Source organism: Roseovarius mucosus DSM 17069 (assembly GCF_000768555.3).
GTDB classification, from domain to species: domain Bacteria; phylum Pseudomonadota; class Alphaproteobacteria; order Rhodobacterales; family Rhodobacteraceae; genus Roseovarius; species Roseovarius mucosus.
This window is the reverse complement of record NZ_KN293991.1, coordinates 449,561-506,570: the sequence shown is the minus strand read 5'-3', so window position 1 is coordinate 506,570 and position 57,010 is coordinate 449,561. Positions and strand designations below refer to the sequence as shown.

49 protein-coding genes and 2 pseudogenes (2 of these 51 cut by a window edge) are annotated in these 57,010 nt (G+C 64.4%); 27 read left to right on the top strand and 24 right to left on the bottom strand.

Annotation, left to right across the window (positions count from 1 at the left end; genetic code table 11):
• The 3 genes from ROSMUC_RS20165 to ROSMUC_RS20155 all read right to left on the bottom strand — a co-directional run.
• Positions 1–13, bottom strand: the beginning of a protein-coding gene (locus ROSMUC_RS20165; protein WP_037276676.1) for a S49 family peptidase. 785 nt of this gene lie to the left of the window's left edge; the window shows 13 of its 798 coding nt (coding positions 1–13); the start codon lies at positions 11–13; its stop codon lies off the left edge, out of view.
• Positions 14–122: 109 nt separating this feature from the next.
• Positions 123–884 (bottom strand): ABC transporter permease, encoded by a 762-nt coding sequence (locus tag ROSMUC_RS20160; RefSeq protein ID WP_037276675.1) that lies wholly within the window; start codon positions 882–884, stop codon positions 123–125.
• The gene (locus ROSMUC_RS20155) at positions 881–1,810 is read right to left on the bottom strand and encodes an ABC transporter ATP-binding protein (protein ID WP_037276674.1); all 930 of its coding nucleotides are present in this window, start codon (positions 1,808–1,810) and stop codon (positions 881–883) included. Before ROSMUC_RS20155 ends, ROSMUC_RS20160 begins: the two co-directional genes overlap by 4 nt.
• Positions 1,811–2,010: 200 nt before the next feature.
• Here ROSMUC_RS20155 and ROSMUC_RS20150 point away from each other — a divergent pair, with 200 nt between their 5' ends.
• Positions 2,011–2,727, top strand: coding sequence for an SGNH/GDSL hydrolase family protein (locus tag ROSMUC_RS20150; protein WP_037276672.1), 717 nt, complete (start codon positions 2,011–2,013; stop codon positions 2,725–2,727).
• Positions 2,728–2,877: 150 nt separating this feature from the next.
• Here ROSMUC_RS20150 and ROSMUC_RS20145 read toward each other — a convergent pair whose 3' ends face one another.
• Positions 2,878–3,381: an SRPBCC family protein gene (locus ROSMUC_RS20145; RefSeq protein ID WP_037276670.1), complete on the bottom strand. Its 504-nt coding sequence runs from the start codon at positions 3,379–3,381 to the stop codon at positions 2,878–2,880.
• Between the two features lie 146 nt (positions 3,382–3,527).
• Between ROSMUC_RS20145 and ROSMUC_RS20140 the strand changes: the two genes are divergently transcribed.
• From ROSMUC_RS20140 to ROSMUC_RS20120, 5 genes are read left to right on the top strand one after another with little or no spacing between them, the layout of a single operon-like run.
• Positions 3,528–4,613, top strand: a complete 1,086-nt coding sequence (locus ROSMUC_RS20140; protein WP_037276669.1) for a CaiB/BaiF CoA transferase family protein — start codon at positions 3,528–3,530, stop codon at positions 4,611–4,613.
• 22 nt (positions 4,614–4,635) lie between these two features.
• On the top strand, positions 4,636–5,088 hold the full coding sequence (locus ROSMUC_RS20135; RefSeq protein WP_037276668.1) for a YaiI/YqxD family protein: 453 nt from the start codon (positions 4,636–4,638) through the stop codon (positions 5,086–5,088).
• 9 nt (positions 5,089–5,097) lie between these two features.
• A complete protein-coding gene (locus tag ROSMUC_RS20130) occupies positions 5,098–6,066 on the top strand; it encodes a DMT family transporter (RefSeq protein ID WP_037276667.1) in 969 nt (322 codons plus the stop codon).
• Between the two features lie 15 nt (positions 6,067–6,081).
• The gene (locus ROSMUC_RS20125; RefSeq protein ID WP_037276666.1) at positions 6,082–6,999 is read left to right on the top strand and encodes an ornithine cyclodeaminase family protein; all 918 of its coding nucleotides are present in this window, start codon (positions 6,082–6,084) and stop codon (positions 6,997–6,999) included.
• Positions 6,996–7,919, top strand: a complete 924-nt coding sequence (locus ROSMUC_RS20120; protein ID WP_037276665.1) for an alpha/beta fold hydrolase — start codon at positions 6,996–6,998, stop codon at positions 7,917–7,919. The genes ROSMUC_RS20125 and ROSMUC_RS20120 overlap by 4 nt, the downstream gene beginning before the upstream one ends.
• Here the strand turns inward: ROSMUC_RS20120 and ROSMUC_RS20115 are convergent.
• Positions 7,916–9,148, bottom strand: coding sequence for an MFS transporter (locus ROSMUC_RS20115; protein WP_037276664.1), 1,233 nt, complete (start codon positions 9,146–9,148; stop codon positions 7,916–7,918). The genes ROSMUC_RS20120 and ROSMUC_RS20115 overlap by 4 nt on opposite strands.
• A gap of 88 nt (positions 9,149–9,236) precedes the next feature.
• A complete protein-coding gene (locus ROSMUC_RS20110; protein ID WP_037276662.1) occupies positions 9,237–10,025 on the bottom strand; it encodes an alpha/beta hydrolase in 789 nt (262 codons plus the stop codon).
• 89 nt (positions 10,026–10,114) lie between these two features.
• Between ROSMUC_RS20110 and ROSMUC_RS20105 the strand changes: the two genes are divergently transcribed.
• Positions 10,115–11,587 carry an NAD-dependent succinate-semialdehyde dehydrogenase gene (locus ROSMUC_RS20105; RefSeq protein WP_037276661.1) on the top strand — a complete coding sequence of 491 codons (1,473 nt, stop codon included), beginning with the start codon at positions 10,115–10,117 and terminating at the stop codon, positions 11,585–11,587.
• Between the two features lie 73 nt (positions 11,588–11,660).
• Positions 11,661–12,902, top strand: a complete 1,242-nt coding sequence (locus tag ROSMUC_RS20100; RefSeq protein WP_037276660.1) for an META domain-containing protein — start codon at positions 11,661–11,663, stop codon at positions 12,900–12,902.
• 69 nt (positions 12,903–12,971) lie between these two features.
• Here the strand turns inward: ROSMUC_RS20100 and ROSMUC_RS20095 are convergent, their stop codons facing one another.
• From ROSMUC_RS20095 to ROSMUC_RS20070, 6 genes and pseudogenes are all read right to left on the bottom strand, one after another.
• Entirely contained in the window at positions 12,972–13,439 is a 468-nt protein-coding gene (locus ROSMUC_RS20095) for an Hsp20 family protein (RefSeq protein WP_037276659.1), read from the bottom strand.
• Positions 13,440–13,578: 139 nt separating this feature from the next.
• The gene (locus ROSMUC_RS20090; RefSeq protein ID WP_037276657.1) at positions 13,579–14,397 is read right to left on the bottom strand and encodes a trypsin-like serine peptidase; all 819 of its coding nucleotides are present in this window, start codon (positions 14,395–14,397) and stop codon (positions 13,579–13,581) included.
• A complete protein-coding gene (locus ROSMUC_RS20085; RefSeq protein ID WP_037276656.1) occupies positions 14,394–15,197 on the bottom strand; it encodes a trypsin-like serine peptidase in 804 nt (267 codons plus the stop codon). The genes ROSMUC_RS20090 and ROSMUC_RS20085 overlap by 4 nt, the downstream gene beginning before the upstream one ends.
• Before the next feature lie 65 nt (positions 15,198–15,262).
• Positions 15,263–16,587, bottom strand: a pseudogene (gene glcF / locus ROSMUC_RS20080) (glycolate oxidase subunit GlcF).
• A 21-nt stretch (positions 16,588–16,608) separates the two neighbouring features.
• Positions 16,609–17,754, bottom strand: coding sequence for a glycolate oxidase subunit GlcE (gene glcE / locus ROSMUC_RS20075; protein WP_037276655.1), 1,146 nt, complete (start codon positions 17,752–17,754; stop codon positions 16,609–16,611).
• 60 nt (positions 17,755–17,814) lie between these two features.
• Positions 17,815–19,248, bottom strand: coding sequence for an FAD-linked oxidase C-terminal domain-containing protein (locus tag ROSMUC_RS20070; protein WP_037276654.1), 1,434 nt, complete (start codon positions 19,246–19,248; stop codon positions 17,815–17,817).
• A gap of 81 nt (positions 19,249–19,329) precedes the next feature.
• On the opposite strand from ROSMUC_RS20070, the gene ROSMUC_RS20065 reads away from it, so the two are divergent.
• The gene (locus ROSMUC_RS20065) at positions 19,330–20,049 is read left to right on the top strand and encodes a DUF599 domain-containing protein (RefSeq protein ID WP_037276652.1); all 720 of its coding nucleotides are present in this window, start codon (positions 19,330–19,332) and stop codon (positions 20,047–20,049) included.
• Between the two features lie 29 nt (positions 20,050–20,078).
• Positions 20,079–20,438: a hypothetical protein gene (locus tag ROSMUC_RS20060; RefSeq protein WP_037276651.1), complete on the top strand. Its 360-nt coding sequence runs from the start codon at positions 20,079–20,081 to the stop codon at positions 20,436–20,438.
• Between the two features lie 9 nt (positions 20,439–20,447).
• Here ROSMUC_RS20060 and ROSMUC_RS20055 read toward each other — a convergent pair whose 3' ends face one another.
• From ROSMUC_RS20055 to ROSMUC_RS20040, 4 genes are read right to left on the bottom strand one after another with little or no spacing between them, the layout of a single operon-like run.
• The gene (locus tag ROSMUC_RS20055) at positions 20,448–22,496 is read right to left on the bottom strand and encodes a glutamine amidotransferase (RefSeq protein WP_037276650.1); all 2,049 of its coding nucleotides are present in this window, start codon (positions 22,494–22,496) and stop codon (positions 20,448–20,450) included.
• Positions 22,493–25,249 (bottom strand): DUF4159 domain-containing protein, encoded by a 2,757-nt coding sequence (locus ROSMUC_RS20050; protein ID WP_206018481.1) that lies wholly within the window; start codon positions 25,247–25,249, stop codon positions 22,493–22,495. Before ROSMUC_RS20050 ends, ROSMUC_RS20055 begins: the two co-directional genes overlap by 4 nt.
• Positions 25,246–26,130: a DUF58 domain-containing protein gene (locus ROSMUC_RS20045; RefSeq protein ID WP_037276648.1), complete on the bottom strand. Its 885-nt coding sequence runs from the start codon at positions 26,128–26,130 to the stop codon at positions 25,246–25,248. Before ROSMUC_RS20045 ends, ROSMUC_RS20050 begins: the two co-directional genes overlap by 4 nt.
• A gap of 1 nt (position 26,131) precedes the next feature.
• Positions 26,132–27,139, bottom strand: coding sequence for an AAA family ATPase (locus ROSMUC_RS20040; protein ID WP_037276646.1), 1,008 nt, complete (start codon positions 27,137–27,139; stop codon positions 26,132–26,134).
• Between the two features lie 69 nt (positions 27,140–27,208).
• Here ROSMUC_RS20040 and ROSMUC_RS20035 point away from each other — a divergent pair, with 69 nt between their 5' ends.
• Complete coding sequence (locus ROSMUC_RS20035; RefSeq protein WP_037276644.1) at positions 27,209–27,790, top strand: DUF1285 domain-containing protein; 582 nt, start codon at positions 27,209–27,211, stop codon at positions 27,788–27,790.
• Here ROSMUC_RS20035 and ROSMUC_RS20030 read toward each other — a convergent pair.
• Together ROSMUC_RS20030 and ROSMUC_RS20025 are read right to left on the bottom strand one after the other, a co-directional pair.
• The gene (locus ROSMUC_RS20030) at positions 27,787–29,421 is read right to left on the bottom strand and encodes an MFS transporter (protein WP_037276642.1); all 1,635 of its coding nucleotides are present in this window, start codon (positions 29,419–29,421) and stop codon (positions 27,787–27,789) included. The two genes, ROSMUC_RS20035 and ROSMUC_RS20030, sit on opposite strands and share 4 nt — an antisense overlap.
• On the bottom strand, positions 29,418–30,113 hold the full coding sequence (locus ROSMUC_RS20025; protein ID WP_037276640.1) for a thiamine diphosphokinase: 696 nt from the start codon (positions 30,111–30,113) through the stop codon (positions 29,418–29,420). Before ROSMUC_RS20025 ends, ROSMUC_RS20030 begins: the two co-directional genes overlap by 4 nt.
• Positions 30,114–30,261: 148 nt before the next feature.
• Between ROSMUC_RS20025 and ROSMUC_RS20020 the strand changes: the two genes are divergently transcribed.
• From ROSMUC_RS20020 to ROSMUC_RS19985, 8 genes are all read left to right on the top strand, one after another.
• Positions 30,262–32,277 carry a hypothetical protein gene (locus ROSMUC_RS20020; protein ID WP_037276639.1) on the top strand — a complete coding sequence of 672 codons (2,016 nt, stop codon included), beginning with the start codon at positions 30,262–30,264 and terminating at the stop codon, positions 32,275–32,277.
• A gap of 142 nt (positions 32,278–32,419) precedes the next feature.
• Complete coding sequence (locus ROSMUC_RS20015) at positions 32,420–33,790, top strand: hypothetical protein (protein WP_037276638.1); 1,371 nt, start codon at positions 32,420–32,422, stop codon at positions 33,788–33,790.
• A gap of 93 nt (positions 33,791–33,883) precedes the next feature.
• The gene (locus tag ROSMUC_RS20010) at positions 33,884–35,170 is read left to right on the top strand and encodes an ABC transporter substrate-binding protein (RefSeq protein WP_037276635.1); all 1,287 of its coding nucleotides are present in this window, start codon (positions 33,884–33,886) and stop codon (positions 35,168–35,170) included.
• A gap of 27 nt (positions 35,171–35,197) precedes the next feature.
• Positions 35,198–35,809, top strand: coding sequence for a hypothetical protein (locus ROSMUC_RS20005; protein WP_037276633.1), 612 nt, complete (start codon positions 35,198–35,200; stop codon positions 35,807–35,809).
• A gap of 13 nt (positions 35,810–35,822) precedes the next feature.
• Positions 35,823–36,749, top strand: a complete 927-nt coding sequence (locus ROSMUC_RS20000; protein WP_037276893.1) for a branched-chain amino acid ABC transporter permease — start codon at positions 35,823–35,825, stop codon at positions 36,747–36,749.
• On the top strand, positions 36,746–37,678 hold the full coding sequence (locus ROSMUC_RS19995) for a branched-chain amino acid ABC transporter permease (RefSeq protein ID WP_037276631.1): 933 nt from the start codon (positions 36,746–36,748) through the stop codon (positions 37,676–37,678). Before ROSMUC_RS20000 ends, ROSMUC_RS19995 begins: the two co-directional genes overlap by 4 nt.
• Complete coding sequence (locus tag ROSMUC_RS19990; protein ID WP_037276629.1) at positions 37,678–38,400, top strand: ABC transporter ATP-binding protein; 723 nt, start codon at positions 37,678–37,680, stop codon at positions 38,398–38,400. Before ROSMUC_RS19995 ends, ROSMUC_RS19990 begins: the two co-directional genes overlap by 1 nt.
• Entirely contained in the window at positions 38,384–39,079 is a 696-nt protein-coding gene (locus ROSMUC_RS19985) for an ABC transporter ATP-binding protein (protein WP_037276627.1), read from the top strand. The genes ROSMUC_RS19990 and ROSMUC_RS19985 overlap by 17 nt, the downstream gene beginning before the upstream one ends.
• A 162-nt stretch (positions 39,080–39,241) precedes the next feature.
• On the opposite strand, the gene ROSMUC_RS19980 is transcribed toward ROSMUC_RS19985, so the two are convergent.
• On the bottom strand, positions 39,242–40,186 hold the full coding sequence (locus tag ROSMUC_RS19980; RefSeq protein ID WP_037276892.1) for an ABC transporter substrate-binding protein: 945 nt from the start codon (positions 40,184–40,186) through the stop codon (positions 39,242–39,244).
• Between the two features lie 321 nt (positions 40,187–40,507).
• Here ROSMUC_RS19980 and ROSMUC_RS19975 point away from each other — a divergent pair, with 321 nt between their 5' ends.
• The 5 genes from ROSMUC_RS19975 (at position 40,508) to ROSMUC_RS19955 (ending at position 47,286) form a co-directional block, all read left to right on the top strand.
• The gene (locus tag ROSMUC_RS19975) at positions 40,508–41,827 is read left to right on the top strand and encodes a DUF2793 domain-containing protein (protein WP_052115459.1); all 1,320 of its coding nucleotides are present in this window, start codon (positions 40,508–40,510) and stop codon (positions 41,825–41,827) included.
• Positions 41,828–41,839: 12 nt separating this feature from the next.
• Positions 41,840–42,157 (top strand): hypothetical protein, encoded by a 318-nt coding sequence (locus tag ROSMUC_RS19970; RefSeq protein WP_037276625.1) that lies wholly within the window; start codon positions 41,840–41,842, stop codon positions 42,155–42,157.
• Positions 42,147–42,509 (top strand): hypothetical protein, encoded by a 363-nt coding sequence (locus ROSMUC_RS19965; protein WP_037276623.1) that lies wholly within the window; start codon positions 42,147–42,149, stop codon positions 42,507–42,509. The genes ROSMUC_RS19970 and ROSMUC_RS19965 overlap by 11 nt, the downstream gene beginning before the upstream one ends.
• A 197-nt stretch (positions 42,510–42,706) precedes the next feature.
• Entirely contained in the window at positions 42,707–45,211 is a 2,505-nt protein-coding gene (locus tag ROSMUC_RS21620) for a calcium-binding protein (RefSeq protein WP_037276621.1), read from the top strand.
• Positions 45,212–45,450: 239 nt separating this feature from the next.
• Positions 45,451–47,286, top strand: coding sequence for a matrixin family metalloprotease (locus ROSMUC_RS19955; RefSeq protein ID WP_037276620.1), 1,836 nt, complete (start codon positions 45,451–45,453; stop codon positions 47,284–47,286).
• A 122-nt stretch (positions 47,287–47,408) separates the two neighbouring features.
• Here the strand turns inward: ROSMUC_RS19955 and ROSMUC_RS19950 are convergent, their stop codons facing one another.
• The 5 genes and pseudogenes from ROSMUC_RS19950 to ROSMUC_RS19930 form a co-directional block, all read right to left on the bottom strand.
• Positions 47,409–49,331 (bottom strand): glycosyltransferase family 2 protein, encoded by a 1,923-nt coding sequence (locus tag ROSMUC_RS19950; RefSeq protein WP_037276619.1) that lies wholly within the window; start codon positions 49,329–49,331, stop codon positions 47,409–47,411.
• 3 nt (positions 49,332–49,334) lie between these two features.
• On the bottom strand, positions 49,335–49,544 hold the full coding sequence (locus ROSMUC_RS19945) for a hypothetical protein (protein ID WP_037276618.1): 210 nt from the start codon (positions 49,542–49,544) through the stop codon (positions 49,335–49,337).
• Complete coding sequence (locus tag ROSMUC_RS19940; RefSeq protein ID WP_037276615.1) at positions 49,541–50,851, bottom strand: glycosyltransferase family 2 protein; 1,311 nt, start codon at positions 50,849–50,851, stop codon at positions 49,541–49,543. The genes ROSMUC_RS19945 and ROSMUC_RS19940 overlap by 4 nt, the downstream gene beginning before the upstream one ends.
• Before the next feature lie 129 nt (positions 50,852–50,980).
• Positions 50,981–53,387, bottom strand: a pseudogene (locus ROSMUC_RS19935) (YbcC family protein).
• Positions 53,384–54,970 carry an NADH-quinone oxidoreductase subunit L gene (locus ROSMUC_RS19930; RefSeq protein ID WP_037276614.1) on the bottom strand — a complete coding sequence of 529 codons (1,587 nt, stop codon included), beginning with the start codon at positions 54,968–54,970 and terminating at the stop codon, positions 53,384–53,386. The pseudogene ROSMUC_RS19935 and the gene ROSMUC_RS19930 overlap by 4 nt, the downstream one beginning before the upstream one ends.
• Before the next feature lie 102 nt (positions 54,971–55,072).
• Here ROSMUC_RS19930 and ROSMUC_RS19925 point away from each other — a divergent pair, with 102 nt between their 5' ends.
• The 3 genes from ROSMUC_RS19925 to ROSMUC_RS19915 form a co-directional block, all read left to right on the top strand.
• A complete protein-coding gene (locus ROSMUC_RS19925) occupies positions 55,073–55,948 on the top strand; it encodes a LysR family transcriptional regulator (RefSeq protein WP_037276612.1) in 876 nt (291 codons plus the stop codon).
• A gap of 122 nt (positions 55,949–56,070) precedes the next feature.
• The gene (ttcA, locus tag ROSMUC_RS19920; RefSeq protein WP_037276610.1) at positions 56,071–56,940 is read left to right on the top strand and encodes a tRNA 2-thiocytidine(32) synthetase TtcA; all 870 of its coding nucleotides are present in this window, start codon (positions 56,071–56,073) and stop codon (positions 56,938–56,940) included.
• Between the two features lie 45 nt (positions 56,941–56,985).
• A protein-coding gene (locus ROSMUC_RS19915; protein WP_037276609.1) for a putative bifunctional diguanylate cyclase/phosphodiesterase crosses the window boundary here: on the top strand, positions 56,986–57,010 show its beginning. Its footprint extends 1,493 nt past the window's final position; only the first 25 of its 1,518 coding nucleotides appear in the window; it begins with the start codon at positions 56,986–56,988; its stop codon lies beyond the right edge, outside the window.

Sequence of the window (57,010 nt, the reverse complement as noted above, 5' to 3'; positions counted from 1 at the left end):
TCAGATGTTTCATGCCGCCCGATGTAGAGTGCAGGGCCACCACAAACAAGGCGGCCCGTGCATCTGAGGGGACTTGCCCGGTATTTCCCCCGCCCTCGCGTCAAAAAAATCACGCGCACGGGTCAGGATTTGATCCGGTATCCGGTCTTGAAGATCAGGCCGACCAGCGCGAGGCAGAGGCCGAAGAACACGCCTACCGCCAACAGGCTGTATCCGATGCCCACATCCGCCACCCCGAAGAAGGCCCAACGGAATCCGGAGATAAGATAGACCACCGGGTTGAACAGCGTCACGATCTGCCATGCGGGCGGCAACATCGAGATGGAATAGAACGCCCCCCCGAGGAACACGAGCGGGGTGATCACCAGGAGCGGGATAAGCTGCAACTGCTGGAAATTCTCAGCCCATATGCCGATGATAAAGCCAAAGAGCGCAAAGGTGACGCAGATCATCACCAGAAACAGCACCATGATCCAGGGATGCTGAATATCGAGATCGACAAACAGGCTGGCCGTGATCAGGATCACCGTACCGATCATCAATGCCTTGGTCGCCGCCGCGCCGACATAGCCCAGCACGATTTCGAGAAAATTCACCGGGGCGGAGAGCAGTTCAAAGATCGTGCCGATGAATTTCGGGAAATAGATGCCGAAAGAGGCGTTGGAAATCGCCTGGGTCATCACGCTTAGCATGATCAGGCCGGGCACGATGAAGGCGGCATAGCTCACGCCTTCGACCTCTTGGATCCGCCCGCCGATGGCCGCGCCAAAGACCACGAAATAGAGCGTGGTCGAAATGACCGGCGACAGCAAACTTTCGAGGATAGTGCGGAAAAATCGCTTCATTTCATAGATATAGATGGCGCGAATGGCGTGCAGGTTCATGCCGCATCCTCCCGAACGAGGCCCACGAAAATCTCTTCGAGGCTGCTTTGGCTTGTTTCGATGTCGCGCACAGACAGCCCCTCGGTGGCCAGTGCCTGCAAGAGGCGGGTGATGCCCGTGCCCTCGGCGCGTGTCTCATAATTGTAAATCAGCGCCTGACCGTCGGGGGTCTTTTCCAGCGCATAGGACGCAAGCGTGTCCGGCACCGCAGCGATCGGCTCTACCAGATCAATCCTCAGCGATTTGCGCCCCATCCGGCGCATGAGCGCCGCCTTGTCCTCGATCAACAGGATTTCCCCCTTGTTGATGACCGCGATCCGGTCGGCCATGGCCTCGGCCTCTTCGAGGTAATGGGTGGTCAGAATGATGGTGACGCCGCTTTCCTTCAACCCGCGCACCACCTCCCACATATCCCGGCGCAGTTCGACATCGACGCCCGCCGTCGGCTCGTCGAGAAAAAGAACGCGAGGCTCGTGGCAGAGCGCCTTGGCGATCAGAACCCGGCGTTTCATTCCGCCCGAAAGCTCGCGGATGCGGTTATTGCGTTTGTCCCACAGCGACAGTTGCCGCAGGATACGCTCGATCAGCGCCTCATCCCGCGGTCTGCCAAAGAGACCACGCGAGAAGCGCACCGTGTTGATGACCTTTTCAAACGGTTCCAGCGCGATTTCCTGCGGCACGAGGCCGATCATCGCCCGCGCTTCGCGATAGCCGGTGACGATGTCATGCCCACCCACACGGGCCTCGCCGCCGGATGGTGTGGTGATGCCGCAGAGCGTGGAAATCAGCGTGGTCTTGCCCGCGCCATTAGGCCCGAGCAGCGCGAGGATTTCGCCCTGTTCAATGCGGAGCGACACCGCCTTGAGCGCGGCAAAGCCGCCTTTGTAGGTCTTGCTCAGACCCTCGACCGTTACGATAGCTGTCATAGGTATTCCCCTTTGCGCGGAACCTAATCAAACGACACCCGAACGCAACGCGCATCCCAGCATAGGCCCCTGTGCGCCGATGCGCGATGTCGCCAATAAGAAAACAATCTGTTTTTGTGAGTTTGTTCATAGTTTCCCGGCAGGATGCTACACTATCCACCGCACAGGGTGGCGGGCCTGATGACGGCAAGGGAAACGGAATGATCAAGCATATATTCAGGCTTGTTCTGCTGGCTTGTGTAATGATGACAGGGATCAGCCAAGCGCAGGCGGAGCCGCGGATTCTGGTCATGGGTGATTCGCTTTTGGCAATGCACAAGCTGGCAGGGCGCTCTGTCTCCTCCTCTGTCGAGCGGGAATTGGGTGTGCGCGTGACCGATATGTCGGTGGCCGGGGCCCGGTTTCTCTACCGCCTGCCAATTACTGGCGCGCTTGGCCTCAACATCACCAAACAGTACCGGCAGGGCGATTGGGATTGGGCCGTTCTGAATGGCGGCGGCAATGATCTGTGGCTTGGCTGTGGCTGCATGCGCTGTGCGGGCAAGCTGGATCGCCTGATTTCTCGTGACGGGCGGCGCGGCGCAATCCCCGGCTTTGTGTCGCGCTTGCGGCAGAGCGGCGCGCAGGTGATCTATGTGGGCTATCTGCGCACGCCGGGCGTGACCTCGCCGGTGGAACATTGCACCGATGAGGGGGCAGAGATGGATCGGCGCGTGGCGCTCTTGGCCGGGCTTGACCGGGGCGTACATTTTCTGCCGCTGTCGGACATGGTGCCGCATGGCGACCGCTCCTATCATGCCATCGACCTTATTCACCCCTCGTTCAAGGCCAGCCGCATGATTGGCCAACGCATCGCAGAGATCATCGTCACGCATGACACCGGCACGGTTTCACGCAACCGGCCACTGACGGAATGACAATGCCTTGGGGCGTGGTCCGCCCTATCGAGATCGCAGCCGCCCCGGGCTTGCCCCGGGACCTCGCCAAAACAACTCGGACGCCCCGGCGCGGGGGCCGGGCGATGGGAACCCGCTCAGACGCGACAACTCAGGCAGACGCAACGCGCTCTAGCTGATCAACCGCTTGAGCCAACCTTTCTTTTCCGCCTCGGGTTCGGGGTCGTCCTCGGAGGGGCCTTCGAGCACCTCTTCGAGCCGGGCAAAGAACTGATCCGCCATCTTCTTGGCAAAGCCATCGACCAGACGGCTGCCGAGTTGCGCCAGCTTGCCGCCCACGCTGGCCTCGACATCATAGCTCAGCCGCGTGCCGGTCTCGCTATCCTCGAGCCGAACGTTGGCCCCACCCTTGGCATAGCCTGCGGCCCCGCCCTTGCCCTCGCCAGTCAAGGTCAGGCTCTGCATTTCGACAATGTTGGACACCTTGACCATGCCCTTGAACGTGGCCTTGACCGGCCCGACCTTTTGCACGACGGTCGCCTCGAACCCGTCTTCGGGCGTGCCTGTCACCTCCTGCGCACCGGGCACACATTCCTTGAGAACTTCGGGGCTGAGCAGGGCCGCCCAGACCGTCGCTCGATCCGCCTTGATGTCGCGCGCGTCACTCATCTGCATCTGTCATGCCCTCCCGTTGCATCCTGCCCGCACCCTAGCGCAGCCCCCTTGCCGCGCCAAGGGAGCAGAAGGTCGGAGCGGCGCAAGCGCTCTGGCCTTCGCGCGCCACTCCCCTTACCCTGCGCCGAAACGGAAGAGAGGCAAGGATGCTGTCAGGGCTGCGCGTGGTGGAATTCGAGGGCTTGGGGCCTGCGCCCTTTGCCGCGATGATGCTGGCCGAGATGGGCGCGGAGGTGATCGTGATCCATCGCCCCGGCGCGGGCAATCCGGTGGCAGGCGCGCGCAACCTGCTGGATCGCGGCAAGCGTTCGATCGTGCTCGACCTCAAGAGCGCCGAGGATGTGGCCACCGCCCGCGTGCTCATCACTCGCGCCGATGCGCTGATCGAGGGGTTTCGCCCCGGCGTGATGGAGCGTCTGGGGCTGGGGCCAGAGGCGATGCGGGCCGCCAACCCGCGCCTTGTCTATGGGCGCATGACCGGCTGGGGGCAGGCGGGGCCGCGCGCGCAGGAGGCGGGGCATGATCTGAATTACATCGCCACCTCCGGCGCGCTCTGGTATGCGGGCGAGCCCGGCACGCCGCCTGTCACCCCCGCCACCCTTGTGGGGGATGTGGGCGGCGGCGCGCTCTATCTCGTGGCGGGGATGCTGGCGGGGCTGATCCGCGCCGCGCGCAGCGGGCGGGGTGCCGTTGTGGATGCGGCCATTGTCGATGGCTCGGCGCATATGATGGCGCTTCTGATGTCGATGATGCCCTCGGGCAACCTCAGCATGATGCGCGGTCAAAGCCTGCTTGATGGTCCGCATTGGAGCCGGGTTTACGCCTGCGCCTGCGGCGGCTGGCTCTCGGTGCAATGCCTTGAGCCAAAGTTTTACGCCGAGTTCCTGTCCCGCCTTGGCCTCGCGGACGATCCCAAGCTCGCCGCGCAGCATGACCGCACGCAATGGCCCGAACAGGGGGCAAGATTGGCGGCGCTCTTTGCCGTGCAGCCGCTGGCACATTGGGCAGAGGTCTTTGCCGGGTCTGATGCCTGCGTCGCCCCGGTCCTGTCCCCCGATGCGGCGGCGGTTGATCCGCATATGGCGGCGCGCGGTGTCTGGCAGCAGGACGGCGGCTGTCTCAGCCCCGCACCCGCCCCGCGCTTTGATGGGCACCGTCGCACGGTGGCCCCACCACCCACACGCGGAGAGCATAGTGCGGAAATCCGCGCCTGGCTCGATGCGGCCGAATGACCCCGAACCAGAGGACCAGCCCATGCCCATTTATGTCGATGCCGATGCCTGCCCGGTCAAGGACGAGGTCGAGCGCGTCGGCACGCGGCATGGGCTGCGGATATTCGTGGTCTCGAACGGCGGCCTGCGCCCCTCGCGCAATCCGCTGGTGGAGACAGTGATCGTGCCCGATGGCCCCGACGTGGCGGATATGTGGATTGCCGAGCGCGCAGGGCCCGGCGATGTGGTGATCACCGGGGATATTCCGCTGGCCGCGAAATGCGTGGCAGCGGGCGCGCGCGTGCTCAAACACAATGGCGAGGCGCTGACGGGGGCCAATATCGGCAATGTTCTGGCCACGCGCGATCTGATGGCCGACCTGCGCGCCGCCGATCCGTTTCGGCAGGGGGGCGGCAAGGGGTTTACCAAGGCCGACCGCTCGCGGTTTCTCGACGCGCTGGAGCGGGCGGTACGGGCGGCAGCCAATGACATCTAAAGGTTTCCCATGACCCCCACCACAATCCAGCGTTCCAACCTGATCGGCGCTGCCTACGCCCTTGCGGCGGTGCTGTGTTTTTCGCTCAACGATGTGGGGATCAAGTTTCTCTCGGATAGCTATGCGCTGCATCAGGTGGTGTTCATCCGGGCGCTGGTGGGCATGGCGGCCTTTGCGGCCTTTGTCATGCCTTTTGCGGGGGGGCTGACCCTTATCCGCACGCGCCGCCCGAAAATGCACCTTTTGCGCGGCCTCTGCGTGGTCAGCGCCAATACCTGTCTCTTTCTGGGGCTGGCGGCAATGCCGATTGCCGATGCCGTGGCGGTGTTCTTTGTCTCGCCGCTGGTGATCACGGTATTCTCGGTGCTGTTCCTGCGCGAAACCGTAGGCAATCGGCGATGGGCGGCGATTGCCGTGGGATTTATCGGCGTTCTGGTGATCGTAAAACCGGGCACATCAGCGTTTCAACTGGCCTCGCTCTTGCCCATTGCGGCGGCGTTTCTCTATGCGGTGATGCACATCCTCGCGCGCAAGATCGGCGGCACCGAGAGCGCGCCAACGATGGCCTTTTACATCCAGCTCACGTTTATCATCGCCAGCACAATCATCGGCCTCAGCTTTGGCGACGGTCGCTTTGCGGGGATGGGGCATCCGTCACTCGAATTCCTGTTCCGCGCTTGGGTTTGGCCCACGCCGGGGGATTGGCCGGTCCTGATCATGCTGGGCATATCGGGCATGTTGGGGGGTCTCTTCATCTCGCAGGCTTATCGTCTGTCCGAGGCCGCCTTTGCCGCCCCCTTTGAATATGTGGCCATGCCGATGGCGATCATGTGGGGGGTGACGGTGTTTGGCACCTGGCCTGACGCGACCGCCTGGATCGGAATTGCCCTGATTGTGGGGTCTGGCCTCTATCTCTTGTGGCGCGAGTCGGTCAAGGATGCGACGGTTGCCACCAAAGCTCCGACCTATCGCCGCTGACCGAGGGAGAAATCCATGAGCCTGACGATCATTCCATTTGACGAGGGCGAGGCGCATCTGGAGTGGCTCGGTCTCTGCGCGGCATTCGAGGCGGGGCATCGCCTGCCCAAGGCCGAGATTGCCGATACGCTGCTCTATCGGGGCCGCGACACGCTGCTCAACCGGGCGGCATGGATCGACGGGATGGGATTGGCGGTGAAATCCGCTACGATCTTTCCGGGCAATCCAGAGCGGGGGGAGCCAATGATCAACGGCGCGGTCAATCTCTATTCCGATACCGATGGCACGCTGGAGGCGCTCGTGGATTTTCATCTTGTGACCAAGTGGAAAACCGCCGGTGACAGCCTCTATGCCGCCACGCGGCTGGCGCGGCCCGACAGCGAGAGCATCCTGATTGTCGGGGCGGGAACGGTGGGCCGCACGCTCTGGCAGGCCTATCGCGCGGTCTTTCCGCAGGCGCGGTTCAGCGTCTGGAACCGCACCCGTGTCAATGCCGAGGCGATGGCGGCAGAGTGTGAGGGCATGACCGTGGCCGGGGATCTGGAAGCGGCGGTACGCGCCGCCGATATTGTCACCTCTGCCACCATGTCGACCGACCCGCTGATCAAGGGAGAATGGCTGCGCCCCGGCCAGCATATCGACCTGATCGGGGCCTATCGCCCCGACATGCGCGAGGCGGATGATGCGGCCATCGCGCGGGCGCGGGTCTTTGTCGACAGTTTCGACACCACGGTCGCGCATATCGGCGAGATCATAACGCCACTGGAGCGCGGCGTGATCGCCCGGGATCATCTTGTCGCGGATTTCTACGAGCCCGAGAGGTTCCGGCGCCACTCGCCCGAAGAGATCACCCTTTTTAAGAACGGTGGCGGTGCGCATCTCGACCTGATGACCAGCCGCTATATCCTCGATGCCTGGAGGGCGGCGGCATGATCTGGCTTGGTCTCTTGATCCTTGTGGGGGTGCTCATCGCGGCCCCCATTCTGCGCGAGGTGATGAAACCCGCGATGACTGACAAGCTTCGCAAGAATGCCCCCGGCGACTTTGCCCGCCTGTCGCGCGGCATCACGCATTACCGCTGGCTGGGGGCCACGCGCGGGCCGGTGGCGGTCTGCGTGCATGGGCTGACCACGCCGTCGTTTGTCTGGCAGGGGATCGCGGCGGGGCTTGGGGCGCTCGGCTACCGCGTGCTGGTTTATGACCTTTATGGGCGCGGCTATAGCGACCGGCCCGACGGGCCGCAGGACAGCGCCTTTTTCATCACCCAGCTAGAGGAACTGCTCGAGGATCAGGGGATCACCGGGGATTTCACGCTTTTGGGCTATTCCATGGGCGGCGCGATTGCCACAGCCTTTGCCGCGCTGCATCCCGAACGGCTGCGGGCGCTGGTGCTGATCGCGCCCGCCGGGCAGGGGCATGATCTGGGGCGTCTGGCGGAACGGGTGGCGCGGGGCGGCCCGATGGCGACATGGCTGATGCTGGCGGGATTCCCACGCAGCTTTCGCAAGGGCTGCGAGGCGGAGCGGCACCTGCCGTCGAGTGTGCCGGGCATCGTCGACCTGCAACAAGCAGAACTGCGCTATCGCGGTTTCGTGCCTGCGGTGGCCCGGTCGATCAGTGGGATGGTCTCTGAGGACCTGACCGAAGAACATGCGGATATTGCCGAAACGCGCCTACCGGTGCTGGCGATCTGGGGGCGCGAGGATACGGTGATCCCGCTGCGCAGCATGGCGCGGCTGGCCGAGGTCAACCGTAGCGCCCGCCAAGAGGTGATCGAGGGCGCGGGGCATGGTCTGACCTATACCCATAGCGAGGCGGTGCTGGCCGCGCTGCGCGACCTCATGCGCGATTAAGCGGCCTGAAGCCGCCGCTCCTTGACCGGCAGATGCACGATGGCGGAAAATGCGCCGACGCCAACGCCGATCCACCACACGACGCTGTAATCGCCGTGCAAATCATAGAGCTTTCCACCCAACCACACGCCCATGAAGCTCCCGAGTTGGTGGGAAAAGAACACAATCCCATAAAGCGTGCCCATGTAACGCAGCCCATAGAGATGCGCGATCAATCCCGAGGTCAGCGGCACGGTGGCCAGCCACAACGACCCCATCGTCACCGAAAAGAGCAGCACCGTAGCCGGTGTAATTGGCGTCATGATGAACGCCGCCGCTACCAGCGTCCGGCCCAGATATATTGCCGCCAACAGGTTCTTCTTGGAATAGCGTTTCCCCAGCCATCCCGCCGTCAGCGTGCCCGCGATATTCGCAAGGCCAATGACCGAGATGGCTACAGCCCCAAGTGCCGATGTGGTGGTGATCCCGATATTGTGTAGCGCCCCACCGGGCAGGATCGGCCCACACATCTCGGTGACAAAGGCCGGGAAATGCGCGGTGATAAAGCCGAGTTGATAACCGCAGCTAAAAAAGCCCAGAAAGATCAGAGTAAAGGACGGGTCGCGAAAGGCCCGGTTCAGAATCGTACCCATGGATTCCTCGATAACCGTGCGGTCCACAGGCGCGGGCGCGCGCATCAGCGGCAGCATGGCCAGCACGGCGATGATCACGGCGGCAAAGATCAGGAACACGCTCTGCCATGTCATCAGCGAGAGCAGGAATTCCGCCAGCGGCGCGCCAAACACCTGCCCCGCCGACCCGGCAGCAGTGGCAATGGCAAGGCTCATGGAGCGGTTTTCATCGGAACTGGCGCGGCCCACCACGGCGAGGATCACGCCAAAGCCGGTGCCCGCGATGCCAAACCCCACGAGGATTTCATAAAGCTGATGCGCCTCTGGCGTCACTGCAAAGGAGGACAGCACAAGCCCCGCCGCATAGGTGATGGCCCCCAGAATGATCGCCTTCTGGTCGCCGATTTTCTCGGCCAGCGCGCCGAAAAGTGGCTGGCCGATGCCCCACGCAAGGTTCTGAATGGCGATGGCCAGCGAAAACTCGGCACGCGGCCAGTTGAATTCGGTCGCGATGGGGATCTGGAACACGCCAAAGGAGGCGCGGATCGCGAAGGAAATCAGAATGATGGTGCAGCCCGCCACGAGAACGGGTGTAATCAGGGGGGCGGATTTAGGCATTCTATCCTCGCGCGGTTCACGGGCACTCTAGGCGAATGGCGAGGGGCGTCAATTCAGGCTTTGTGATGGGGCGCATCACGATTTCTCGTCACCCAAGGAGTTGCGCCACCATGCGGCTGTTCTGATCGGTCAGAGCCTCGATCACATCGAAATGGTGTCGGCCCTTGGCAATCTCGTGGCCGGCGTTCCAGGCTGCGGCCAGCCATCGCGCCTGATCGAGGAACACGGGCCGCTCCTCGGCGCCGACCCAGACCGTGACAGGAACCGGCAAGGGGCGCATGAGCGCAGGGCTTTCGGCCTCTGCCGCCGCGCGGTCGAGCTGGAACTGTTCGTTCATCGAGGTTTGCAGCAGTGGGCGCAGGTCCGAGACCGGCGAGATGGGCATGACATGGCTGAGGCGCGCCGCGACATCGCCGGGCAGAACACCGGGCACCGCCATGCGCGCCACCAGATGCCCGCCCGCCGAATGCCCAACCAGCGCCAATGGCCCGTCGGTGCGCGCCGCCATAACGCAGATTGCGCGGGCAATCTGTCGGGTGATGTCGGCAATGCGCACCTCGGGGCAGAGGTCATAGGAGGGCATGGCCACCGCCCAGCTGCGCGCGAGCGGTCCCGCCGCGAGATGCGACCAGAGCGTCCGGTCAAACCGGAGCCAATAGCCGCCATGGACAAAGACACAGAGCCCCCGCGCCGCACCGGTGGGGTGAAAGAGGTCAAACGCCTGCCGCGCGCCATCGCCGTAGGGCAGGCCAAGCTCTGCCCGCCGCTCGGCGCTCAGCCTGGCGCGAAACGCCTCGGCCGCTACGGTCCAGCGCGCCGGATATTGCGCGCCGCCCGGAATATACGGCACATTGGCATAAGCATCGTCCAGTTCCACGGCGTATTCCTCTCTATCTGGCCCTAGACATTCCTAGCCCAAGCTGGTCTGTCATGGCGAGATAAAAGCCATGCCAAGAGGGAAACGCAATGACCAAGACCGACCTGAAATCCATGCTCAAGGACCCCAGCCTGCTGTGCGAGCGGGCCTATATCAATGGCGAGTGGGTGGATGGCGATAATGGCACCTTCGAGGTCACGAACCCCGCGCGCGGCGATGTGATCGCGCATGTGGCCGATCTCAGCCGCGCTCAGGTGGCGCGTGCGATTGCCGCCGCGGAGGCCGCGCAAAAGGAATGGGCGAAATGGACCGGCAAGGAACGCGCCGCCGTGCTGCGCCGCTTCTTTGACCTGATGATGGAGAACCAGCACGATCTGGGCGTCATCCTGACCGCCGAACAGGGCAAGCCGCTGGCCGAAGCCAAGGGCGAGGTGGGCTATGGCGCCTCGTTCATCGAGTTCTTTGGCGAAGAGGCCAAGCGCATCTATGGCGAGACCATCCCCGGCCATCAGCGCGACAAGCGCATCACCGTCATCAAGCAGCCCATCGGTGTGGTGGCCTCGATCACGCCGTGGAATTTTCCCAACGCCATGATCACGCGCAAGGCCGCCCCGGCGCTGGCGGCGGGCTGTGCCTTTGTCGGGCGCCCGGCTGCGGAAACGCCGCTCTCGGCCACCGCGATGGGCCTCTTGGCCGAGCGCGCGGGGATTCCGGCGGGGGTATTCAACATCGTCACCTCGTCGCGCGCCTCGGAGATCGGCAAGGAATTCTGCGAGAACCCGGTGGTGCGCAAGATCACCTTTACCGGCTCGACCGAAGTGGGGCGCATCCTCTTGCGGCAGGCTGCCGATCAGGTGATGAAATGCTCGATGGAATTGGGCGGCAACGCGCCGTTCATCGTGTTCGACGATGCCGATCTCGATGCGGCGGTCGAGGGCGCGATCCTCTGCAAATTCCGTAATAACGGTCAGACCTGCGTCTGCGCCAACCGCATCTATGTACAGGCGGGCGTTTATAATGCCTTTGCCGCCAAGCTCAAGGCAGCGGTCGAAAAGCTCAAGATGGGCGACGGGATGGACGAGGGCGTGGCGCTTGGGCCGCTCATCAACGCGGACGCCATCACCAAGGTGCAAGAGCATGTCGCTGACGCCAAGGCCAAAGGTGCCTCGGTCATTCTGGGTGGTGGCGAACCGGTACAGGGAGCAGGATATTTCCTGCCCCCCACCATCGTCACCGGCTGCACGCAGGACATGGCCTTTGCCACCGATGAGACATTCGGGCCGCTCGCGCCGCTCTTCAAGTTCGAAAGCGAGGATGACGTGATCGCCATGGCCAATGACACGATCTTTGGTCTGGCCTCGTATTTCTACGCCAAGGATCTCAGCCGCGTCTACAAGGTGGCCGAGGCGCTGGAATATGGCATCGTGGGCGTCAACACCGGGATCATCTCGACCGAGGTGGCCCCTTTTGGTGGCGTCAAGCAGTCCGGGCTTGGCCGCGAAGGCAGCCATCACGGCATCGAGGATTTCCTTGAGATGAAATACATTTGCATGAGCGTCTGACCAAAGCGGTACTCGACCAAGGACGGGTCCCTCGCTAGGATGTGAGCAAGTCTAGAAGCAAAGGAGGCCGGCGATGCCCCGCTCTTTCCTCTTGGCCGGCCTGATGGCTGTCTTGCCTGCTGCCGCGGTGCAGGCACAGGGCGACGAAACGCGCCAGGTGTCCGGCGCGGTCGGCTATCTGCAACGGATCGCCCTCCCCCCAGATGCCCGCGCCGTGGTGGTGGCTGAGGGGCGGTTTGGCGCGATGCTGGGCGAGGTGACGCTGGATGCTGATGGCAAGCAGGTGCCGCTGCCCTTCGGGATGACGGTGCCCGCCAATCTTTCCGGGCAACTCAGCGCGGTGATCCGGGTCAACAATCAACCGCGCTGGCTCTTGCGGGATATGCCCTTTGAGGCGGGAACAGAGCCGGTCGATCTGGGCACGCTCATCCTCGAGCCGGTAACAGCGCTCGCCTTTGCGGTCGATTTCATCTGCGGCGATACCACGGTCTCTTTTGGCATGCTGGGCGATGAAACCGTGCTGCGCGCCGAGGGGCGCGACATTGCCATGAAGCAGGTCATCTCAGCCTCTGGTGCCCGGTTCCAAGGGATCAAGGAACAGAACACCGAATTCTGGAACAAGGGTGATCGGGCCATGGTCCGTCTCGAGGGTCGGGATCTGCCCGAGTGTCAACAGGCACCCCCGCCCGCGCAACAGACCTATCGCGCAGGCGGCAATGAGCCGGGCTGGTTCGTTGCCCTGACCGCCGAGACCGCCGAGATCAGCGCCGATTACGGCGAGATCACCCATAGCCTGCCCCGCCCCGAGGTGCAGGTCCTACCCGGCGCTTACGTATTCGACATGCCTGAGATCAAGGCGCAACTGACCATCCGCGAAGGCATCTGCCGCGACGATGCCACCGGCATGCCGCATCCCGATGCGGCGGTGTTGACACTGGGCGCGCGAGAGTTCCGGGGGTGTGGCGGCGCGCCCGAGGACCTGTTGACCGGCCCCGCGTGGCAGGTGACTGCCTTAGGGGCCCCCTCTTTGATCGAGCCAGAGCGCCTGACCCTAAATTTCATCACGCCGGGGCGTGTGGCGGGCAGCACCGGCTGCAACCGTCTGGTGGGCGGCTATACGATCACGGGCGAAGGGCTGCAATTCGGGGCCATGGGCAGCACGATGATGGCCTGCCCCGACCCCCTTATGGAACAAGAGCGCCGTATGCTCGACGCGCTGGAACAGGTGACGCGGTTCGACATCGCCGAGGATGGCGCGCTGCGTCTGATTGGCGGGGCAGCGGATGGCGTGCTGATCGAGGCACGGCGCCCCTGAACGGCAAACGCCCGGCCAGAAGGGCTGACCGGGCGCAGACTTGGATTGTGGCTTAATTCACGGCGCGGGTCAGTTCACCTTGTCGGCGTCCACGACATCCTTGGCCACGATGTCGCCGTTGGCAATCGCGATTCGGCGCGGCTTGAGCGCCTCGGGCACCTCGCGGCGCAGGTCGATATGCAGCATCCCGTCGGCATGGGTCGCCCCGATCACGCGGACATGATCGGCCAATTGGAAGCGGCGTTCAAAGGCACGGGTCGCGATGCCGCGATGCAGATATGTGCGTCCCTCCTCTTCTTCGCTTTTGCGGGCAGAAACGACAAGAGAGCCATCCTTGACCTCCACACCCAGATCATCGGCAGAGAATCCCGCAACGGCCACCGAAATGCGGTAGGCATCGTCAGCGGTCTTTTCGATGTTGTAGGGCGGATAGGTCGGCTGGGTCACGTCTGTGGACATGACGCGATCCAAGAGGTCGGCGATCTGGTCGAAACCGACCGTGGCACGATAGAGCGGGGCAAGATCAAAATTACGCATGGGTCATCCTCCATTGAGCGATACCGGATTAGTGCCTTCCCCTCTGGGGACAGGCGATCTGTCCGGCCCGTCACGCGGCACCGGAACGCTCTTGATTTGGGAAGTGCTCTGGCGGCTGTCAAGACCCCCGCGCGCGCCCTCAGGGTCGCGCGAATTTCGCGCCTGATGCGCCACCGCCGCCCACTGTTACCCGCCGAAAGCCGGGATTGGCCGCGATGCCCGGAGCGGACGCGGCGCGCAGATCCTGTTTCAGGCGCGCCACGACCTCGGGCAGGTCCATGCCATAGGCGCGGCTGTCGCCGCCGTCCCACTTGCCGCCGCTGACCAGCGAGAGGATGCGCGCACGTCCGCCGTCCCGCGCAAAGACCGGCGCGCCGGACGAGCCGTTGATCACCGAGCAATCAAAGCCCATGACCCCTTTGGACCGCCACAAGAGACCGCAATCACGCTGCCATGACGGCGCCTTGTCACGATCCCGGCCGTAGGACACGACGCTCACGCGCTGATGGGCGGCGGGGGCCGCAGCCAGGTGGAAGGGAGCCGCGAGCGCCGCCGGAATGGGGGTGGAAAGCTGCAGGAGCGCAACATCGCGCCGCACATTCGCGGCCTGCATCCCCGCCGCCGGATCATAGCCAGGGGCGACCGCATAGCGCGCCACGCCCGCCTCGGCGATCACCACCCCATCGCGCAGCCCGGCGCGAAACCGGATGATGTCGGGCGCGATCCCTTGCCCTGCGCGATCATAAACACAATGCGCCGCCGTCAGAACCTGATCGGGGGCAATCAGAACGCCCGTGCAATAGCCATCGCGCCCAAGGTCGACCCGCCCCACCGCCTCCCATCCGAACAGATCGTCACGATCGGTCAAGCGGATCAGGCCGCTGGTTTGCGCCGTGGCACCTGACGTGGCGAACAGCAGCGCCGCGATGGCAGCCATCGTGACGCGCGCGCCGCTCATGGCTTGGCAAACTTTGCGCCGGTATCGCGGCGGATGCCAGAGGTGAACATCTTGGGCGCTGCGTCCTGAAACACGCCTGCGCCGCCATCGAGCGCCGCCTGCAGAACCCGGAGCGGATCGGTCAACTGAGTGCCCAGCGACACCTTGCGCCCCTCGACCTCGGCCATGGCCGACACCACCGACACGATGCGCGGCACCCCGCCTTCAAAGCTGAAGATCGGCGCACCGCTCGATCCGAAATCCACATCGCAGGACATGATCAGAACGCCGTCCTGACGCGCCAGAACCTCACAGATGTTTTGCAGCGATGGCGCTTCGGATCGGTCGCGGGCATAGCTGACAACGCCGATCTTTTGCCCCTTGCGCGGGCGCTCGTCGGTCTCGAACGGGGTGACGCGCGTGTTTTTGATCGGATGGTGCAATTCCAGCAGCGCCACGTCATTGCGCACGCGCTCTGCGGTGACATCCGTCGCCGGCGCATAATCGGGATGAGTCACCGCGCGTCGAACCGAGCGGTAGGCCGCCGCGCGGCCATTGCGCCACCCGGCCATGAATTCGATCCGCGCCGGATCAATCCGCGCGCCGGTTTCCTTGTCAAAGAGGCAATGCGCCGCCGTCAGCACCAGATCGGGCGCCACCAACGCGCCCGTGCAGAACCCGCGCCCGGCCAGTTCGAGGCGCCCCACAGCCTCCCAATCACGGGCCTCGTCGCCGACATCCAGACGATGCAGGCCACTGTCCTGCGCCATGGCCGCGCCTGCGACACAGGCGGATAAGAGAAAGGTGATGATGCGCCGCATGTGGTCTTTTTCCTGCTCAATCCACCTGCCGGATAGCAAGCGTTTTGGGCCAGATTATGACCGGATCAGCGCAGGATCGGAACCCCGGACATGCCTTGGGCCGCGCGGGTCATGGCCGGCGGCTTCGGCCCGCCCGTGGCCCAATCCAGCAACTCGACCGTGTGGACCACCGGAATCCCCGTGCCGGACCCGATCTGCATCATGCAGCCGATATTGCCCGCCGCGATCACATCGGGCTTTTTCGCTTCCAGCGTTTGCACCTTGCGCGCCTTGAGCTGCTTGGAAATCTCGGGCTGCATCAGGTTGTAGGTGCCCGCCGAGCCGCAGCACAAATGGCTGTCCGCCGGTTCCACCACCGCGAACCCGGCCCGCTTCAAGAGGTCCTTGGGATAGGTCTTGATCTTTTGCCCATGCTGCAGCGAGCAGGCGGCGTGATAGGCGATCACCATCTCCTTGTCCTCGCCCTGCGGCAGATCAAGCTGCATCAGGATTTCGCTCACATCCATGGCGATGGCACTGACGCGCGCGGCATCTTCTGCCAGCGCCTCGTGCCGGAACATATGACCGTAATCCTTGACTGTGGTGCCGCAACCGCTGGTGTTGATGACGATGGCGTCAAGACCAGCGCCTTCCATCTCACGCGCCCAGGCCTTGATGTTCTTGGCCGCCGTTGCGTGGCTCTCGTCGGTCTTGCCCATGTGATGCGTCAGCGCCCCGGCAACAGCCCGCCCCCTCGGCCACTACCACCTCGCAGCCCAGCCGGGTGAGCCAGGCGGATCGTGGCATCGTTGATATCGGTGTTGAGCGCGCGCTGCGCACAGCCCGTCATCAGGGCCACCCGTTTTTTCCGCGCGCCCTGCGGCGCAAAGCTCTGCGGGTCGTCATTTCGACTGACGGGCGGCACCTGTTTCGGGGCCATCTCCAGCATCGCGCGCAGCCGAGCATCGGGCATCAACCGCGCAAAAGGCCGCCCGATCTTGGCCCCCAACAGTGCCACCCGGAACCGCATCGGATAAGGCAGGATGCGCGCCAGAATCCAGCGCAGCACGCGATCCCCCAAGGGTCGCTTGTAGCGTTCTTCAATGTATTCGCGGGCCTGATCCACCAGATGCATGTAATGCACGCCCGAGGGGCACGTCGTCATGCAGGCCAGACAGGACAGGCAGCGATCAATATGCTTGACCGTCTTGGCATCCGGCACGCGGTCGTTCTCCAGCATGTCCTTGATGAGGTAAATCCGCCCCCTCGGGCTGTCCAACTCATCGCCCAGAACCTGATAAGTCGGACAGGTGGCGGTGCAAAACCCGCAATGCACGCAAGAGCGAAGGATCTCGTTGGCGCGGGCAATCTTGGGATTTTCAAGCTGTTCGGCGGTAAATTCGGTTTTCATCTGTTTCTACTTTCCCGCCATTCAAACGGCTGCACCCGTGGCCATCAGGCCGGGGTTCAAAATTTGTCTTGGGTCGAATTTCTGGCGCAATCCCGCCTGCAATGCCGCCACCGGCGCAGAGAGCGGATGAAACACGCCTTGGCTGCGGTCGCCACGGATCAACGTGGCATGGCCGCCGCGTGCGGCAACGGCACTGCGGATTCTTGCGGCATTCAGGCCCGATCCTTGGGCCGCCAGAACCCAGATCAGCCCGCCGCCCCAATCATAGAACGCCTCTGCTCCGGGCAGATCCGCCACCACCCCCGGCGCGTCGGTGGGCTTGACCGACAGGCGCCAGACGTCGCCCGCCCGCTCCTGAAACGGGCCAACGTCGCGGATATGCGCCCATGCGGCATCGGTCTTGTCCGTATCCGCCTCGAAGGTCCAAGTGCCAAATTCAGCCAAGAGCCGCATCAGCGCCTCGGCGCGGTAGGCCACCGAATTCTCGAAGCCTTCCAGCCGGACCATCGTAACCGGTGCCCCTGTCGGCCCCGCTTGCAGATGGGCCGCCCCCGTCACCTCGTAGGGCGAGGCCAGTGCGCGACAGAGCGCCGTCACGGCCGACGCATCGCTCAGCCCTTCGATCCGCAGCATCCCCATGCTGCGCGGGCGCGGCAGCACCTTGAGCGCCACTTCGGTCAGCACTCCCAGCGTGCCGTAACTGCCTGCCATCAGCTTGACCAGATCATAGCCGGTGACGTTCTTCATGACCCGTCCGCCATTCTTGACGATCTGCCCGCGCCCATCGACAAAACGCACACCCAGCAGGAAATCGCGGCAGGCCCCGGCCTGAATCCGGCGCGGCCCGCTGACATTGGCGGCAACGACACCGCCAATCGTGGGCGTGCCGGTTGTGCCCAGCAATCCCCGGTGATCCATCGGCTCAAAGGCCAGGCGCTGTCCCTCTGCCGCCAGCGCAGTCTCGATCTCGGCAAGCGGCGTGCCGGCCTGCGCCACCAGCGTCAGCGCGCCCGGCTCATAGAGCGTGATCCCACGCAGTGCGGCGGTGCACAGCCGCGCGCCATTCGATGGCGCGCCCAGCGGGCGCGTGCCGCCCCCTTCGATGCGCAAGGGGGCTTCGGCCCCCCGGATGATCTCGGCAAGCTCTGCCTCGGTGTTGGGTGTCATGCTGCTTCTTCTTGGTCAAAATACTCATTGCTCCGGGAGCATGGCCCCCGGTCGGGTCGCTCAGGCCACGCGCCGCGCGTCAGAGGACGCCAGCGGAAAGACCTTGGCCGGGTTGAGTAGCCATTTGGGATCGAACACATCCTTGATGGCCATCTGCGCCTCCAGATCCTCGGGGGCATATTGATGGGTCATCAGATCGCGCTTTTCGATCCCCACCCCGTGTTCGCCGGTGAGGCATCCCCCCACCTCGACGCAGAGCTTGAGGATTTCCGAACCCAAATCTTCGCACAGCTCGAGATCGCCGGGCTTGTTGGCATCAAAGAGGATCAGCGGATGCATATTGCCATCGCCGGCGTGAAACACATTGGCGACATCCAGGCCAAACTGCTTGGACAGCTCGCCAATCCGCTTGAGAACATGCGGCAATTGGCTGACCGGGATGGTGCCATCCAGACACATGTAATCGTTGATCTGCCCCATCGCACCAAAGGCCGATTTACGGCCCAGCCAGATCGCGGCGCTTTCTTCGGGCGAACGGCTCTGGCGAAACTCCACCGGATTGTGCCGCCGCGCAATGCCCTCGATCAGGCCCAACTGCTCGTCAATCTCGGCATCCGATCCCTCCACCTCGACGATCAGCAGCGCCTCGCACATTGGATAGCCTGCCTTGGCGAAATCCTCGGTCGCCTCGATGCAGGGACGGTCCATGAATTCAATCGCCACCGGCAGCACACCCGCCTTGATGATGTCGCTCACGCAAGCACCCGCCACCTCGTTCGAATCGAACCCGATCAGCACGGGACGCGCCCCCTCGGGCTTGCGCAGGATACGCAGCGTGGCCTCGGTCACGACGCCCAATTGCCCCTCGGACCCACAGACGATCCCCAAGAGATCGAGCCCCTCCGCGTCAAGATGTGCGCCGCCCAATTCCAGCACGGTGCCGTCCATCAGCACCATGGTCACGCCCATCAGGTTGTTGGTCGTAACCCCGTATTTCAGACAATGCGCCCCGCCCGAATTCATCGCGATATTGCCCGCAATGGCACAGGCAAGCTGGCTGGAGGGATCAGGCGCATAGAAAAACCCGTATTCCTCGACCGCGCCGGTCACGCTCAGATTGGTGCGCCCGGTCTGGACCCGAATGAAGCGGTTGTCGTAATCGGTTTCCAATACCGCATTGAGCCGCGCCACGCCGAGAATGACACAATCCGCCGTGGGCAAGGCGCCGCCGGCAAGCGACGTCCCCGAGCCACGCGGCACCACCGGCACGCCCATCTCATGACAAATGCGCAGCGCCTCCGAGACCTCTTTGGTAGACCCCGGCAGGATTGCCACCAAGGGCGCGCATTTATAGGCGGTCAGCGCATCGCATTCATAGGCGCGCGTTTCGGCCGGATCGGAAATCACTGCATCTTTTGGTAGAACTTCGCACAGACGCTCCACCAATTCGGCCTTGCGCGCCATAATCTCTGGCCGGGGGATGGGCATTTCCATGAGAATTCCTCCTGATTGGTAATAAAATATAACCAATTTTTGCATCTGGCAAGTCAAACCTTGCAAGGATAGCTTGCACCCATGATTTGGATGGATCAACTGACACATTTCAGCACGCTTGATGCCCTCGCCTTGGGCGGATTGGTGCTGGGCTGGCTTGGTCTTGGTCTCTTGATCGAAAACCCACCCCGCGCGCGGCCTTCAGTGACGAAACTGATGGCGCAGTATCGGCGCGAATGGATGGTCCAGATGGTCGCCCGCGACGCGCGCATCTTTGACGCGCAGCTCTTGGGAAGCTTGCGGCAGGGCACCGCCTTTTTCGCCTCAGCCACGCTCATCGCCATCGGTGGCGCCTTGGCGATGCTCGGTGATCTGGAGCGGGTGATGGGCATCGCCGACGATCTGACCCCCGCGACCGGACCGGTCATCGTCTGGGAGGTCAAGATCCTCGTGATACTCGTCTTTCTCGCCAATGCTTTTCTCAAATTTGTCTGGTCCAATCGGCTCTTTGGCTATTGCGCCGTGATCATGGCCGCCGTGCCTAATGACCCCGGCGATGCCGCCGCCCTGCCGCGCGCTCAAAAGGCGGCAGAGATCAACATCACCGCCGCACGCGGCTTCAACCGGGGTCTGCGAGCGATTTATTTCGCGCTCTCGGCGGCGGCCTGGCTCTTGGGGCCAGAGGCGCTGATCGGGGCCACGGGGATCACATGCCTGATGCTGCTGCGCCGCGAATTCGCCTCACAATCGCGCGCGGTGCTGCTCCAACCTGATCGACCCGACGAGAACACACATACGTGAGTGTTTTTTGCGCGAGACTGGGCTAATCTATGAGCATGAGATGTTTGTGCCTTGTCCTCGCCCTTGTCGCCGGCCCCGTTGCTGCGGATGAACCCGAAATTCTCGGCGTGCAACTCGACAAGACCGGCGGCGCTTGGACAGTCGCGGTCACGGTCCTGCATCCCGACACCGGCTGGGGTCACTATGTTGACGGGTGGGAGGTTCTGGACGCGGCGGGAAATAGGCTGGGCTATCGCCTGCTGCATCACCCGCATGTCGAGGAACAGCCCTTTACCCGATCGCTCCCTTCGCTGACCCTGCCAGAAGGCACGCAAGAGGTGTTCGTCCGGGCGCATTGCTCGGTGGATGGGTGGAGCACCACGCCCTTTCGCGTCGAATTGCGGCCCTAAGCCCGACCGTTATCGCCGTCCCTCGCGCAGCCATCCCCCAAGGATCAATCCTGACACAAGCAGCAGCACGAGCCAGGGTGGCAGGATCGCCATCTGGCGCAGGCTTTGGGTCTCGTAGGCCCCACGCGGTGTGATCCCGATCCAGCCGCGCCCGGCGGCGGGCCGCCCCTCGCGCACGGCACGGATCGCGGGCATACCGTCCTCCAGCGCCCAGACGCCGCCGTTGGTCGCATCAATCTCCGGCTGTAGCGCCTCGGCGCTCGCAATCGTGCGCTCGAATTCGACCGGCGCGGCGGGGCCAAGGCCAATGACCGCGCTTTGATCGCCGTTCTCCAGGCGATAGAGCCCAATTTCCGGCCCGTCGAACAGCGTCTCGAACCGGCCCGGTGATACCTCTTGCAGGGGCCGCTCGATCACATCGCCCGAGGGCGTGGTGATGGTGACGGGGCCGACATCTTCGGTCAGAGAGCGGCGGATCACGCGCATCTGCTGGCCCGTGGCCTCGGCCCAGAGCGCCTCTTCCTCCAGCTCGGGTTCCTTCATCATCCAATGCGCGAGGCGCCGCAACAGTTCGAGCTGCGGCCCGCCGCCCTCGAATCCGCGCCCCCAGAGCCAGGCATGATCCGAGGCCAAGAGCGCCACGCGCCCCTCGCCCACCCGGTCAAGCAGCAGCAAAGGCCGGTCACCGACCCCGGACATCACGACATCGCCCGCCGACTGCATGACCTCCACCTGCCTGAGCCAGCGGCCCCAATCCCCGTCAAACTCCTGGGCCAGCCCTGCCGTCACCGGATGCCGCTCGCCCAGGTCCGTGACCTTGGGCAGATAGCCTTCCTCGACCACACGCGCGGTGGGACGCGCTGGGATAATCGCTTCGAACGGACCGCGATAAATGCTCTCCGGCCCGGCAAAATCCGGCCCCGCCGCAAACAGAACCGCCCCGCCATTCTCGACATATTGGCGGATATTCTCGAGATAGACGTTCGGCAGAATCCCTCGCCGCCGATACCGGTCAAAGATGATCAGATCGAAATCATCCACCTTTTCAAGAAACAGCTCGCGCGTGGGAAAGGCGATCAGCGACAATTCCCGCACCGGCACCCCGTCCTGTTTCTCGGGTGGGCGCAGAATTGTGAAATGCACCAGATCGACCGAACTGTCGGATTTCAGCAGGTTGCGCCAGGTGCGCGTGCCGGGATGGGGCTGGCCGGAGACCAGAAGAACGCTCAGCCGGTCGCGCACACCGTTGATCTGCACCAGCGCGGTGTTGTTGCGATCCGTCAACTCGCCGGGTGCTTCGGGGGTGGTGAATTGCAGCACATTGCGCCCGCCATGCGGCAAGACAAGAGGCAGGGTGATTTCCTCGCCCAAAGGCACCTCGAAGCGGCGCGACTCGGCCCCGTCCACGGAAATATCAAGCGGCACAGTGGTCACGCCCGCAGGGGCTGCGCCCTCATCTGTGACGGTCAGGGTCATTTGCACCTCTTCGCCGAGAATGGCAAAGGCAGGCGCATTGTCGATCCTGAGCCGCCGGTCCCAATCTCCCGCGCGGCCCGTGTGCAGGAGATGCAGCGGCGCGGGAATGTCCGGTGCCCGCTCGACATCGTGAACACGCCCGTCAGAGAGCAGGATAACGCCCGCGATACGGCCCAGCGGCTCTTCTGCCATCGCCTGCGCCAGCGCGGTCATGGCCTGTGTGCCGCCATTCTCGGGCGCATCCGGCACCCGCACGCGGCGCACTTCTGTATTGCCGCGCGCCTCGAGCCTTGCCGTCAGAGTGTCGGCGGCCTCGGCAGTGCGCGTGGCGCGATCCGCCAATCCCTGACTGGCGCTTTCATCCTCGACGATCAGAACGATGTCACTGAGGGGATTGCGCTCCTCTTGCTGATAGGCCGGACCCATCAGCGCCGCAAGGATCACCAGCCCCGCAAGTGCCCGGAGCGGCCAGCCTGCCAGCCCCCGCCAGAGCGCCAGCGCCAGACCTGCCAGCACCAGCGCCCCAAGCGCTGCAATAAGCCAGAGCGGCAAGAGAGGGTCGAACACCACGCTGCCGGTCATTGGCCCAACCTGTCGAGAAGTGCGGGCACATGCACCTGATCAGATTTGTAATTGCCGGTCAGCACATGCATCACCAGATTGACGCCAAAGCGATAGGCCAGTTCCCTCTGCCGCTCGCCAGCATAGCCGCGGCCGACGGGAAACATCGGATCGCCCCGCTCGTTCACTGCCCAGGCCGCCGCCCAGTCATTGCCACCGATCACCACCGGCGTCACCCCGTCATTGAGATTGCGAAACGGCATGCCCTCGATCTGTTCGGCATCGGGCGGGGCCGCCTCGACCCAGACCGATCGGCCAGCATAGCGCCCCGGAAAATCGGTCAATAGATAAAAGGTCCGCGTGAGCACATGATCCTCTGGCACGGGTTCCAGCGGTGGAATATCCAGCGGGGCCGCGATCCGCTGCAACCTTGCGCCATTTGGCGTCGCCGCACCGAACCCGGCAACATCGGCGTCGCGCGTGTCAAACAGGATGAGGCCGCCGTTGCGCAAATAATCGTTGAGCTTGACATAGGCCTCTGCCGAGGGCGTCGGCTGATCGGCACTGATCGGCCAATAGAGGATCGGAAAGAACGTGAGATCATCACGTTCGAGATCGACGGCAATCGGCTCTGCCGGCTCGACCGAAGTGCGGAAATTGAGCACCTGCCCCAGCCCGCGCAGCCCGGCGCGTGCGGTATCATCCAGCCGTGCATCACCGGTGATCACATGGGCCAGCGCCAGCTCCTCGGTCGCCAGCAGCGCGCGCGCATCGTCCTGCGCCCGCGCCTCGGGGGCCAGTCCAAGGCTAAGCGCGAGGACCAGCATCGCCACCGCCCGCGCAGGCCAGAGCCGCCCCGAGAGCGCCAGCGAGGCGAGAATGTCAGCCGTCAGCAGCATCAGGGCCGCAGCCAGCAGCCACCCGCCCAACGGTGTTTCGGGCGCACGCTCCAGACCCTCGACCGCCACCCGTGCAGGCCATGCCACCGGGCTGAGTGTGGTATCGGCCGCGATCACATTGCGCGCGACGCTGCGCTCTGGCCCCTCATAAAGACCGGGCCAGAGATCGGGACCAAGCGGCGCCGACAAAAGGCGCTCACCCGCCACACCAGGGCGCGTATCGGCCTCTGTCAAACGCCCGAACCCGTCCAGCAACCGCGCCGGTTGCCACGTAGTGCCCGCCAGTTCGCCCGCATCGGGCGGGGCCATCGCGGACGAAACCGCCAGCCGCTCCAGCATCTGCACGAAGAGGCCCGAGAGCGGCAGGCTCGACCATTCGGCATTGGCGGTGACGTGAAAAAGCACCACCTGCCCCGCCCCGATCCGTTTGCGCGTGACAAGCGGGGTGCCATCGCTCAGTTGCGCGATCACCCGGTCGGCCAAGGTTGGATCAGGCTGCGCCATCACCTGTGCGCTCACGGTAACATCGTCCGGAATGGCCAACCCCTGAAATGGGCTGCCGTCGATGAAGGGGGCCAGCGTCTTGGGTTCGCCCCAGGACATTGCGCCGCCCACCGTGCGCCCGCCCGCGCGCAGGCGCACCGGCATCAGCGGGTCTTCTTCGCTGCGCGAGACATCGCTGGCGGCCACGCGCGGCCCGGCAAAGCGCAAAAGCATCCCGCCCTTGTCCGCCCAGTCGAGCAAGGCCGCCTGTTCCGCCCCCGAGAGCGTCGCCACATCGGCCAGCACGATCACATCGGGATTGGCGGGCAGCACATCCATCAGCCCCCCGTCCAATAGGTCCGCCGTGGGGCTCAGCGCCTGTTCGAGGTAATGCAACGGCGACAGCAGTTCGAGACCTTCACGATCGTCGCGCCCCGCGATCAGCGCCACTTCGCGCCGTTTCAGCCCGTCATCGGTGAGGGAAACGGCCCCTGCCTGCGCCTCGCCCGCAATCTCAAACCGGGTGACACGGGCGCGCAATTCGGGCGGCAGGGACAGTGCACCTGTCGCCTCAAGCGCGCCCGTGTCAAAGGTCATCGGCAGGGTGGCGAGCACCCGCGACACCCCGGCGGGATCAAGCCCGTGGGCATTGACCGCAATTTCGCGCAGCGGCCCCGGCACGGCCCGCAACGCGCGCAATTGGATTTGCCCGTCTTCCAGTGTCGGCGGGGTCAACGCCAGCACGGCGCGCGGGCTTTCATGCACGGTGACAGGGCCGCGCGCCTCGAGCGCCTCAAGAAGCGGTGCGCGCCCCTCTGCGGCCAGCCCGTCCGAGAACCAGCGCGTTTCAAACGCGCTCTCGCCCAACAGGTCCACGGCGCGGGCCATCCCCTCTGGCGTCACTGGCCACGGCGCGGGGATCAGCCCCGGCACCCGCGCGCGCAGACTGTCCGCCGCCTGAAACACCGGCGCTTGCGGGTCGCTGAGTTGCATCAGCGCCGCAGGCCGCCCATCGCGCCCCGCCTCTGCCAGCATCGCGTCAACCACAGCCGTTTGCGCGGCCCAGTCGCGGGCGCTGGCCCAACTGCCATCCATGAGGATCAAAAGCGGCCCGGTGGCCCGCGCCGCGCCCTCGTCGCGCGGATTGAGCACTGGCCCCGCCAGCCCCACGATCACCGCCGCCACCGCCAGCATCCGCAGCAGCAAGAGCCACCACGGCGTGCGGTCACTGACGTGATCCTCGTCGCGCAGACCCAAGAGCAGCGCCACGGCGGGAAAGCGCCGCCGGATCGGCGCAGGCGGCACGGCGCGCAGGATGATCCACAGGATCGGCAAGGCCAGCAGCGCCCACAAGAGCCACGGGACGGCAAATCCGATGGGGCCCAGGATCATGCGCTCCCCCCGCCCGCCATCGCCCCATGCAGCCACAAGAGCGCCGATTGCGCGCTCTCGCCGGTATGGTGACAGCCATAGCGCCAGCCGGTTGCCTGGCAGAGCGCGTCGAGCGCGTCCTTGCGTTCCGCCAGACGCTCCAGATACCGCGTGCGCAGATCGCCGGCCTTCAGGGTCTCATGGGCGATTGTGCCGCCCACACTCTCGAAAATGGTGCGGCCGGTGTAGGGAAAGGCCTCTTCGGCGGGGTCCAGCATCTGATACAGCAGCCCGCGCACGCCCCGATCCGCCGCCGCCGTCAGCGCGTCGCGCAGAGGGGCCAGATCGCCCATGAAATCCGAAATCAAGAGCGCGCGGCCATGCGGGATCAGGCCGGACATATCGGGGGATGCATAATCCTCGGCGCTCTCTTGCATCAGCGCCGTGGCCAGTCGCGCCACCTGCATCTCGCCTCGCCGGGGGGGCAGGGTGCCGCCGGTGAGGCCCACCCGTTCGCCGCCGCGCACAAGCAATATGGCCACCGCAAGCGCCAGGAGCCGCGCGCGATCCGCCTTTTCGGGCAGGCCCTTGTCACTGGCAAAGCGCAGGGAGGCTGCGGGATCGACCCAGAGCATCACGCTCTGCGCGATTTGCCATTCGCGTTGCCGCACGAATTGCACGTCTGACCGCGCAGAACGGCGCCAGTCGATCATGCGGCGGCTGTCGCCGGGTTGCACCGGGCGGTATTGCCAGAAATCATCGCCCGCCCCTGCCCGCCGCCGCCCATGCTCGCCCAAGAGCACCGTGCGCGCGAGCAGTTCCGCCTGCGCCAGGAGGGGCGGCAGGCGGCTCGCTTCGGCCTCGGCGCGCGGGCGCAGGGGAGAGAGGGCGAGATTGGCCATCTCAGGCGGCGGCCTGCACTTGGGTCACATCCTCGACCGTGCGAGCAATCAAGTCAGGCAGGCTCTCGCCGCGCGCGCGCGCCGCGAAATTGAGCGCCATCCGGTGGCCCAGGACCGGCTGCGCCATGGCGGCCACGTCGCTGGAATCAGGCGCAAGCCGCCCCTGCAACATCGCCCGCGCCCGCACCGTCAGCATCAGCGCCTGCGCCGCGCGCGGCCCCGGCCCCCAGGCCACGCTCGCGCGGACCGCATCGGCGGCGCTTGCATCTTCGGGGCGGCAGGCGCGCACCAGATCGAGAATCGCCTCCATCACCTTTTCGCCCACCGGCATCCGGCGCAGCATCTGCTGCGCGGCAATCAACTCGTCCGGGGTAAAGACGCCATGCGCCGCCTCTTCCGTGGCGCCCGTAGTCGCCAAAAGGATCGCGCGCTCGGTGTCGCGGTCCGGATAGGGCACCTCGATCTGCACGAGAAAACGATCCAACTGCGCCTCGGGCAGCGGATAGGTGCCCTCTTGTTCAATCGGGTTTTGCGTTGCCAGAACGTGAAACGGCGTGCCCAGCGGGCGGCTGACACCGGCTACCGTTACGGTGCGTTCCTGCATCGCCTGCAACAGTGCGGATTGCGTGCGCGGGCTGGCGCGGTTGATCTCATCGGCCATCAGGAGCTGGCAGAACACCGGCCCTTCGATGAACTTGAACGCGCGTTTGCCATCCTCGGCGGTTTCCAGCACCTCACTGCCCAGAATGTCGGCGGGCATCAGGTCTGGCGTGAACTGCACCCGGTTGGTGTGCAAGCCCATGACCGTGCCCAATGTCTCGACCAGCCGCGTCTTGCCCAGACCGGGCAGACCGATCAAAAGGCCATGTCCCCCGCACAGAAGCGCCGACAAGGACAGGTCGACAACCCGTTCCTGCCCGATGAACCGCCGGGTGATCGAGGCCCGCGCTTGGGCCAATTTTCCCTCGAGCGCCTCGAGACCGGCCAAGAGATCAGTGTCATCGGTCATGGAAAAACTCCCGTCAAACCTATATCGTCCCCTATGAGTGTATAGCTTGGGACAGAAATGGCAAAAGCAATGAGCAAAGATTCCGTCACAAGCCCGTCAGCCGATGGACTCGCCGCATCGGCGCGCGCGGTGCGGGCCAAGGGCAAGGGGCTGCCGCCCGTGCATTTGTGGAATCCGCCGTTTTGCGGTGATCTGGACATGCGGATTGCGCGGGATGGCACGTGGTTCTACCTTGGCACCCCCATCGGGCGGCCCGAATTGGTGCGGCTTTTCTCCACCATCCTGCGCCGCGATGGCGACGCTTATTTTTTGGTCACTCCGGTTGAAAAGGTCGGGATCACCGTCGATGACGCGCCTTTCGTGGCCGTGGATTTCGAATCCGACGGCACCGGCGCGGCGCAAACCCTGCGGTTTGAAACCAATGTCGGCGACCATGTGACCGCCGGCCCCGATCACCCGATCCGCGTCACCCGCGATCCCGAAACCGGAGAGCCGTCACCCTATGTGCTGGTGCGCGCCAATCTTGAGGCGCTGATCGACCGCAAGAGCTTTTACCGCCTCGTGGATATTGGCGACCGGCACGAGGGGTGGTTCGGTCTCTGGTCCGGCGGCCAGTTCTTTCCGGTGATCCCTGAGGCGGAGTTGCCCTAATCCTTACTGCGCAGCGGTGAGCGTTGAATGACGACCACGGTCAAGAGCGGCAGGCCGACAGTGATCAGCGTCACGGTGATCAAGAGCGTCCCCAAGGCGCTGTAATCCGCCGCCGTCGTGATCTGGCCTGTGGCCGCATCCTTCACCTCGCGCGTGACCACAAACACTTGGTTGAGGTATTTGGTCAGCAGCGAGCTTGCCGAGAGTGCCAGATTAGTGAACGACGCCATCACGGCAAAGAACGTGGCCTTGAGATTGTCCGGCGCGTTGCGCGCGATCCAGGCCAGCATCGGGATCATGGCGACCTGCCCCAAGGGCGATTCTATGGCCGTATCAAGGATTGCGATGAAGCGGGCATCGACGATGCCGCCTGTCATGGCCGCCGTCACCTCCTGCACCCCGTAATAGAGCCCGATGTTGGGCAGGGACAGAACACCCCCCGCCAGCGTCAGCAGCACCACGATATAGACAATGCTGCGATGCGCCATCAGCGGCCGCAGGATCACCATCCCCACCAACGTCAGAACCGAGGTGATGAGCGAGAGCACCGACAGAAACTGTTGGTCGAACGCCAAGAGGTCGATGGAAAACCACGTATACCCATCGCCCGGACGCGGCGTAGCGCGAAACATGAAGATGATGATTGCCGTGCCCACCAGCGTGCGCGCCTGCGCCACCGGCAGCACCGCCACAAGCTGTCGCATGAGTAAGAGCACGATCGCCATGGACCCGGCAAAGATGATTTCCTGCCCATAGGGGATTTCGCTCAGTCCAATGCTCAGAGACAGCGCCACGAACCCGGCCCCGCCGATGAAATACCACGGGTTTGCGCGCGTTTCTTCGCCCGGACGCTCGAAAAGCGTGTCCGCCTCCGCCTCGCTCAGCCCGGTTTGGCGCAGCCCCCGGCGCAGGCGGTGTTTCTGCCAGGCCGCCAACAGCACCCCCGACACCGACACCAGCGGAATCGACAGGGCCGAGAAGTAGATCAGCGCGTAGGTCGCGCGCTTGGCATCCGATCCCAGGTCCTCAATGCCCGCGAACATGTAGATATTGAGCGCCGCCACCGCGAGCGTGCCGGAAATCAGCGCAAAGCGCCCCAGCGTCTGCATCGTTGTATGCAGCGCCCGCGCCGTATCCACGTCAATCGCCCGCCCCTCCGCGTCAAAGCGCGGCACCGCCTCGACCGACATGGCATCGGCCACCGCATCCTGAATGACCAGCCCGCAGGGTGCCAGAATGTAAGAGGTGACATACCACGCCGCCATGGGCATGATCGCCACCATCGCCTCGGTCTGGGTGAGCAGCAGATACATGATCAGCACCGACAGCCCGATCAGCCCCGCGCCGAGATAGATCAACAGCCATTTCCACCGCCAGATGATGTCGACGAGATGCCCCAGCGGCATCTTGAGCGCCCATGGCAACCCCGCCCAGAAGGCGAGCCCCGCCAGATAGGCCGCCGAGAGATCGAGATATTCTTTCACAAAGAATGTGCCGACGATCATCGTCAGCCCGGAAAACCCGGCGGCGAAATAGACCATCAGGGGCGGCAGGAAGGTCCAGCGCATTTGCCGCCCAAGATCAAAGACGACGGCATCGGCCCATGTCATCAGGCGCTGTGTCAGGGTCATGCGCGATCACTCCCTCTCGCGGCATCGGGCCAGTGGGCAATCGTTGCACGCAGTGCCGCCATCGTGATGTCGAGCATCTCAAGCGGCAGGATCACCAGCATCTTGGGCGCTGTCACCGCCAGATGCACCGGCCCAAGTGCCGCGTTCGATGTGGCAATGCGCCCATCAGGCGCAAGATTGAGCCCGCCAATCGGCCATTTCAGCCCCTGCGACACCCCCTCGACCGCGCCCATCGGGAAAAGCGAGACGCGGCACCCCTCTGGCAGTGGCAGGTTGAGCGAGGGCGGGCAGAGAAACATCAAATCCCGCGAGCCCAAGAGAATACAGCGCTGCCAGGGATGACGCACCAGCGCGGCGCAGGCCGCCAGTTGGTGATCCATCCGGTCGCCACAGAACCCGAGGCCTAGAATGAGCGGGGCCGCAATCGCGCCCAGGCATTTCTCGAAATCCGTCGTATCCTGATCGGGGTCCGGAAACTGCGCCGTTTCGGGGATTGCAGCGCGGGCCGACTGCGAAATACTGTCGAAATCGCCGATCACCGCCTGCGGGGTGATGCCATGTGCCAGCGCGGCATCGGCCCCGCCATCCGCGGCGATCACGATCCGGGCAAGTCTGAGCGCGTGGTTAACCTGGCCCTCAGGCAGAGAGGCCCCACCGATCAGGATCACCGGTTCTGTTTCGCGAACAATCATCAAATTTACCTGTTATCGTTGCGTTAACGTACCTGATGTCACATTCTGAACACGAAATGATACGGTAAAAATCTAAGAATCGGGCCGCTTTGGTCTATGGCGTCATGGTAAACCCTGTCTTTGCAGGCAAGCAAAGCGAGCGCATATTATGGTTGGTTCAAACAAGATACTGACAGTCTCCTACGGCACATTCTCGTGCACGTTGGAAGGTTTTGACGATTCATTTGATACGATGAAGGCGATTGCGGAGTATTTTCGCGATCTGGCGGCGGATGACCGGTATTTCGGAGCAGAGCCGCCAACCCCCGATGCCGAGATGCTGGCGCGTATCGCCGAGCGGGAAATCGCCCGGCGGGTCGAGGCGCATGAGGAGCGTGGCAAGATCGTGCTGCGCGCCGCGAACGAACAGGCGGCGATGCACACCCCCCTTGTGGCCCCCGCCCCGGCGCCTCAGACGACACCGGAACCGGAACGCCCCGACACCGCGCCCGAAATGACCCAAACCGCCCCCGCGCCACAGGTTGTGGCCGAGGCAGCACCGGAAATGGTCGAAACCGACGAGACCGCGCAAGAGCTTGCAAACCTGCCCGAAGAGACCGTCGCAGAGGTTCCAGAGGCCATCGCAAGCGAGGCCCCCGACCAGCCCGAGGGGCTGGAACAAGAGCCGCGCATCGCGCCGGCAGCACTGGCACCGGACAGCGAAAGCATCGCCGCCAAGCTCAGCCGCATCCGCTCGGTCGTGGCGCAGGAGACCGAAACCGCCGACGCCGAGTATTCCGAAGACGAGCACGCACAGGATTTCCTCGACACGGTCGCCGAGGACCTGAGCGCCGTTCTGGCCGAGGATGACCGCGCCGAGAGTGCAGAAATCGACGAAGTCGAAGAGGACGTGGACTTCGACGCAATCCTGTCCGCCGCGCCCATCGCAACGCCCGCGCCGCAAGAGGTCCTGGCCGAGCAGGAGCCAGAGGCAGAAGAGACCGGAGCCGACGACTTTGAGGATACGTTGGCCGCGCTGATGGCAGACGCCACACCGACCGACACCGAGACCAGCCATGCGCCCGAGACGACACCGGAAACCCTGCCCCTCGCCCGCGTGATCAAGGTCAAGCGCGCCGAGTTTGAGGCCGCCGTGGCCGAGGGTATCTTTGAAGAGGATGACGAGGACGACGAAGATTTCGACGGGGCCGACGACAACCTCTTTGACACCGAGAACACCATCCTCAGCCCCGAGGAAGAGGCCGAGTTGCAGCGCGAACTGGCCGAGGTCGAGGCCGAATTGGCCCTTGAAGATGCCATGGCATCCGAGCCGGAACCCGAGGCTGAAATCGCGGTGCAGGCGGCAGAGGACGATGAACAGCCGACTGCGACTGAAGAGACCGCAGCCGAGGACGAGCCGACCCCGCCGGTTGCCGCGGAGCAGGATGACGCCGAGGACGAGGACGAGTTCGCCGTCACGCCCGTGCAGGACCAGAGCACGCGACGCTTCGATGAAGCCGCCGCGTCCAACGACCTCACACGTATCTTCGACAAGACCGACACCCAGCTCGACGCCCCTGCGTCCAGCCAGCGCCGCAATGCGATCCAGCATCTGCGCGCCGCCGTGGCGGCCACCCGCGCGGAACACAACGCCGGATCCACACTGCGCGAGAACGTCGATGATGCCCCCTACCGCAGCGATCTGGCCAGTGTCGTGCGCCCGCGCCGCCCGCAGATCGCCACACCCGCAGAGCGTTCGGCCCGCCCCGAAGAAAGCCGCCCCGCACCGCTCAAACTGGTGGCGGAACAGCGGATCGACACGCCGCGCGCGCCCATTCGCCCGCGCCGCATCTCTGCCGCCGAACTGGAGGTGGATATCGCGGCACAGGCCAAGGAGGGCAGCTTTAGTGCCTTTGCCGAGGAAGTGGGCGCAAACAGCCTGCCCGACCTGCTCGAGGCGGCGGCGGCCTATATGTCGGATGTCGAGGGTCGCCCGCAATTCTCGCGCCCGATGTTGATGGGCAAGCTCAAGGAAGTCGAGCAAGAGCGCTTCTCGCGCGAGGACAGCTTGCGCTCCTTTGGGCAATTGCTGCGCCAGGGCAAGCTACAAAAGCTGGCCGGCGGGCGCTTTGCCGTGACCGAAGAGACCGAATTTCGCGCGACAGGCCGCCGCCACGCGGGCTGAGCGCAACGCCATTGTATGGTGAAGGGTAACGCCCCCGCGCCTCTGGTGCGGGGGTTTTCGTATCTCTGGGGCGATTTGTCCCTTTCGCGCACCCCGGGGAAAGGTCAGACTCTCAGGGGTTGGGAAAATCGGGGACGGGCGCATGCGCGCAATCATGCTGGGCGGGATGTTTCTGGCGCTGACGGCGGGGGCGGTCTGGGCACATGCGGGCGAACAGGGGTTTGTCCTCTTGCTGCCCACCAATGTCTACATCGCCGCCGGGGGCGTTACCGTGGCGCTGACCGTGGCGCTCTTGGCCGTTCTGCCGGGGGGATTTGCCGAAACGCTGTTCCGGCCCATCGCAATATTTCGCCTGCAATTACCTGTTTTCATGCGATATTTCCTTAATCTCGCAGTGACCGTCTTGCTGGGTTGGCTCGTGTGGCGCGGGCTGATGGGGCCGGGCGATCCGGGGGTCAATCCCCTGCCTCTGACAATCTGGGTGGTGTTCTGGATTGTGCTGGTCACGCTTCAGGGTTTGGTGGGCGATCTCTGGCGCTGGATCAATCCCTGGGTGGGTGTGGGGGCCCTGTTGCGCCGCCTCACGGACATGCGCGCGCCGCTGCGTTATCCGCGCGCCCTGGGATACTGGCCTAGTGTCGTGGGGTTCCTTGCGTTTTGCGGGTTTCTCATGGCCGATCCCGCCCCCACGGATCCGGGTCGGCTGGCGGTGGTGGTGGGATTCTACTGGTATGCGATGCTGAGCGGAATGGTGCTCTTCGGCCCTGCCTGGCTGGCCCGAGGCGAAGCGATCACGGTGCTGATGCGGCTCTATTGCCGGGTTTCTTTCATCGGATTTTCAAAAGGTTACATATCCGCAGGGCTATCCGGGTGGCAGATATTGACCGGACCAAGGGCCAGTCTGGGATTGGCGGTTCTGTGCCTCATCCTCTTGGGATCAGGCAGCTTTGACGGGATGAACGAGACCTTTCTCTGGCTCGGTCTACTGGGGATCAACCCTTTGGAATTTCCGGGGCGCTCGGCGGTCATCCTCCCGAATATACTGGGCCTTCTGGCATCCAACGCAGCCCTTATAGGGGTGTTTGCCGGCGCCCTCTGGCTGGGCGAGCGGCTGGCGGGGGGGCAACCGCGCCCCTTGCGGGGGCTGTTCTGCCTTTATGCGCCCACCATTCTGCCCATCGCGCTGGCCTATCATATTGCCCATTACCTGACGGCGTTTCTGGTGGATGGACAGTATGTTCTGGCTGCCTTCGCGCGGGCGCTGGGCCTTGCATCGCACCCGATTTCCGCCGGATTCCTGAATACGCCCGGCCCGGTCAAGATCATCTGGATGACACAGGCGGGGGCGGTGGTCATGGGCCATGTCATCGCTATCCTGCTTGCGCATGCGCTGGCGATGCGCGCGGGGGATGGGCGGGCGCGCGCGGTGCTGGGTCAGGTGCCGCTCGCCCTCTTCATGGTGGCGTATACGGTCTTTGGCCTCTGGCTGCTCGCCACACCGCGCGGGGCGTGACATGTAAGCGCTGGACAACCCCAAGGGGGTTGCGCAAGGTGTGCAGGTGCGGCATTTGCCCTCTGACTGCGACTGATCTCTGGAGGATGCGCGATGAATACCTCGAAACCTGGCCAGAAAACCGGCATCACGCGACGCGGGGCGCTGGTGGGCGGTGTCGCGGCGGCAACCCTGCCGCTTTGGGCGCGTTACAGCCATGCGCAGACCGCAGCGCCCATCAAGATCGGCTTTCAGGTGCATCGCACCGGCATCGGCGCGGCCTATGGCCGCTGGTATGACCGCACCACGCAGGCGGCGGTCAAGCTGATCAACGAGGGCGGCGGCATCAATGGCCGCATGGTCGAGATTGTCGCCGAGGATGACGGCACCGACCCCAAGCGCGGCGCCGAGGTGGTCGAGAAATTCGCCAATCAACATGGCTGCGACATCGGCTTTGGCACGCTCTTCAGCCATGTCGTGATCGGCTCTGCCCCGCGCGCGGGCGAATTGAAGCTGCCGTATTTCGTGGTCTCCGAGGGGCATCACGTCGCCTCTGGCATGCTCAACCGCTACACGCTGCAACCGGGCATCACCGATGTGAAGAGCCAGGTTCAGGCGATGGCCCCCTATGTGGCGGCCAATCTGGGCAAGAAGGTCACGATGGTGTTCCCGGATTTCGCCTTTGGCCATGATCACCGGGATTTCTTTACCCAGGCGATCGAGGCGCAGGGCGGCGAGGTGCTGGCGCATATCGCGATCCCGCCCTCGGAAACCTCTTTCACCAAGTATTTCCCCAAGATCCCGCGTGACACCGAAGTTCTCTATCACGTCATGGTGGGGCCCGCCGTACTGACATTCGTCAAGGAACTGGGCGAGTTCTTTGGCGGGCAGGGTCCGGCGCTCTTTGGCTTTATCGACAGCCTGGAAGCGGTGGCGATTGACAGCCCCGGCCTCGAGTTCCTTGAAAACAGCTATTTCTGGGAAGGGATGTGCCGCAACCAGCAAGCGGATCAGAGCGAATATGAAACCGCCTATCGCACGGCGGTGGGGGTCAATGAACACGGTGCATCGGTCAGTGATCCGCGCGACGTGGCCACCTATGCGCATATGTTCGGCTGCTGGGAAACGCTGCATGTGATCAAGGCGGGGATGGAGGCGGCTAGTTATACCGGACCGCAGGACCGCGCCGCGCTGATCGAGGCGGTCGAGGCCATGACCACCCTGCCTGAGAGCCTGGCGCATCCGCAGGGCGACAAGATTTTCAACGGCAAGACGCATCAGGTCTTTGGCCATCAGAATATCAGCCGGGTCGAGGGCGGAAAGCTGGTGCGCGTGCATCGCACCTCGATCGAGGATACGCTCTATCCCGATGAGGTGGATTACACGGCTCAGCCGCTCTGAGACGGGTTTGGCAAACGGGGCGATAGCGTGAAGCGGAGGCTTGTTCTAATAGGTCTGGTGTCGTCGGTTCTGGCGGGGTGCGGCGCGCCGCCCCCACCGCCCGAAGAGAGCGACGTAACGCGCCTTGCTGCGGCGATCCTTGACCTTGGGCCGCAGGTAGACCCGGAAGAGGCAGCGCGCGCCGCGCGCATCTCCTATGAACACAGTCACCGCCTTGCGCTGGAATACGAGATCACCGATCCGCCCATCGTGCATAACACCAAGGTCAACATGGGTCTGAAACCACGCGGCCTGTGCTGGCATTGGGCGCGGGACATGGAGGACCGGCTCAAGCTCGAGAATTTCCAGACGCTCGATCTGCACCGCGCCGTGGCCAATGCCGACAACGCCTTTCGGCTGGAACACAGCACCGCGGTCATCAGCGCCAAGGGCGACAGTTTTCGCGAGGGGATCGTTCTGGACCCCTGGCGCAAGGGCGGACGGCTGACCTGGGCACCCGTGGCCTGGGACAAGGACTATACCTGGGAGCCACGCAACGAGGTGGTCGCCCGCGCGCTGGAACGCAAACATGGCCAGATCGTGACCCTGACCGAGGATGACCGCATCCTGATGGGCGGTCTGGAGTTCGCCGCGCAATGACGTGGCCGCCCGCATGGAGCTAGGCCCGTATCTGGTTCTGGCCACGCTCGAAGGCGCGGTCACGGCGGCGGTGCTGGCGCTGACCGCCGTTGGGCTCAGCCTCGTTTTCGGCGTGATGCGGGTGGTCAATATCGCGCATGGCGAGTTTTTCATGCTGGGCGCGGTGCTGGCGTGGTGGATCGCGCAAAGCGTGGTGGGGCATCCCGCCATCGGCTTTGCATTGGCGTTGGTGGCGGCGCCGCTGATCGTTGGGGCGCTCGCGGTGGCCGCCGACATGACGATCCTCAAGCGGCTGGACTATGACCCGGAGCGCACCATCGTGGCGACGATCGGCCTGCTCTACATCATTCAGCAAGTGACGTTGATGGGCTATGGCCCGGATGCGCGCCCTGTCGAGGCGCCGTTCAACACGCGGCTTGCACTCCCATGGTTTGAACATGGGGCCGAGGGCTGGCAAATGATCTGGCCCTGGGGGCTGGGCACGACCTCTTACAAGCTGGCGGTGATCGGCGCGGCGGTGGCGCTGCTCTGCGCGGTCTGGGCGCTGATGGCGCGCACGCGCATCGGCCTTGTGATGCGGGCGACGCAGGCGGATCGCGAGATGGCGCTGGCCTTTGGCATCCCGGTCGAGCGGGTCTATGCCGGGGTGTTCGGCCTCGGCGCGGCGCTGGCGGCGCTGGCGGGCGTGCTGATCGTGCCCATTCAACAGGCGCATTACCTGATGGGCGCGGACCCGCTCTTGCTGTCGTTCATCGTGGTGATCATCGGCGGGCTTGGCAGCCTGCCGGGCACGGTTCTGGCGGCGGTGCTGATTGGCCTCAGCGACGGGATCATCTCGGTCTTTTTCTCGCCCACACTGGCCAAGATACTGGCGACGCTGCTTGTGGGGCTGGTGCTGGTGTTTCGGCCTCAGGGCCTGTTCGGGGCGCGCGGCGCATGAAGGTCTATGCCCTGCACGTCGGGCTCTTGGCCCTGCTTCTGGCGCTGCATTTCGTCCTGCCCGCCTATCACCACGGCAATCTGGCGCGGGTGATGGTGCTGGCGAGTTACGCGATGGGCTATAATCTCATGTTCGGCTATACCGGCTTGCTCAGTCTCGGCCACGCGCTGTTTTTCGCGGCGGGCATGTATGGGATGGGTCTCGGCGTGCAGCATCTGGGGCTGAGCGCCGCGCCGGCGCTGATCCTCGGGCTGGCGGCGGGGGCGGTGGTGGCGGGCGTGCTGGCGGCGCTGGCGCTGCGCACGGCGGGTGTGGCCTTTATGATCGTAACGCTGATGTTCGCGCAGGCGGGATACCTCAGCGTGCTCTACTTCGGGGCGCTGACGCGGGGCGATGAGGGGTTCGTGATTCAACAGGCGGACCGGATGCTCTGGGGCGTCAACCTCAGCGATGAGGGCAACCGCTATCTGGCGGCGCTTCTGCTCTTTGGCACCTGCCTGATGCTCTGCCTCTGGTTGGTGCGGTCGCCCTTTGGCCGGGTGCTGGTGGCGATCCGCGAGAATGAGGAACGGGTGCGCATGCTGGGCTATGACGTATTCGCGCATAAATTCGCGGTCATGGTCCTGTCGGGCACAATGGCGGCCGCGGCGGGGGCCTCCTATGGCCTCTTGTTTGGCTATGTCGGGGCGACATTTGCCTCGGTGCAATATTCGATCTTTCCGCTCCTCTGGGTGCTCCTGGGCGGGGCCGGCACGGTGCTGGGGCCGTTCATCGGCACGCTCTTCATGTTCTACCTGATTGACCTCAGTTCCGGCGTGACCACCGCCTATATGCTGATTGCCGGTGTGGCGCTGGTGGTGCTGACGCTCTTTGCGCCGCAGGGGTTGATGGGCGAGGTACGGCGGCGGATCTGGCGGGGGTTGCCGTGATGCTGCTGTCGACGCGGGGATTGTCCAAGAATTTTGACGGGTTGCGCGCCGTCGAAGGCGTGGATTTCGACCTGCCCAAAGGCGAGATCCGCGCGCTCATCGGCCCCAACGGCGCGGGCAAGACAACGCTGGTGGGCATGATTTCAGGGCGGATCACCCCGAGTGCCGGGCGCGTGATCTTTGATGGACAGGACATTACTGCGCTGCCTGCGCATCGGCGGATGCGGCTGGGCATGGCCTATACATTTCAGATCACCTCGGTTTTTGGCCGGTTGAGCGCGCGGGAAAACGTGGCGCTGGCCGCGCGGCGGCATCTGCGGGGTGCGGCGGTTGACGCAGCGGTCGAGAGGGCGCTGGCGCGGGTGGGGCTGGCCGAGCGCGCAGACCAAGAGGCGGGCGATCTGGCCTATGGGCATCAGCGCCTCTTGGAGATTGCCATGGGCCTTGCCCAATCCCCACGCCTCCTGATCCTTGACGAGCCGACACAGGGGCTGGCCGAGGGTGAGATAGACAGCTTCATACGCCTGATCCGCGAGGTGGCGCAGGAGGCGACGATCCTGCTCATCGAGCATAACATGCGTGTGGTGATGGATCTGGCGGACCGGATCACGGTTCTCAATTTTGGTCAGGTGCTGGCCGAGGGCACGCCTGCAGAAATCCATGCCAACCCGGCAGTGCAGGCCGCCTATCTGGGGGGGCTGCCCGATGCTGCGGCTGGATAGGATCAGCGCGGGCTATGGCCGTGCACAGGTGCTGCGCGATCTGAGCCTCGAAGTGCAGCCGGGTGAAATCCTCTGCCTGCTGGGGCGCAATGGTGCTGGCAAAAGCACGGTGATGCGCGCGATCATGGGGCTTGTGCCGCTCATGTCCGGGGCGGTCTGGCTGGGGGATGAGCGACTGAGCGCCCTGCCCGCGCATCAGGTGCCGCGCGCCGGGGTCGGCTATGTGCCGCAGGGGCGACGGCTGTTTACCGACCTCAGCGTCGCGCAGAACCTCGAAATCGGCCTGATGGCCCGCCAGAGCGGTCCGGAGGTGCGCGAAGAGGTGCTGACGCGCTTTCCGCGCCTGCGCGAACGGCTGGGCCAAAAGGCGCAGACTCTCTCGGGGGGTGAACAGCAGATGCTCGCCATGGCGCGCGCGCTCTGCCTGCGGCCTCAGGTTCTTCTGCTCGACGAGCCGACCGAAGGCTTGCAGCCCTCGATGATTGCCGCCATTCGCGATGTCATTGTCGGGCTGCGCGAGGCGGGCGTTGCCGTGCTCCTGGTCGAGCAACGGGTTGATGCCGTGCTCGATTTGGCCGACCGGGTGGCCTTTCTCGAGAATGGCACAGGCGGGACGGTGATGACCGCCGATGACTTGCGCGCCAACCGCAGCCTCGTGGATCGTTATGTGGGGGTGTAGCGCGGTTTCTTAGGTGGGGTTGAGGGAAACGCTGACCCCAAGCACAGAGCCGCACGAAAATGATTGGGGCTACTGTCTGCTCAAGACCAAAAGCAGACCGCTCTTCTTCCACATTGTCGGGTGGGAACGGGGCACAACACCGCCCCGCACCCGCCAATGTCTTCAGTTGGTGGCACTCTCCACCAGCGGACGCCAGCTTTCTTCATTCGCCGCGGCCCAATCTGCCACGGCGTCAGCGACCGGGCGGCCATCGCGCTCGACTGCGGTCAGAAGCGCGGCAAGGGTGTCGTTATCCATCTGGAAATTCTCGATCAGGATATAGGCGGCGGGCCAGCGCGGCTTGAACCCTTTGATAACGGCCTTGACCGAAGTGATTGTCGGGAACCCGCAATCGCCCACGGCATTCGGGTTCGGCCCCCAGCTTGCGTCCTCGAAACAGGCGGCCTCCGCCTCGGGCAATTCCACAAAGCGCAGATCATGCGCTGCTACGGCCCAATGCGGCTGCCAGAACATCGCAAGCGCGGGCGTTCCATCGGTGCTCGCCTTGACCAATGCCTCGACGAGTGCTGCTTCCGACGCCGCTGGGGTCGCGGTAAAGGACAGATCAAGCGCGGCCATGAGATCGGCCCCCTGACCGTCCCAATCGCTTGGATAGTCGATCAGCACAGGCGTTCCGCCATCGGTGGCAAAGGCCGCCGTGCAGGCGCGCAGCGCATCAAGCGCGGGCAGACCGGGACAGGTCGCCTCCATATGCGCGGGATAGGCCAACCCCTCGCTCAAGGTCAGACCCAATTCGCCCATTTCGACCAATTCGCGATCCATCACCATATCCCGATAGGACGGCGCGGCATTGGCGGGCCAAATCTCGAGATTGGCGTCGATATTGCCCCGACCCATCTGGCGAAACACGGCCATATCCTCGACCGCCACAAACTCGACCGTATAGCCCGCCGCCTTGAGCATTTCCCCCGCCACATGCGCGGTGATCTGGGCGCTGGTCTCTTGCGTCAGCGCCAGTTTGATGGGCTCTTCGGATTTTCCCAGATCCGCCGCCGATACGGGCAGGGCAAGGGCAAAGAGCGCAAGCGCGCAGCAGGTGGATTTCATCTCAAACTCCTTGGTCAAAGCGAGGGTCAGTGACCCTCAGTCATATCTAACGGTCAGAACGAAAGGCGTCGTGCTGAAATAGCGGTTTGGAGTAATGTGTGGCGGCCTTCCGATTCCCACAACAGATTAGCATGTCAGGCGCAGGCTGCATCCCTTTTCGCACGGGCCCTGACACTGGGCATCCTCTGCGGTTGGTGGGATATGGTCAAGCCGAATTTCTCAACGTAATCTGCTAGATACCCTGCACCCGACCCCTGTGTTAATGGGTTGGTAAGCCCCTTTTCCGAGTCTCTCCGCTGCGCAACCGTTCTGGAGAGACCGATGTCGGATGTATCAGCCCGCCTAGACCTGCCGTTTATCGCCCCGTCACAGGCGCAAAAGCATGTGACCCATAATGAGGCTGTGCAGCGGCTGGATCTGTTGGTCCAAATGGCGTTGGACGGGTTCGAGGCGACAGAGCCCCCGACCGCCCCCGAGACCGGCGCGCGCTATGCGCTGGGTCAAGGGGCGATGGGGGATTGGGCCGGGCAGGACGGGCAAATCGCCGTCTTCCTCGGCGAGGCCTGGACCTTTGTCGCACCGCAAGAGGGCTGGATCGCGACCGCGCGCGGCACCGCCGATCTGCGTCTTTACCAAGAGGGCGCCTGGCAGCGTTTTCCAGAACGGATCGAGAGGCTGGGCATTGCCACGGATGCCGATGCGCTCAACCGTCTGAGCGTGGCGGCGGGGGCGACCTTGCTCAGCCATGCCGGAGAAGGCCATCAGCTCAAGATCAACAAGGCCACCGCTGCTGCCACCGCCAGCCTGCTTTTCCAGACGGGATTCTCGGGCCGTGCGGAAATGGGCATCGCCGGGCAGGATGACTTTACCATCAAGGTCAGCGCCGATGGTGCCACCTGGACCGAGGCGCTTCGCGTCAATGCTCAGACCGGGCATCTTGGCGGTGCCGGTGTGCAATCAAATCCAACCGATGCCACAGCCGGCCGGGTGCTCTTGACCGGGGCGGGGGGATTGCTGGCATCCATTCCACCTTCGGTCACGGATCTGAATGATGCAGCACTTGCCGGCTTTTACAACTATGCGGGTGCAGCTGCCAACAAGCCGTTCTCGCAGGGTGGGGCGGTTTTGGTCATCTCCACCAATGCATCACGGACGCTTCAGCTCGCCTACGAGCATAGCAGCGGGCGCACTGCGATCCGATATGTGTCAGACGCCCCACCAGCAAGCGGGTCATGGCACCAGTGGAGAGAAATCTACCATCAAAACTCGGTTTTGGGCGCCGTGAGCCAATCCAATGGCGTGCCCACGGGGGCGGTCATCGAGCGGGGCAGCAATGCCAACGGCGAATATGTCCGCTTTGCGGACGGCACACAGATTTGCACACGTCAGATTACCCTCGGTGCTCCGAACGTCGCGGATGGCGCGGGCTTCTCCGGCGCCACATCGACAAATTGGACCTATCCCGCCGGGTTCGCACCCGGCATCACCCCATCCATCGGCGGCGCATGCACGAACGTCGGAAAAGTCTGGGTGTCGTCCTTTGTCGCAAGCAACACTGCGGCATCGCTCATTGCCGAGAGATTTACACCTGTCGCCACCGCGCCGGTATCTAACGTTTTTGCCATTGGCCGCTGGTTCTAAAGGAGGCACCCCATGCAGATCACCCTTTCCCCCGCCCGCCGCGACACCCCCCTCACGCTGAGCCGCACTGGCGATGCGCTCACGATCAATGGCGAGGTGTTCGATTTCACGCCCCTGCCGGATGGCGCAACCCTGCCGCGCGAGGCAATCGCAAGCGACTGGTTCGCAGGCCCGGTCGAGCGGGTGGACGGCACGCTGCGCCTGTCGCTCGTCTTGCCTCACGGGGCCAACGCGCCGCAAGAAACGCTCTTTCCCGCGCCCCTCACCCTCACAGGCAACGGCCCCGTGACATTGCCTCCCTACGCCATGGAGACACCCGATGCAGATTGATTTTACCCAAGCGATTACCGCCGAGGCCAAGGCCCAGACCGCCGCCATGGTGCGCGGCGCCACGATCAAGGCCGAGTGCCGCACGCGCATCCTCGCTGTCGGATCTGAGACCACGCAGATGAACATCGCGCAGGCCGGAATCGTGTTCACCGCCGCCGTGCTGGATGGTGCCCCGCGCGCTGATGCCCTCGCGGCCTCTGGCCTGAAAGAAGGCGACCTGACGCTGGCGCAAATGTGGAAAGCATGGGTCGCGGCGATGCAGACCGAATGCCGCCGCGCAATCCTGTCCGGCACCGATCCAGTCTGGCCAGAAGTGCCCGATGGCGTGATCGAATTGGCAGGGCGGTTCTGAGGCGCCACGCACCGCCCCCCTTTACGACCCTGTGATCCGATCAAAAAATCTCGACAAAGGGGGCGCCCAAAGCGCCCCTTTTTTGCTATCAACCCTAGGCTGCAATCCTGTAAATATTGGGAAACTGGTTGATAACACGTTTTCGTGATGCCAAAACTAAAACTTGAAAAACAGACGATTTCAGGAAGGACACAGCCATGAACCTGTTTACTGTTTCAGGCATTCGAGTGCAGTACGATGGAACGCCAGCAGGCAATGCCGTCGCAGTAGCCCCCACAGAGTTCGAACTCGCGATCACAGGCGATGTGTTCAATTATCGTGTCCTTGGACTATCAAGCCCCGAAGACCTTTTGCCAGTGATCGAGTTGAACAATGATGCCGACGTCACGGTGGCGCGCCTGGATGGCCTCGATCTTACCGGCGACGCGGGAGACCCGTTCGAGTTGACGCTAGGGTTTGTCCAGACAACGGCGGGAACGCTTATCGTTCTGGGACTTTTTGATGAAGCGTCAGATGCGGATTATATTTTCCAGATCGGCGGTGATCCCGGCGTGAGCCTGCCCACGACATTGGCCGGGTTCAACGCTCTTGAGTCGTCGATCACCGGCGGCGGGGCCGTCACCTCTGGCGAATTTGCGCCGAATCAGACGATCCCGTTGAACGGTTTCGATAACACGAGTGTTTCGGTGCTGCCCGACGGCGAGCTGTTCACAGGTACCGATGGCAACGACACCCTGCTTGGCGGCACTGGCAATGACACGCTGAACGGGCTCGACGGCGATGACGAACTCGACGGCGGCCCCGGCAATGACCTGATCCTGACCGGCAATGCGACACCCAACGGCGATTTCGTCGGGGCAAGCACGGGCAACGATACGATCGACTTTTCCGGCAATGACGGGCAAAACGGGTTTGTCGTTCTGGGATACGGCGGGCTGAATGCGCCGATCTCTGTCGCAATCGACGGGGCGGCGAATACCGGCACTGTAAACAAAGGGGCAAATGGCACCGACACGCTCGTCAATGTCGAACTGCCGCTTTTGGCCGGAAATACAAATGGCGGCCTTCAGATCGTCGGCACAGGCGGCAACGACAGCTTTGTTGTCGCGCCGGGTGCCGACCAATGGATGGCTTTGCGCCCCGGCGCGGGCGTGGACAGCTTCACCATCAATGGCTCGGGCTTTGTGAGGCTGGATTTCCGCAATGGCAACGGCATTGATATCAACCTCGCCACGGGACAGATCGCCAATGACGGGTTCGGCAATGCCGAGGTGATCGGCGGCACCAACAGTGTGTGGGAAGTCACCGGGTCAGGCGGGAACGATCGCATGATCGGCTCCGACGCGGACGAATCCTTCCGTTACGGCGGCGGCACCAACAACACGGTCGAGGGGGGCGGCGGCACCGACCGGTTGCGCTATGACTTTGGAACGGTTGAGTCAGTCGCGGTCGACCTCTCGACCAACAGCGCAACGGGCACGCTCACGGGCGGCGGCACGTTCAGCGATCAAATCTCGGGCTTCGAGAATGTGCGCGGGTCGTTCGGCAACGATATCCTCATCGGGGACGGTGGTGCCAACCGGCTTCAGGGGCGGTCCGGCGATGACCGGCTTGTGGGCGGTCTCGGGGATGATCGCATTGACGGCGAGGATGGTAGCGATACCGCCGTTCTCGCGGTGAACCGCGCCGACACGCGGGTCTCGGTCATCAATGGCGGCATTCAGATCATCTCTGCCGATGGCACGGATTTCTTCACTTCGGTCGAGTTTTTCCAGTTCGACGACCTCCTCATCAGTGCGGATGACCTGATCAACGGGGCGGGCATCCCCGGCGAAGAGATCGTGGGCACCGATGGCGATGACAGTCTGATCGGCACGGTCAATGACGACACGCTCGCGGGGGGGGATGGAAATGACAACATCGACTCCGGCGGTGGCGGCAACAACAACGTCTCCGGTTCGGATGGCAATGACACCCTTTTTGGCGGTCCGGGCGATGACAGCATCGGCGGCGGTCTCGGCGACGACACGATCTTTGGCAATGACGGCAATGACGTGCTCGGCGCGGGCTTTGGCAATGATTTCGTCTCGGGCGGCAACGGCAATGACGTGGTCGCGGGCGGCGCGGGCAATGACACGCTCGAGGGCGGCGAGGGCAACGACAGCATGTCGGGCAGCTTTGGCAATGATCTGATCTTTGGCAACGGCGGCGCGGATGACATCGGCGGCGGCACCGGGCGCGACACGATTGATGCAGGGGCCGGTAACGATAGCGTCGGTGGCGGCGAAGGCGACGACAGCATCTCGGGCGGCGACGGCAACGACTTCCTCGCCGGCGGTGGCCGTGACGACATCATCGACGGTGGCGCTGGCAATGATACGATCAACGCAGGCGCCGGCAATGACCAGATCACCGGCGGCACCGGTGCGGATCAATTCGTCTTCTCGTCCTTCTTTGACGGCGAGGCCGATGTGATCACCGATTTCGAGGATGGCATCGACGAATTCTTCATCCGCCGCATCGATCCCGACACCGGGCTTCAAAATATCGACAACGGCGGCAACGGTCTGGCAGGTTTCGTTGCGGCGATGAACATCATCGACACGGAGGCTGGCGCGCAGATGAGTGTGAATGGCAACACCATCCTCGTCGAGGGCGTGACGGCGGCGCAGCTGACCGTGGATGATTTCCAGTTCCTCTAACCCGATCAATGACGGCTCGCCCGAAACAGGGCGGGCCGTGCTGAATACATGTGCAACTCGACCCGCAGGCGCTGATACATGCTGTCGCAGGCCGTCGTTATGCGTGATTTTTCCACTTCTCCAAACACCTCATCCTCCATTAATGATTGTTCTCGAAAGGATATCTTTTCACGAGGCATCTCTAACGTGTAGTTTGCGGCTTTGATCAAGACCGGGACTTGGAATCGGAGAACGCGACCATGCCGGAACTGAGCGGCACAAAATGGGGCTCGCACGAACCCGGCACGGCGGGTGGCGTCGTGACCTGGAGCATCGCGCCCAGTGGCGAGGACATACACTGGTTCACCGAAGAGCAGGCCGGCACCAGCTTTTCGGTCGATCCGGCCACGGTCTATACTTTCGATTTCGAGGCCTCGATACGCATGGCCTTTGCCGAGTGGTCGCGCTACGGCAATATCGAGTTCGTGCAGGTTACAGACCCCGGCGGTGCCGCCGGAGATCAGATAGACCCCGATATACGCATCTTCTTTGCCCCGATTCCCGGCAATACATTGGGCTTTGCGTTCTTTCCCTCACCGCTTGAGGTGCCCATCGCCGGGGATATCCTTCTGGATGTGGACCGGTCGTTGAATTTCGATGTGCCGCTCTTCGAAGGGCTGGCGATCCACGAAATCGGTCATGCGCTCGGGCTCGAACATATCGAAACCGTCGACGCGATCATGAATTCAATCCTGACTCAGCCCGATATTCTGGCCGATGACATCGCGGGCATCCGCGAGATTTATGGCCGGCAGGATGGCGCGGCGGCGGTCTATAGCATGCCCACAGGGCTCAGGGATCTGACCCTGCTGCACAATCCCGAAGAACTGACCGTTCTGGGCAACAATCTGGGCAACCACATCGCCGGAACGGACGGGGATGAAACCCTGAATGGTCTGGTCGGCAATGACACCCTGGAGGGGGGCGCAGGCGATGACCTGCTGATTGGCGGTGTCGGGAACGACTGGGCCTTTCTGGGTGCCATCATGCGCGCCGAGGCTCGGTTCAGGGTTGTTCAGGACGGGCTACAGGTGGTCTCGGACCTTGGCACCGATACGCTGGTCGACGTTGAATGGATTCAGTTTTCTGACGAGGCGATCCGGGTGTCCGAGGTGTTCGAAGAAATCAGCGGCCCGATTGGCGTCCAGCTGACCGGAAGCGGCATCGCGGACAGGCTGACGGGCACCGATGATAATGACACCCTCTTTGGCGGTGACGGGGATGACGTGCTGGGGGGCGGTTTGGGGAATGACTCGCTTGATGGCGGCGACGGCAACGATTCCATTTCCGCCTCCGATGGGGACGACTTCGTGTCCGGCGGCCCCGGCAACGACAACATCGGCGGCGGTCTGGGGAATGACACCATCGACGGTGGCGATGGGGGTGACATCATCGGCGGCGGCTTTGGCGCGGATTCGATTTCGGGCGGCGCAGGCAATGACGTGGTCGCGGGTGGGGCGGACAATGACACGCTGTCGGGCGGTGACGGCAATGACAGCATGTCGGGCAGCTTTGGCAATGACAGCATCGACGCGGGCGCGGGCAATGACGACATCGGCGGCGGCACCGGGCGCGACACGATTGATGCCGGCGCGGGCGACGACCGCGTGGGCGGCGGCGAAGGCGATGACAGCATCCTTGGCGGCGACGGCAATGATTTCCTCGCTGGCGGCGGGCGCAATGATACGATCGACGGCGGCACGGGCAATGACACGATCAATGGCGGGGCCGGCAATGATGTGATCACCGGCGGTAACGGCGCGGATCAGTTCGTGTTCTCGTCCTTCTTTGATGGTGAGGCCGATGTGATCACCGATTTCGAGGATGGCATCGACCGCTTCTTCATCCGCCGGGTGGATCCCGACACGGGCGAGACCAATATCACCAACGGTGGCAATGGCCTGGCAGGTTTCATTGCGGCGATGAACATCGTCGACACGGCGGCGGGCGCGCAAATGACCGTGAACGGCAACACGATCCTCGTCGAGGGCATCGCGGCGGCGCAGCTGACCGTGGACGATTTCACATTCCTCTAGAGCGGGCTGCATCTGATCCGGGTCACATCGCCCCGGCCCCCGAGCCGGGGTCTCTGCGCCGCCTCGTCGAGGCCCCGGGTCAAGCCCGGGACGGGTGCGTTTTCGACGGGGCGCAACATGCCCTAAGGCGTCTCCGTCACTTCCTGCGCTGGCACCGCGCCCGGTGACAGCACGGTTTGGTCGTTTTCCACAACAACCGGCAGATAGCGATGCGGCTCGGTCACGGTCTGTCCGGGCAGACGGCGATACCGGGCGCAGCGCACCACCTCGCCATGGCAAAGCACCCGCACCGCCACCCCATCCACAAGATCCCGCAAAGATGGGTGCAGCGACAGCCCAGCCTCCTCAGACATCGACAGATCATAGAGCGGCACCAGACCTGCCCTGCGCCCCGCGGCGCGGTCCTCGGCCAACCAGTGCAAAAGCTGCGTCACCCCCGCATCCCGCATGGTCATCAGCCCCGCGTAAACCCGGTCGCATGTCACCTCAGCCCCCCCGGAGCAGAGCCGCGCAGGGGCGGGAAAGGGCCGTGCACCGCCGGGCCGATACCACAGATGCGCGGCCCGCGCGTGATGGTGCCGCTGCGCCTCGTAATATTCGCGCCGCACCCCGTAATAGAACCAGTCCATGCCGGTGGCCCCCTCCCCCGTCGCGCTCTCACCGCTCGCGCGTTGCAGGGCCAGCGGGCCGGTTTCTGGCGCAGCAACAGCGCTCTCGCCAAAGAGATGCCGGACACGGCGCAAAAGCTCGCTATCGGCTGAGACGCGCACCGCGTCCCACTCCCCCAGACAGTCGCGCACCAGATCGGTGGGCAGCATGAGCGAGGTCATGTTCTCGAAAATCAGCGCGCCGGTGCCGGTCCAGCGACAGGGGCGCAGATCGGGCAGGCACCGCGCCTGCTGGCTCAGGCAACCGACATGGCCGGGATTGCCCAGCAGAAATTCCACCTGAAGCCGTAGCCGGTCAGGATGCGACCAGTCATCGGCATCATGCAGCGTCACGAACCGGCCCCGCGCCTCGGCCAGCCCTGCATTGCGCGCACCATAAGCCCCCCGGTTCTGCGCCAGCCGGATCAGGCGGATACGCGGATCGCGCGCGGCATGGGCGGCCACGATGTCAGCCGTGGCATCCGTGCTCGCATCGTCGATCACCAACAGCTCGAACGCCCGCCAGCTTTGCGCCTGCATCGCCCGGAGCGCTGTTTCAATCGTCGCCGCACTGTCATGCGCGGCCATCAGCACGCTGACCAGCGGGCCTTGCGCGGCACCCCCGCCGCCCGGTGTCGCCGGGATCAGCCGATCCATCAGCGCCCCCGCCCCGTCCGCCAGCGCCACGGGCGCATGACCGGCCAGCCCCAGCGCGGCGTTGAGTGAACTCAGCGCCTCGGCCTCGGTGCCCGCCCACCAGATGCGCGCCAAATGCAGCGCCGGCGAGGCTGGCGCCTGCTCCACCAAGGCCTCCGCCGCCGCCCTATCCCCATCCCGCGCCGCCGCAATCGCCATCACCGGCGCCAGTCGCGCCAGCGCTGCGGCCGAAATCTCCTGGCGGCGAGCCAACCACGCCCGCGCCTCGGCGACCTCACCCCGATGCAAGGCCATGAGGCCCAGCGCCTCGGCCGCACCGGCGGCGGCCTCGGGGTCCGCTTCTCCCATGGCCATCTCTGCCAGGGCCGCGCGCGGCCCTGCGTCAAGCCCGCCGGTTTCCAGCAAATCGCGCAGATGCCGGAGCCGCCGCAACGCGGCAGGCGCACGCGCAGGCCCGGCACCGGGATGCGCCGCACGCCCCTCGGCCCGCCCAGCGCTCTGGTAATGGGTCAGCGGGTCCAGCCCCGCCGCCGCCACATCCGGATTGGAAGCAAGATAGGCGCGTGCCGCGAATTGCGGCCCCGGATCACGCGCCAGATAGGCCCCGATCCAGGCATAATGCGTGGCCGGGTCCAGCGGCAGACGCGCCACATCCGCATAAGCGCGCGCATACCACGCCGCATCGAACCACGGCGACCGGCGCAGCCGCGCCACCGCCTCTGGATCAACCTTTGGCCGCATGTATCACCGCCACCGGGGGCGCAACCGCGCCAAGAGACCGGGGGGCTCGGGGGGCGCGGCCTCACACTCCAGCAACCGCGCACTCAGCCGGGTAATCTCGTCCTCGCGCATGGCCAGCGCCGCGCGCAGGGCCTCGACCTGCTCCAGCAAGAGCCGGTTCTGGGCGCGCAGCGCGGCGATGGCCTGCGCGTTTTCATCCTCTGGCTCGCTCACGTGACCTCCGGAATGCTGCCGTGCTTGGCGCGGATATGGGCCAGGTTCGGGCCCAACGCCTCGCGCGTAGTGATGTTGTCAAGGCCAAGACTGTCCACCACGTGATGCCCCGTGATGACCGGCAGGGCAACGGGTGCCGATCCGGCCGCATAACGCAGGATCAGGTCCCAATCCACCAGCCGCGTCAACGCCGTGTCAAACCCGCCCAGCGTCTGGGCCAACGCGCGCCGGTGCACGAAACTGTTCAGGTCGATGAAATTCTCCTCGGCCAACTGCGCCCAATCAAAGCGCTGAAAGAGAACATCGCTCCATCCTTGCGAGAGGTTGTGGCGACAAATCGCGGTATAGGCGCTCTGCGCCTCTGGCACCGCCAGCAACCCACCGACCGCATAGAGCAGATGATCCGAGTCCCAGTGATTGTCACTGTCGAGATAGGCGATCACATCGCCCTGCGCCCGCGCCAGACCGGCATTGCGTGCCGCCGACACGCCCGCGTTTTCCTGTGTCACGATCACGAGCCGCCCCTCCGCCACAGGCTCGGTAAACCGCTGCTGCAAGAGGGCAACCGTCGCGTCCTGGCTGCCATCGTCGATCACGATCACCTCTTTGGGCGCATAGGATTGCAAGAGCGCCGAGGCGACCGCCGTTGCCACCGATTGCGCCCGGTTCCACGTGGGCAGGATCACGCTGACCTCCGGTCTTTGCTGTCCCAAGAGCGCCAGCGCCTCTGCCCGCACGGTCGCGGGCATGTCGCGACAGAACCGGGGCGGCGGGCAGGTCTCGACCAGTGTCATCAGACCTTCGCCGGCATCGTCAATCCGTCGCGGCGCGCGCCCCTCTGCCGCCCCGCTTGACAGATAATGCGCCAGCGGATCAATCCCGGCAGCGGCGACATCGGGATTGAGCGCCAGATAGTCTTTGGGCGAGAAAATCCCCCCTTGCCGGTCTTGCGGCAGATCGGCCAGCGCCTGTGCAAACAGCAGGTTGAGCGCCTGCGCCTTCCCCGAGAGCCTCTCGGTCTCTTCCGCCGCGCGCGCGGCGCGCAGGGTCAAAAGCTCGAATTGCGCGGCCTGCGTGGTGATCCGGCCTTTGAGCCCGTCCTGCGCCAACCGCACCCCCAGTGCGCCGAGGAAATCCGCCAATGCGCCCGCGCCATCGGCCTCTTGCTGGCAGAGCCACGCTTGCGCGGCCTGTAGCTGCGCAGCGAGGTCCAGCGATGGCGCGCCGGTCTGATCGGGCTGCGGATGCTCCAGAAACCGCGCAAGCTCTGCCAGAAGCGTCGGCGTATCACGAAAGGGGACGGGCATGGCAGAGGCTTTCTTTCCGGTCGGGATGGCATCCGGGATTTACGGATCAGGACCACGGCACAAGGCCGCTAACCCCTGCAAGTTGTAATCTGCCCCCTCCGGCGCTGCAATCCTTTCCCCCGGCGGGTTTCAGGCCGCCGCGTGCATCCTCCGATCTTCGCCGCTGCCCTGCCACTTCAGATCCCCCCGATAGCGCGCCGCGATCCGCCCCGCGTCATCGAGCAACATCAGATGCAGCCAGCCATTGTCGAACAGCGCGCGCAAATCGGGATGCCGTGCCAGAATATCCGTCACAGCCTCTGCCGGGGCCGCCACGCAGACCGTCAGGCGCAGCGGCTCATGCACGAAATCCGTCCCGTCATGCACCGATTGCCACGGCAAGCCTACCCGCAAGGCACCGCCATTGCCCTCGACCACACCGACCCCGCCGGTGACATTGTGCAAGAGCTTGTTGCCCGCGCCAAACACCTCTGCAGCCACAACCGATCCGTAATATTGCAGGCTGATCCAGCTTGCCACTACCACCGGCGCGGTCAGGATCAATTCCAGCACGCCAAAGCCCTCGTCCTGCCGCCAGTCATAATCATGGAGAAAGGCGCGCCCCCCCAGCGGCTTGCCCCGCGTGACATGGCGCGGCGCGGCAACAAAGGCCCTGCACCCCGCCAGCCCCCACTCAGGCCGGGTTTCGGCCCAATCGGTGCTGCGCGCCGCAACCGCATCGCCCGTGCCCGCACGCGGCAGACGCAAGGCCCGCTCCGCGCGTGCCAGCGCCCCCGCCTCTTGCAGCCATGCGCGCGCACGCCCCAGCAGATCGGGCGACACCGCACACCCGGGGTCTTGCGCATAGAGCGTCACCGCATCCGTGGTCGTGTCGTGCAACGCGCCAAGGAAAACCGTGTCATGCGGAATGGCGATGCCTTCTGCCGCCAGCCCCGCGCGCACCTCGGCATCGTTCAGCAACCCCGCCAAAAGCCGTGCATTGGCGTCGCCGCGGTAGCCGCCACAGGCCCCCGCAGTGCAGCGCGCTGGCATGCGGATTGTTGACCACGCTTGCCCCATGCCCGACCAACAGCACCACGGGCGCGAATTCTTGCGTCAGCGACATCGCCCGCAGGATGGCCGCCGCCGTCGCAATCCGCTCGGGCAGGGTAAATTCGGCGCTGAACTGCGGCGCAGGGGCCTCGGTCGCGCGTGGCACGACCCCCAGCGCATCGCGCAAGAGCTTGCCCAGATAGACCGGCCCCGTCGCCTCGACAAAGGCAAAGGACGACACCGCCGCCAGTTTGAACCGCCCCCAGGCCCGCGCCGCCCGCGCCCCGAACCGCGCCGCCTGATCGGCCTCGGCAGCACTCGGGGCCGTGGCCGTGCTCGACAGTTTCGGCGCAAGCAACACCGGCAACCGCGCCTCGCTCACATCGGATGCGAAATCCCGATGCGCGTGGGCCAAACCAAAGAACCCGGCAAAACCAAGCGTCTGAATGCCGGGGTCAAGGCTTTCCAAGGCACGCCGGAACACTTCTGACCGCACGTCGATGCAGAACGCAGCCTGAAGCAGGGGCCGTGCCTCGGCCCGCTCCGGCACTTCTGCCTCCAGAACCCCGGCCAGATCGCGCTGCGCCGCCCGCTCTGCCGCGTCTTGCAGCACGCAGGCGGCCATCTGCGCCGCCGTGGCGCGCGGCGGGGTGGCGTGGGTGGCGCGGATTTTGGCCCAGCGATCCGCAATACGGTCGCCATATTGCGCCCATAGCGCCGCGTCCCAGATCACCCGGATGGTCAAGAGATCGGTCGTGATCGGTTCTGCCCGCCCGTCCATCTCGGCCTGCCACAGCCGCTGCCGCGCCAGTTGCGCCCAGCCGCCAAGCCCCAGCAAAAGCTGGTGAAAATAGCTTTCCGCCGCGGCCGCCTTCAGCCCCAGGGCATCGCAGGCCAGCGACAGCGCCACCCTTGCCCGTCCGGGCTGTGCCGCCACATGCGCCGCGAACCCGGCCAGACCCGAGATTTCCGGCGTCAGATCCCGGCTGGCAAAGATCTGCCAGCTTTCATAGGCCCCGCGCCCCGCCGTCACCTGCCAGAGCGCTTGCCCCGCATCGAAATAGCCTGCCGCCCAGGCCCCGATGCGCGCCTCGATCAGCCCCGGCCAATCCACGCCCGACACCTCCTGCGCCAGATGCGCGATCGTGGGCAATGCCTCTGGCATCGCGTCCTCCGCCTCTGCCGCAGCTTTCAACGCGGCGACCGTCGCAGGCGCGCCCGCCGGGGCGTCCGCCAGTGCCGCCTCAAGGTCGGCATCGGTGATCCGCCCATCCGCGATCCGCGCGCGATACCAGGCATTCGGCATGGTCACGCGCATTCCGCCAATCCGCCCCAACAGCGCCGAAACCTGCGACAGGCTCTGCCCCGTCTGGCCAAGGAAGGGATTGACCGCAACGGTCGCCTCCAGCGGCCAGAGCGGCGGAATAGCGCGGCTCACCTTTTCGGACAGGGCGATCAGTTCCAGATGGGGGCCGGTAAACCCGGCGTGCGTTTCGATCTTCATGATACCGCTCCCTTGCGTGCCCGTGGCCGCGACCAGACCCGCAACAGGCGGTCCTCGACGGCGTTGATGTAAAACCCGTTGGTGATATGCACCCGCAGCCCCTGCGCCGCCGGATGATGCGCCCAGAGCGGCAGGGTCGATTGCGCCACCGCCACCGCGCCGAAACTGACCAACGCCAGGATGATCAGCGCCCATTCGAGCGGCCCCGCCGCCGGTGCGGGCGGCAAGACACCCGAGGTCAGCCATTCCGATCCCCGTTGCAGCGCCAGATAGGCCAATGTGGCCAGCACCGACATCTGCGCCGTGCGCCGTGTGAGCGCGCGCGGGGCCGCATCCGCAAGGCCCTGCGCCAAGAGATAGGCCACCCCAAAAATCAGGATCGCGCCCAGCGCCACCGCCTGCGGCGATTTCGCGCCAAAGCCGATGAGCGCCCCCGAGGCGAGGTAAACCAACCCATAGATCGTGATCGCCAGACCAAAGGCGCGCGCCACAGAGCGCAAGCCCGGCACCGCCACCGGCCCCGGCCGCCGCTGCGCCGCCACCCGCTCGACCGCGCCGCCCGCCGACAGGAACGCATGCGCCTTGTAGAGCGAATGCGCCACGATATGCAGCAAGGCGAGCGGAAAGAGCGCCAGACCGCATTGCAGGATCATGAAGCCCATCTGCGACACGGTGGACCACGCCAGCGAGACCTTGACCGTCGGTTGCGTCAGCATCACCACCCCGCCAAAGAGCGCGGTAAATCCGCCAATCCCCACCAGCACCGCCAGAACCAGCGGCGACAAGAGCATGACATCGGCAAAGCGGATCAAGAGAAACCCGCCGCCATTCACCACCCCCGCATGCAGCAGCGCCGAGACCGGCGTCGGCGCCTCCATCACCTCGGTCAGCCAGCCATGGCTCGGGAATTGCGCCGATTTCAAGAGTGCGGCCAGCGCCAAGAGCCCCGCCGCCGTGGCGGCCATCCCGTCACCTTCACCCAGACGCGCGGCGCTCAGGATCCCTGCGATCTGGGTTGTGCCATAGGCCAGGACCAACAGCACAGCCGCCCCGATCAGCGCGGCATCGCCCAGCCGTGCGGTCACGAATTTCTTGTAGGCCGCGCGCTGTGCCCCGATCCGCTCGGGGTAGAACAGCAGCAGGCGGTGCAGACAAAGGCTTGTGGCAATCCACGCGCCCACGAATTGCACCACCGTGCCCGACAGGACGAGGATCTGCACCGCCGCCAGCGTCGCCAATAGCCAGACCGCAAACCGCCGCTGCCCCGGCTCTCCCTCCAGATAGGTCCGCGCATAGCGCGCCACGACCCAGCCGATAAAGGCCACCAGCATCAGCATCACGGCGCTGACCACATCGACCCGCACCGCGATGACATGGCCCAGCACACCCGGCAGGGCACCGTCGCCCGCCCCTGCGCCGATCAGGATCACCGGCATCGCCGATGCCACGATCAGCGCCATCAGCGCCGCCGCCTCGCCCCACCCCGCAGCACGGCGCGGGGCCATGCCGCGCTGAAATTGGATCACGACCGCCACTGCGATCAGAGCGACAGGGGCCAGCAGCGGCAAGAGATGGATCAGCATGAAACCTCCGGGGGCGAAACTTGGGTTGCCCGGTGATAGCCAAGCCCGGAACATAATAAAAATTCATTGTTCCAAACAATTCGTTCGTTTAAAGAGAATGATATGTCCGAGATGAACTACAACCACCTGCGCTATTTCTGGGAGGTCGCCCGCGACGGGAACCTCACCCGCACCGCGGCGCGCCTCAATCTCTCGCAATCCGCCCTCTCGGTGCAGATCCGCAAGCTCGAGGATCGTCTGGGCCAGCCTGTGTTCGAGCGGCGCAATCGCCAATTGCACCTGACCGAGGCCGGGCGCATCACGCTCGACTATGCCGAAACCATCTTTGGCGCGGGGCAGGAACTCATCGCCACGCTGCGCCAGACCGGCCATGCGCAACAGGTGCTGCGCGTGGGGGCACTCGCCACGCTGTCGCGCAATTTCCAGATCGAGTTTCTGCGCCCTCTCCTTGGCCAGCCCCAGATCGAACTTGTCCTGCGCTCCGGCACCTCGATCGAATTGCTCCAGGGGCTCGAGGCGCTCAGCCTCGATGTCGTGCTCACCAATCTGGCGCCCAGCGCCGACGCGCTGACCAGTTTCATCGTGCATCCCGTGGCCCAGCAACCCGTCAGCGTGATCGGCACCCCCGCCCGGATTGACGCGGCCGATAGCCTTGCCGCTTTGCTCACGGCCAATCCGATCATCGTGCCCACGCTCGAATCTCCGGTGCGCGCCGGGTTCGACGCACTCTGCGCCCGCCTATCCGTCCGCCCGGTACTCGCCGCCGAAGTCGATGACATGGCCATGATGCGCCTTCTCGCGCGCGAGGATATCGGCCTTGCGGTGCTGCCGCCCATCGTGGTCAAGAACGAGCTGGAATCCGGCCTCCTGCAAGAGGCCGCCCATAGCGTCGGCCTGACCGAACATTTCCACGCCGTCACCGCCAAACGCAAATTCCCCAACCCCCTCCTCGCACAACTCTTCGACCGGGAGCTCTGAGGGCATCTGACCCGTTTTCTTGAAAAGAAAACGAACCGGACCCTTTTAAAGGGTCCGGCGGCAATTCCTCAGCCCCCACCCAAACCCTTGCCTGCCCAGCGTAAAACCCCTAAAGCCAGCCCATGCTAGACGAGACCGAAGAGATCCATCCGCTGTTCCACGGGGCGCCCAGCAGCACCGAATTCAAAAAGCTGCGCAAACGGATCGTGCGCCACACCCGCGAGGCGATCGAGCAATATGGCATGATCGCCCCCGGCGGCAAATGGCTGGTCTGTCTCTCGGGCGGCAAGGACAGCTACACGCTGCTTGCCGTGCTCTACGAACTCAAATGGCGCGGTCTCCTGCCGGTCGAGTTGCTCGCCTGCAATCTCGATCAGGGTCAGCCCGGTTTCCCGGCCACCGTCCTGCCCGAGTTTCTCGAACGCATGCAGGTGCCCCACCGCATCGAATACCAGGACACCTATTCCATCGTCATGGACAAGGTGCCACAGGGGCGCACCTATTGCGCGCTCTGCTCGCGCCTGCGCCGGGGCAATCTCTACCGCATCGCCCGCGAAGAGGGCTGCACGGCGGTCGTGCTCGGCCATCACCGCGACGACATTCTCGAAACCTTCTTCATGAACCTCTTTCACGGCGGGCGGCTCGCGACCATGCCGCCCAAGCTGGTGAACGAAGAGGGCGATCTCTTCGTCTATCGCCCGCTTGCCCATGTCGCCGAAGAGGATTGCGAGCGGTTTGCCCGCGCCATGAACTATCCGATCATCCCTTGCGATCTGTGTGGATCACAGGACGGCCTGCAACGCCAGCAGGTCAAACAGATCCTCGACGGTTGGGAATCACGCAGCCCCGGTCGCCGTCAGGTCATGTTCCGCGCCCTGATGAACGCGCGGCCCTCGCATCTTCTTGATCCCAAACTCTTCGATTTCATGGGCCTGACCACCGAATCGATAAAATCCGACGCAAATCCCGAAGGATTGCCCAAACTCCGTTAACTCCTGCCGCGCTAGGCTCAACGCCAGATTGCGGGAACAGGGTCGATGGTCAGAACGGGGCAAGAGCGGA

Excerpts from the sequence above, each read along its gene's own strand:
- ROSMUC_RS20150 (WP_037276672.1), top strand. The coding sequence starts at position 2,011 with ATGATCAAGCATATATTCAGGCTTGTTCTGCTGGCTTGTGTAATGATG.
- ROSMUC_RS19980 (WP_037276892.1), bottom strand. The coding sequence starts at position 40,186 with ATGAAATCCACCTGCTGCGCGCTTGCGCTCTTTGCCCTTGCCCTGCCC.
- ROSMUC_RS19975 (WP_052115459.1), top strand. The coding sequence starts at position 40,508 with ATGTCGGATGTATCAGCCCGCCTAGACCTGCCGTTTATCGCCCCGTCA.
- glcE (WP_037276655.1), bottom strand. The coding sequence starts at position 17,754 with ATGACACCCAACACCGAGGCAGAGCTTGCCGAGATCATCCGGGGGGCC.
- ROSMUC_RS20015 (WP_037276638.1), top strand. The coding sequence starts at position 32,420 with ATGCGCGCAATCATGCTGGGCGGGATGTTTCTGGCGCTGACGGCGGGG.
- ROSMUC_RS20115 (WP_037276664.1), bottom strand. The coding sequence starts at position 9,148 with ATGCCTAAATCCGCCCCCCTGATTACACCCGTTCTCGTGGCGGGCTGC.
- ROSMUC_RS20145 (WP_037276670.1), bottom strand. The coding sequence starts at position 3,381 with ATGCAGATGAGTGACGCGCGCGACATCAAGGCGGATCGAGCGACGGTC.
- ROSMUC_RS20020 (WP_037276639.1), top strand. The coding sequence starts at position 30,262 with ATGGTTGGTTCAAACAAGATACTGACAGTCTCCTACGGCACATTCTCG.
- ROSMUC_RS19970 (WP_037276625.1), top strand. The coding sequence starts at position 41,840 with ATGCAGATCACCCTTTCCCCCGCCCGCCGCGACACCCCCCTCACGCTG.
- ROSMUC_RS20035 (WP_037276644.1), top strand. The coding sequence starts at position 27,209 with ATGAGCAAAGATTCCGTCACAAGCCCGTCAGCCGATGGACTCGCCGCA.
- ROSMUC_RS19965 (WP_037276623.1), top strand. The coding sequence starts at position 42,147 with ATGCAGATTGATTTTACCCAAGCGATTACCGCCGAGGCCAAGGCCCAG.
- ROSMUC_RS20030 (WP_037276642.1), bottom strand. The coding sequence starts at position 29,421 with ATGACCCTGACACAGCGCCTGATGACATGGGCCGATGCCGTCGTCTTT.
- ROSMUC_RS19930 (WP_037276614.1), bottom strand. The coding sequence starts at position 54,970 with ATGCTGATCCATCTCTTGCCGCTGCTGGCCCCTGTCGCTCTGATCGCA.
- ttcA (WP_037276610.1), top strand. The coding sequence starts at position 56,071 with ATGCTAGACGAGACCGAAGAGATCCATCCGCTGTTCCACGGGGCGCCC.
- ROSMUC_RS21620 (WP_037276621.1), top strand. The coding sequence starts at position 42,707 with ATGAACCTGTTTACTGTTTCAGGCATTCGAGTGCAGTACGATGGAACG.
- ROSMUC_RS20125 (WP_037276666.1), top strand. The coding sequence starts at position 6,082 with ATGAGCCTGACGATCATTCCATTTGACGAGGGCGAGGCGCATCTGGAG.
- ROSMUC_RS19925 (WP_037276612.1), top strand. The coding sequence starts at position 55,073 with ATGTCCGAGATGAACTACAACCACCTGCGCTATTTCTGGGAGGTCGCC.
- ROSMUC_RS20135 (WP_037276668.1), top strand. The coding sequence starts at position 4,636 with ATGCCCATTTATGTCGATGCCGATGCCTGCCCGGTCAAGGACGAGGTC.
- ROSMUC_RS20085 (WP_037276656.1), bottom strand. The coding sequence starts at position 15,197 with ATGCGGCGCATCATCACCTTTCTCTTATCCGCCTGTGTCGCAGGCGCG.
- ROSMUC_RS20095 (WP_037276659.1), bottom strand. The coding sequence starts at position 13,439 with ATGCGTAATTTTGATCTTGCCCCGCTCTATCGTGCCACGGTCGGTTTC.
- ROSMUC_RS19990 (WP_037276629.1), top strand. The coding sequence starts at position 37,678 with ATGCTGCTGTCGACGCGGGGATTGTCCAAGAATTTTGACGGGTTGCGC.
- ROSMUC_RS19955 (WP_037276620.1), top strand. The coding sequence starts at position 45,451 with ATGCCGGAACTGAGCGGCACAAAATGGGGCTCGCACGAACCCGGCACG.
- ROSMUC_RS20060 (WP_037276651.1), top strand. The coding sequence starts at position 20,079 with ATGAGCATGAGATGTTTGTGCCTTGTCCTCGCCCTTGTCGCCGGCCCC.
- ROSMUC_RS20065 (WP_037276652.1), top strand. The coding sequence starts at position 19,330 with ATGATTTGGATGGATCAACTGACACATTTCAGCACGCTTGATGCCCTC.
- ROSMUC_RS19985 (WP_037276627.1), top strand. The coding sequence starts at position 38,384 with ATGCTGCGGCTGGATAGGATCAGCGCGGGCTATGGCCGTGCACAGGTG.
- ROSMUC_RS20050 (WP_206018481.1), bottom strand. The coding sequence starts at position 25,249 with ATGATCCTGGGCCCCATCGGATTTGCCGTCCCGTGGCTCTTGTGGGCG.
- ROSMUC_RS20040 (WP_037276646.1), bottom strand. The coding sequence starts at position 27,139 with ATGACCGATGACACTGATCTCTTGGCCGGTCTCGAGGCGCTCGAGGGA.
- ROSMUC_RS20055 (WP_037276650.1), bottom strand. The coding sequence starts at position 22,496 with ATGACCGGCAGCGTGGTGTTCGACCCTCTCTTGCCGCTCTGGCTTATT.
- ROSMUC_RS20100 (WP_037276660.1), top strand. The coding sequence starts at position 11,661 with ATGCCCCGCTCTTTCCTCTTGGCCGGCCTGATGGCTGTCTTGCCTGCT.
- ROSMUC_RS19995 (WP_037276631.1), top strand. The coding sequence starts at position 36,746 with ATGAAGGTCTATGCCCTGCACGTCGGGCTCTTGGCCCTGCTTCTGGCG.
- ROSMUC_RS19950 (WP_037276619.1), bottom strand. The coding sequence starts at position 49,331 with ATGCGGCCAAAGGTTGATCCAGAGGCGGTGGCGCGGCTGCGCCGGTCG.
- ROSMUC_RS20105 (WP_037276661.1), top strand. The coding sequence starts at position 10,115 with ATGACCAAGACCGACCTGAAATCCATGCTCAAGGACCCCAGCCTGCTG.
- ROSMUC_RS20045 (WP_037276648.1), bottom strand. The coding sequence starts at position 26,130 with ATGGCCAATCTCGCCCTCTCTCCCCTGCGCCCGCGCGCCGAGGCCGAA.
- ROSMUC_RS20155 (WP_037276674.1), bottom strand. The coding sequence starts at position 1,810 with ATGACAGCTATCGTAACGGTCGAGGGTCTGAGCAAGACCTACAAAGGC.
- ROSMUC_RS20130 (WP_037276667.1), top strand. The coding sequence starts at position 5,098 with ATGACCCCCACCACAATCCAGCGTTCCAACCTGATCGGCGCTGCCTAC.
- ROSMUC_RS20025 (WP_037276640.1), bottom strand. The coding sequence starts at position 30,113 with ATGATTGTTCGCGAAACAGAACCGGTGATCCTGATCGGTGGGGCCTCT.
- ROSMUC_RS19940 (WP_037276615.1), bottom strand. The coding sequence starts at position 50,851 with ATGCCCGTCCCCTTTCGTGATACGCCGACGCTTCTGGCAGAGCTTGCG.
- ROSMUC_RS20120 (WP_037276665.1), top strand. The coding sequence starts at position 6,996 with ATGATCTGGCTTGGTCTCTTGATCCTTGTGGGGGTGCTCATCGCGGCC.
- ROSMUC_RS20140 (WP_037276669.1), top strand. The coding sequence starts at position 3,528 with ATGCTGTCAGGGCTGCGCGTGGTGGAATTCGAGGGCTTGGGGCCTGCG.
- ROSMUC_RS20070 (WP_037276654.1), bottom strand. The coding sequence starts at position 19,248 with ATGGAAATGCCCATCCCCCGGCCAGAGATTATGGCGCGCAAGGCCGAA.
- ROSMUC_RS20160 (WP_037276675.1), bottom strand. The coding sequence starts at position 884 with ATGAACCTGCACGCCATTCGCGCCATCTATATCTATGAAATGAAGCGA.
- ROSMUC_RS20000 (WP_037276893.1), top strand. The coding sequence starts at position 35,823 with ATGGAGCTAGGCCCGTATCTGGTTCTGGCCACGCTCGAAGGCGCGGTC.
- ROSMUC_RS20090 (WP_037276657.1), bottom strand. The coding sequence starts at position 14,397 with ATGAGCGGCGCGCGCGTCACGATGGCTGCCATCGCGGCGCTGCTGTTC.
- ROSMUC_RS20010 (WP_037276635.1), top strand. The coding sequence starts at position 33,884 with ATGAATACCTCGAAACCTGGCCAGAAAACCGGCATCACGCGACGCGGG.